This is a genomic window from Alkalicoccus chagannorensis DSM 18086, assembly GCF_000429725.1.
GTDB classification, from domain to species: domain Bacteria; phylum Bacillota; class Bacilli; order Bacillales; family Salisediminibacteriaceae; genus Alkalicoccus; species Alkalicoccus chagannorensis.
This window is the reverse complement of record NZ_AUCK01000023.1, coordinates 1-57,113: the sequence shown is the minus strand read 5'-3', so window position 1 is coordinate 57,113 and position 57,113 is coordinate 1. Positions and strand designations below refer to the sequence as shown.

Here is a 57,113-nt window from a genome sequence, read left to right as displayed (position 1 = left end):
AGGACGGCATGCTCTGCGCCTCCGATATACATATCCACCGGGAGCCAGCGCTTCAGCTTCTGTGGATCGGCCAGCTGCTCCTCGTTATGTGGATCAATAAAGCGGAGGTAATACCAGCAGCTTCCTGCCCACTGCGGCATCGTATTCGTTTCGCGGCGTCCTTTCATCCCGGTCTCCGGGTCCGTGACATACAGCCACTCTTCATTGTTGGCAAGCGGGGATTCCCCTGTTCCGGACGGCTTGAATGCATCCATTTCCGGAAGCGTGAGCGGAAGTTCCTCTTCCGGAACCGGCGTCATCGAACCGTCCTCCCAATGGATCATCGGGATCGGTTCTCCCCAGTAACGCTGACGGCTGAAAAGCCAGTCCCGGAGGCGGTAGGTGACCTGCCGCTTCCCTTTTTTGTGTTCTTCGAGCCAGTCACACATGCGGGAAATCGCTTCTTCATTGTGAAGCCCATTCAGAAAATCAGAGTTGACGTGTTCTCCGTCACCGCTGTAGGCTTCCTCGGATAGATCACCGCCGGATACGACTTCGACAATCGGCAGGCCAAATGCCGAGGCAAAGTCATAGTCCCGCTCGTCATGACCCGGTACTGCCATGATCGCCCCGGTTCCGTAGCTGATCAGCACGTAGTCGGCGATCCAGACCGGCACGTCTTCTCCCGAAACCGGATGAACCGCATAGCCCCCGGTGAAGACACCGGTTTTTTCTTTGGCAAGCTCTGTCCGTTCCAGGTCACTTTTCGTACCGACCTGTTTCTGGTACTGGGCGACGGCGTCCCGCTGCTCGTCGGTAGTGATGTCCTCCACCATTGGATGTTCCGGTGCGAGAACCAGGTACGTCGCGCCGAACAGCGTGTCCGGCCGTGTGGTGAAGACGGTGACCTCTTTGCCAGTCCCCTTCAGCTGAAAATCTACATCTGCGCCTTCCGAACGGCCGATCCAGTTGCGCTGCATGTCTTTGATGGACTCCGGCCAGTCCAGCTCCTCCAGGTCTTCCAAGAGACGATCCGCATAGGCCGTGATCTTCAGCATCCACTGTTTCATTGGACGCCGTTCCACCGGATGGCCTCCCCGTTCGCTGACGCCATCGACTACTTCTTCATTCGCGAGCACCGTCCCGAGTGCCGGGCACCAGTTCACCGGTACCTCATCCACATAGGCGAGCCCTTCGTTGTAGAGCTGAATGAAGATCCACTGCGTCCATTTATAATAGTCTTCATCTGTTGTGTTGATTTCACGGTTCCAGTCGTAGGAAAAACCGAGCTCTTTAATCTGACGGCGGAATGTCTGTACGTTCTGTTCCGTAAATTCAGCCGGGTGGCGTCCAGTATCCAGTGCAAACTGTTCTGCCGGCAGTCCGAACGCATCCCATCCCATCGGGTGAAGGACGTTATACCCCTGCATCCGCTTCATTCTGGATAGAATATCCGTTGCTGTATAGCCTTCCGGATGACCTACGTGCAGCCCGGACCCCGACGGATACGGAAACATGTCCAGCGCGTAGAACTTCGGTCTGGAAGGATCCTCTTTCGTCTCAAACGTCTGATGCTGCTCCCAATGTTTCTGCCATTTCGCTTCAATTGCCTGATGATCAAATGCCACGTTGACAGCCTCCTCTGATTTCAATAATCCCTCTTCTATGTGTGATGCTCTGCCGATAAACAGAAAAAACCCCGCACCCCAGCAGTTCAGTCTGGGACGAGAGGTTTGATATCCTTCCCGCGGTACCACCCACGATTAGTGCTGCATCGAGCACCCGCTTCAAGCCGGTAACGTCGGCAGACGGCGCCAGTCGGCACACAGTTCCAAGGTAAGTTCACCGGGATATAACGTCAACTTCCACCAGCCGTTGACTCTCTGCAGGATCTATCGTCGGTTACTGCTCCTTGTCGTGACTGTTTTTTCATAAACGTGTATCGGTATCATTGTAGTCATCCACCGACGGAATGTCAAGCATCCTCCCGGGGAACCGGATCCCTTTGACACCGCGGTCAAACACGGCTGTAGCAGCGTATACAATGAAAAGCAGAAGGGACAGGAAGAGAAACGGCATTGTGCCACCAAAGCTGATGACAATCATGCAGACAACGTAGGCAGTCAAGGCTGGTAAGCGTCAAAGAATACGTATGGAATCAGGGGCTGTGACGCCAGAGGGAGGACAGCACCCCTTGGCAAGCGTCCAGAGGAAACGAATGAAAAAACGGCACAGAAAGGAACCTTTTCCTCAACATGTATCATAGAACCTCTTGTTTCGAGTCCAGAAATATCGTATCGGAGCGCTGTTTGAAGAGCAGGCATTTCTCATACTCGTCCGCCGTGGTAGGATGTAACAAGCAGTACTTTCAGAGAGGATGAACGATACGATGATAGACCTTCGCAGCGATACAATTACGAGACCCGATCAGCGGATGCGGGAACTAATGATGCAGGCCGAAGTCGGGGACGACGTGTTTGGAGAAGATCCGACAGTCAATGAGCTTGAACAAGAAGCGGCCGCCCTGCTTGGCAAAGAAGCCGCGCTGTTCACTACGAGCGGTACCCAGGGCAACCAGGCGGCTCTGCTCGTTCATACCAGACCGGGCCAGGAAGTCATTATGGATGACGAAGCACACGTCTTTGTTTACGAAGGCGCTGCAATTTCCGCCTTTGCCGGTGTCCAGTCCAGAACGCTCCCTCATACTCACGGAGAGATGAACATCGAGCAGCTGAAGAAAGCAGTCCGGCCGGAGGATATCCACTATCCGGAAACGGGACTGATCTGGCTTGAACATACACACAACCGGGCTGGAGGCACCGTCCTTTCTGAAGAATATATGACGCAGGTGCGGTCGACGGCTGATGAACACGGGATCCCCGTGCACATGGATGGAGCCCGGCTTTTTAATGCCTCCCTTGCCGCAGGGATGTCGCCTGCAGCAACAGCCGCCTATGCGGACAGTGTCCAGTTTTGTTTGTCCAAAGGCCTCGGTGCCCCCGTCGGATCCATCTTGACCGGCACGAAAACCTTTATCGATCAGGCGAGGAAAAAACGGAAAATGCTCGGCGGCGGCATGCGTCAAGCCGGCGTCATTGCAGCTCCCGGCCTGTATGCGCTTCGGGAGCGGAGAGCCCGGCTGCAGGAAGACCATGACCACGCAGCTGCCATCGCCGCGGTGCTCCGGGAATCTACGGACTTGACGATTCGTCACGAGGTGCAGACGAATATCATCGTAGCAGACACGGACCAGTCTTCCCGCAGTGCTGAAGAGTGGGTCACCGCTGCTGCTGCGGAAGGCGCAGCCGTGATCGCCTATAAACCGGAGTCCATCCGGATTACGACGAACGCGGATGTATCCGCTGCTGAGGTTGATACAGCCTGCCGCATCTTTGAAAAACTCGGTGCTTCCTCATGATCGAAACAAGACCATCCTGGATGCCCCAGCGCTACTACAGCTGGAACGAAGAGCTGAAAGCCCATTTCGGGGAGAAGGTAGTGAAAATCGCCCTCGATGCCGGCTTCGATTGTCCCAATCGGGACGGAACGGTCGCCTACGGCGGATGCACCTTCTGCAGTGTCCGCGGCTCCGGTGATTTCGCCGGCGACCGTAAAGTGAACCTGGCAGGTCAGTTTGAAGAGCGAAAACAGGTCATGACGCAAAAGTGGCCTGCACGGGCTTTTATGGCCTACTTCCAGGCTTACACGAACACGCACGCCCCCGTTGACGAACTACGCGAAAAGTTTGAATCCGTGCTGGAGCTGGAAGGAGTCGTCGGGCTCTCTATCGCTACAAGACCGGACTGCCTCCCGCCGGATGTGGTCGATTACCTGGCGGAGCTGCATGAACGAACGTATCTCTGGGTCGAACTCGGCCTGCAGACAGCGCATGACGAAACCGGTGTGCTGATCAACCGGGCCCACGACTACCAATGCTTTGAAGAGGGAGTGGCCAAACTGAGAGACCGCGGCATCCGCGTCTGTACCCACATTATCAATGGACTCCCTCAGGAAACCCCGGCCATGATGGTGGAAACAGCGGAGCTCGCAGCTCAGCTGGATATACAGGGGATGAAAATCCATCTCCTCCACCTCCTCCGGAAAACGTCGATGGTCCGGCAGTATAAGGAAGGCCTCGTTGATTTTTTGTCGCAGGAGGAGTACGTGCAGATCGTCTGCGATCAGCTCGAGCGGATTCCAGCCTCAATCAGCATTCACCGGTTAACCGGTGACGGCCCTCAGGAGCTGCTGATCGGTCCTCAATGGAGCACAGACAAATGGGGCGTGCTGAACGGAATCAAAAAGGAATTGAAAAGACGGGATTCCTGGCAGGGGAAATTCGCTGCTGTGAAGCAGGAAGAAAGGAAGTAAACGATGCTGCCTGATGTACTTACGTATACGAGACAACTGCTACAGGAGGTCATTCCTCCCGGCGGCCATGCGGTGGATGCCACCATGGGAAATGGTCATGATACGGTCTTTCTCGCTTCCTGCACCGGCCCGGAAGGACGGGTGACCGCGTTCGACGTCCAGGAACAGGCGCTCCGGGCAACAGCAGAGCGACTGGAAGCCCACGGCCTGAAAGCGGAACTCGTGCAGCGGGGGCACGAACATGCAGGAGAAGTGCTTGGAGATCTGCCGCTTCACGCGGCGGTGTTCAACCTCGGCTACCTCCCGCGGAGCGACAAAACCGTGACGACGAGGGCGGATTCGACGATCGCCGCTGTCCAGCAGCTGTTTGACCGGCTCGTGCCGGGTGGACGGATTGTTCTGGTCATTTACCACGGACACGAAGAAGGACAAAAAGAAAAAGAACAGCTGCTTCCTTTCTTGGAAGGGATCCCACAGGATCAGGCAGCTGTTCTCCAGTATGCATTTATGAATCAGCGCAATGCTGCTCCCTTTGTGACGGTCGTGGAAAAACGCTGAACCGCCAGCTGGGTCGTCACGTAGCCGAGCAGATGGGTCAGCACAGCTTCACGCTCCGGTTCGTTCAGCACTTCGTGATAAAGGCCCGGCCATTCTTTATATGCCTTCTCCAGAACCGGTACGGCGTCAAACCAGCGCCGTACCTCTTTTTTATCTACAATCCGGTCTTCTCCGCCCTGCGTGACATAGATAGGAATCTCCGGCATGACGGACGCTTCCTCATGCGCGCGTGCCATAGCAGTAACGAGTTCTTTATACCAGCGCGCGCTGACCTTCTTGATGAGCAGATCATCCGTCTGATCCCGCGTTCTCATCCAGTCATCTCGAGTCCCGCTGCCGGATTCAAGCCCGTTCGGGAACATCGTCCTCGGTGCCACTTTAGCCAGCAGACCGGCCGCCGCCCGTTTGACCAGCGGCTGCTGCTGCACGAGACCGAAGCACGGAGAAGAGAGCAGCAGCATGTCCGGCCGTTCCCGCTCCGGCATGGAACGAACGACTTCTGTGCTGATCAATCCACCCATGCTGTGTCCGAACAAGATCACGGGCAGATCATACGCCCCCGCCTGAAGCACCCACGTCCGCACCTGCTGTATGTACTGCTGAAAGGTTTCGACGTGGCCTCTCGGTCCCGGCGTTGTTCCCTGCCCCGGCAGGTCTCCCATCACGACGTGAAACTGCTGCTGCCGCATCATGTCGATGGTCCGTTCGTAGCGTCCATGATACTCTCCAGCGCCATGTACAAGGACAATGACCGCTTTCGCTTCTCCTTCTGCTTCCCAGTGCCACATGAAAAAGTCCCTCCTTCGTATCTGAAGCTATCATCTCCTAAACCTTTTCCTGTAGTCAAGCAGTCGTGCTTTTCCTTCTGGAGGAAAATTATGATAAAGTAGATACCATACGTTGATCAAGGAGGCATACCTATGCTGCAGTATCCATACAAAGGAAAAGCACCAGCCATTGATGAGAGCGCATACATAGCTGAGAACGCAGTCATCACCGGCGATGTCACCATTCATGAACAGGTAAGCATCTGGTACCACACGGTGATCCGTGGTGATGTGGCACCGACCGTCATTGAAAAAAACGTCAACATTCAGGACCAGAGCCTGCTCCATCAGAGTCCCGGCCTGCCCCTCCATCTGGCAGAAGGGGTCACCGTTGGACACCAGTGCATGCTGCACAGCTGCACGATTCACCGCAGCGCGTTAATCGGGATGGGCTCAACGGTTCTGGATGGAGCTGAAATCGGCGAAGGCGCTTTTATCGGAGCTGGCAGCCTCGTTACACCTGGAACCGAGATCCCTTCCGGCACGCTCGCGCTCGGCAGGCCGGCCCGCGTCGTCCGGGACTTAACCGACGAGGACAAGGCGGAGATGGATCGTATCCGCGATTCCTACGTCGAAAAAGGCCAGATTTATAAACAAATGCAGGCTGGCTATCAGCCTCCATCAAGCTGACGGCAGCAACCGTACCCGGGGTGCTGTCAGACGAAGTAATCGAATCGGGTGACCGTGTTGATGCCATCGACACAGCCGCTTCCAGCGTTCCGCTGGCAGATTGAAAGCAGGAAAACCTAAAGCGCAGAGCGCCTGTTGATCGGAACGCCGTATACCACAGATTCTTTAAGGGAAGCAGAAGTTCTTCATGCGTCCCGAGCAGCCGGCTGCGCCGCCACCCTGTATGAAAACTTATACTTGAACAAAAAAACACTCCCAGTGATCGTATGGATCACCAGGAGTGTTTTCTTTTCTGCAGGCACGAACATGAATGGACGTGCGTATGTTTCCTTCAGGCTCACGCCCGCTCGGCTGCAGCTGCCTGTTCTTTCAATGCTTCCGCTTTGTCTGTTTTCTCCCATGGGAGTTCAATATCCGTACGGCCGAAATGACCATAGGCGGCTGTTTGCTTATAGATAGGACGACGCAGATCCAGCATTTTAATGATGCCGGCAGGGCGCAGATCAAAGTTGTCCCGAACCACCTGGACGAGTACTTCCTCCGATACGCTACCAGTATCAAATGTGTCGATTGCGATCGACACCGGCTGCGCCACGCCGATTGCATACGCGAGCTGTACTTCACAGCGGTCGGCAAGGCCTGCAGCAACGATGTTCTTCGCTACATACCTCGAGGCGTAGGCAGCTGAACGGTCCACTTTCGTCGCATCTTTCCCTGAGAACGCGCCTCCTCCGTGCCGGGCATATCCCCCGTACGTGTCGACGATGATCTTCCTTCCGGTCAGACCTGCATCACCCTGCGGTCCGCCGATAACGAAACGCCCGGTCGGGTTGATGAAGTATTTCGTCTGATCATCGAGCAGAGAAGCATCCACCATCGGTTTAATGACGTGTTCATGCATATCTTCTTTGATCTGATCCAGTTCGATTTCAGCATGGTGCTGCGTGGATATAACAATGGTGTCCACACGGAGCGGCTGCTGCTGCTCATCATATTCCACTGTCACCTGCACTTTTCCGTCCGGTCGCAGATATTCCACGGTACCGTCTTTTCTGACTTCCATCAGCCGTCGTGCCAGCTTATGGGAGAGAGAGATCGGCAGCGGCATCAGTTCCGGTGTCTGATTGTCAGCATAGCCGAACATAAGGCCCTGGTCCCCGGCGCCGATCGACTCGAGCTCTTCCTCTGTCATTTGACCTTCGCGGGATTCAAGCGCTTCGTCGACGCCCTGTGCAATATCCGCAGACTGCTCATCAATCGAGGTCAGTACCGCACAAGTTTCATAGTCAAAGCCGTATTTCGCCCGGACGTAGCCAATATCCTTCAACGTTTCCCGAACCACTCTCGGAATGTCCACGTACGTAGATGTAGTAATTTCTCCTGCAACAAGTACGAGGCCTGTATTTACTGATGTTTCACATGCTACTCGTGCATTCGGATCGCTTTTCATAATCTCATCTAGAATAGAGTCCGAAATCTGGTCACAGATTTTGTCCGGGTGACCTTCCGTCACAGATTCGGATGTAAACAGTCTGGTTTTTCCTGCCATGATGAAGTCCTCCTCAATCAAATTACGGCACTCCAAGTCCCATCGGTGTTCCTATTGATGGTGGTGAGGTCGTTTCTATGCCGGATCGTCTCCGGTTCATAAAAAAAGCCTCTCTCCAGTCGGTATGAGGAGAAGGCTGATAACGTATCCTTTCACCTCTTATCGTTCAGGACGCATGGTCCTGCAGGTTAGCACCGTTCATCGCAATGGTACTGATGATGGTTGCCGGGCTTCGTCGGGCCTGTCCCTCCGCCAGCTCGGGATAAGAGTATCCGCTTTGAAGAATGATAACCAAAAAGACGTCTCCTGTCAACAAAAACACCCCCTCTTAAAGCCGGCATATCATGACTGCCCATCAACGTTTCTTTTTCCTCGTTTCTTCATGTTGAAGAGAGCGGATTGTGTTATACACAGCATGCTTGAACCGGGCGTCTCCGGGACCGAATGTCATTCGGAGTCTATAAAGAAACCCGCAGCAGAAAAATCAAGAAAGCGGTCACAAACCCTCAATTGTATGTTATAAATAAAGTATATGACATACTAATCAGGAAAGCAGGGATAGCATGAGTATCGATCACGGAAGACTGGCACTGGATACACTGCTCCGGAGTCCGCATGTTTATCATCAGCTCAGCACTGCACGGCTGGTGGAGGAGAGTATCATCCGGGGAGAAGCTGCCCTTTCCGAAGAAGGAGCGCTGACAGCGCAGACGGGCGAATATACAGGACGTTCTCCCAAGGAGCGTTTCCTCGTGGAAGAGCCCGGGTTTACGGACCATATCGACTGGGGCGAGGTCAACCGTCCGATATCGAGCAGCACCTTCCATCACCTGAAACAGCGCGTACTCGATTATCTCAGCAGCTGCAGCGCTGTGTACACCCGCGAGGCGGCCGCGGGAGCCGATCCGAATCACCGCATGCCGCTCACTGTCGTGAATGAATTTGCCTGGCATCAGCTTTTTGCACGACAGCTCTTTCTCCGGCCGGAAGAAGAGGAAGGAGAAGCGTCGATGGAAGGATTCACCATCCTGTCCGCGCCGGGGGTGGAGGCAGACCCGGACAAGGATGGCACTGGAGGACGCGCCTTCATTCTAATTTCCTTTTCAGAGCGCACGATCCTGATTGGAGGTACTTCTTACGCCGGGGAAATGAAAAAAGCGGTGTTCTCGGTGATGAATGAACTGCTGCCGCCGGAAGGCGTACTCCCGATGCACTGTTCCGCGAACGTGGATGATCATGGTCGCAGCGCATTGTTCTTCGGCCTGTCGGGAACTGGTAAAACGACCTTGTCCGCTTCTCCCGGCCGGGCCCTGATCGGAGATGATGAACACGGCTGGTCCAATAACGGCATTTTTAACGTGGAGGGCGGCTGCTATGCCAAATGCATTGACCTGGATCCCGTGCAGGAACCGGATATCTATCAGGCAGTCAAATTCGGCGCTGTTCTCGAAAATGTTCAGCTCGACAGCCAGGGCCGTCCGGATTACAAAGATAAAAGCAGAACGGAAAATACTCGTGCCGCTTATCCTCTGACGTTCATTCCTTCTGCAGTCCAGCCGTCGACGGCAGGTCATCCTGAAGTGATTCTCTTTCTAACAGCGGATGCTACCGGAGTACTTCCTCCGATCAGCCGTTTGAACCGGAGTCAGGCGATGTATCACTTTCTTTCCGGCTATACGAGTAAACTCGCCGGGACCGAGCGCGGCGTCACGCAGCCCGAACCAGTCTTCTCCCCTTGCTTCGGCTCTCCTTTTTTACCACGGGCCCCGCAGGAATACGCTTCGATGCTCGGTGAAAAAATGGAACAGCATGACACGGCAGTCTACCTGGTCAATACCGGCTGGACCGGCGGCCCTTATGGGACAGGATCCAGAATGAAGCTCTCCTTTACCCGGGCGATGGTGGAAGCAGCCCTTGCCGGCTCTCTGAGTCACACCGCCGTGATTACAGACGACATTTTCGGATTCGACATCCCTGCCAGCTGTCCAGACGTTCCAGCTGAAATACTGCAGCCCCGCTTAATGTGGGACAACACAGCGGATTACGAGAAGGCAGCAAAGAAGCTGGCCTCCGACTTTCACCACAACTTCACTCGTTTTCGTGACGTGAGCACCGACATTCTGCATGGCGGTCCTTTGTATCGATAGGCGGAAAACCGTCGCAGCGGGCCTCTGCAAAGGAGAGCCTGTAACGAAACACCGTTACACCAACGACATCACGCCGGAAGCGGGCCCACTTCCGGCGTGATGTCGACGTTTGTAACCTTTTTTATTCCGGAGGGGTTTCCCCTTCCATCATATCAGGGTTCTCGCTCTGAATTCGTTCAAAAACTTCCTGCTGCTCTTCATAAAAGAGAGCGTTCAGTTCCGTGGTGGCTTCCGGACTTTCTCCACCGGCAGCTTCGTCCTGAATCTCATGCCAGATGAAAGGAATACCATACTGATAATGCAGCTGCTGGTCGCCGAGACTGCTCTCTGCCTCGTTCAGTGTATCCACGAGCACCATCACTTCGGCACTGCCTTCAAGGGAAACATTCTCCTGTTCTTCGACATAGGCTTCAAAGCTGGCCTGATCAAAAGAAAAACCGTACGCATCTTCTGCGTGATCCCTCCAGGCGGAGAGTTCCACCGCCAGCCATTCTGCATTCGTCTCCATGTCTTCCGAGATCGTGCCTCCTTCTTCCTGTCCGCTCTGATATAAAGACTGTACGAGCGCCTGGCCTTCAAATGCCTCATACGTAAATGGTTCCTCCACATCCGGTGTGAACGTGTCCAGCGCTTCCTCCGCTGCTTCGCGCAGCTGTTCTTCTCTCTCCTCAGAAATGGAGGCTTCCTCTTCCTGTGGTTCTGAACTGTCTATATTCACTGCGTTTCCCGAAGACGCTCCTGCGTCGTCGGTCTCTCCAGCCGGTTCGCTGGAAGCTGTCTCTTCGTTCGCCAGCTGCGGTTCATCCTCAGAGTTCATAGCTTCCCTGTCGTCTTCTGTCAGCATCAGCACGGCAGACAGAATGACGAGAACGACCGCTCCGGCTATCAGCACAATCAACTTCTGTTTTGGCATGTCTTCACCTCGATTATCAACATCTGTCTGATATTATATCACGGTATCGCTTCCGACCGGAAACTTTTCCTGAAAGACGCGTCATGGGAACGCGATGCATGCCGGATCAGCTCGTTCGAGTGTACAAAAGTGTGACGAATACGATACGATAGATGCAGAGTAAGCAGGAAGGCAGGGATAGTATGGTGCAGACAGCTGGGATTCTGCTGGCCGGCGGACGATCGACCAGGATGGGCAGCATGAAAGCACTGCTGCAGATTGGAGACAAAACAGCAGCTGGGCATGTCCTGCAGACGCTGCAGGACACAACGGAAAAACAAATATGTATCGCCAATGAACCTGACGCACTATCCTTTCTACCAGTGCGGGTGACCGTGGATCTCCGTCCGCATGAAGGGCCGCTTGCAGGCATCGAGACGGGAATGGAGACCGTGGACGCTTCCTATTACGTCACCGCAGCGTGTGACATGCCGCTGATCGACCCGAGGATCCTGCAGTGGATGATTCATCAAGCTGCCGAAAAGCAGGCTGATATCCTGCTTCCTCATATTGATGGACGAGACCAGCCGCTCTGCGCTGTTTACAGCCGAAGCACCCTTCCCGCAGTCAAAGCGAGTCTCGATGCCGGCATCCGCGCGGTGAAACCTCTATTCGACCAGATGCACACCGTTCGTATCAGCGAATCAGAGCTGGAACAGGCAGGATGCACCAACGACAGCATCAAGCGTTCTTTTTTTAACATGAACCGGCCGGAGGAATATGAAGAGATGCAGACGTATTGGAGGGAACGAGGATGAAGGACCGGGTGTTCAAAGACTTTTATCACAACAAGGTTACCTTTTCTACGCACCGGCTTCCTTTTTCAAAAGAACCGAAGCATGTCTGGGTGATTACCCGTTTTCATCATCAGTGGCTGTTGACGAAACACGGCACCCGGGGCATTGAATTTCCAGGCGGCAAAGTGGAAGACGGAGAAAACGCGGAAGAGGCAGCGATCAGGGAAGTGTATGAAGAAACCGGCGGCGTGGTGGAGCAGCTCCATTATGTCGGCCAGTACCGAGTGGAAGGACGACGGGAAACCGTCGTAAAAAACGTCTACTATGCTGAAATCAGCCATATGGATGAGAAAGCACACTATCTCGAAACGAAGGGGCCTAAGCTCGTGTCGAGCCTTCCGGGACGGGTGAAGAAACACAGAGGCTACAGCTTCATTATGAAAGATGACGTCCTCCCGCTCAGCCTAAAAGAGATTGAGCGGCGGTTCCTGAACGCAAAGAAGCAGTCTTCGTCGAGATAAACCTGAATGGCCAGCATCTGCGCAGAGATTTGTGGAGCCTATCCGACAGCTGAGACAGAGGATCTCCGCACACCTTATTTACAGGCAGCCGACATGGCCGGCACAGGGCCGTCACCCTTAGAAAACTTATACATGCTTATACTTGAACAGAAGAGGCCCTCCCCATTTTGGGATGAGGGCCTTCTGTATGATGGAAGTTGATGGGTTCTTGAGACAACCGCCTGCCGCTCCAGGAGACCGAGGCGAAGTCACTGGAAGCAGATACAGCTACGACCTCGCTTGATGAGAACGATTGTCCTCTTCATTGAAAACGAAACGGGAGAGGAGCCGCGCTTCTGCAGGCTCCTCTCCCGTTTGTTATCTGCTGTCGTCCCTCTCCCGCTGATAGTCGGCGAATCGAAGCGTGTACCTCATAAAATCATCGGAAAGCTCATCCTCTACGACCAGCGAGATTTCTTCTTCTTCAAATGGCAGATCCTCCACCGAAAAATACATCGTCTGCATAGACCCGCCGCCGGAAATATCGGTTTCTACCGGCTGAATCCGTCCAGTTTCCGACTCCAGTTCAGCTTCGTGTACAAACGCCCGATTTTCGTGAAAGCGGAGATGAATCGGGAGAAACCGATCCATCAGCATTCCTTGCAATTCCTCCACCGACGGTGTCCGCTGATAGTGATCCTGAATTCTTCTGCTCTCTTTTACGACGGTCAGCGACGGCGGTTCCACGTAGGCAAAAGCAACGGTGCTGCTGAGCCCGTCAAATTCGACCGGCAGCATATAGGATTCGTATCCGTCGACGGTTTCTCTGCCCCGCTCGATCAAATACGTCACTTCCTCATGATCCAGAAAATAATAATAGGAGTCATCTTCAAAAGACGTGCTTACTCCGGTCCGGTTTTCTTCTTCCTCCTGATCAAATACGCCGCCCGTCGTTTCCTGCAGCCAGAGCAGCATGCCTCCAGTGATTAGCACGGCGGTAAACAAGGTACTGATCAGCATCAGCTTCCACATCACGATCCCTCTTTCCCTGCTTCCATTATACTATATTTCCACAGGGAAGCGGGAAGGCTTTTCTCATTATTGATCGATAATGGAATGAACACCCGCCGGGATTTTCGCCTGAACCGACGTCTGCCCTTGATGAATCACTCCTGTCGGATGGATGGTGCGCAGTGCTTCTTCCAGTGCTTGATCTGTCCCTTCCGTCGCGTAAAGATAATCGACCGGCATGTCTTTTATTTTCTGCAGGGAACTGCTGTCGCCGGCGAAAACAACCCGATAGCCAAGTCTCGACCATTTTTTCGTCAAGGAATCCGCAGCGCTGAGGGTAGCGAGAATTTTTCGGCGCGGTCCTTCCTGCGTATACGCTACGGCCGATCCTGCAGCTTCTTCATAAGGACTTCTGCCTGCATCGTCATCCGCTTTCCCCGTTGCTTCTGCGAGCGCCATGTTTAGATCCTCGTACAGATCCTCGGTGTCTTCCAGGCCGACAGAAAGTCGTACCAGATCATCCGTCACACCGGAGCGTTCCTGGTCTTCCGGACTCAACTGCAGATGAGTGGTCGAGGCCGGATGTATAATCAGGCTCTTCGCATCTCCAACGTTTGCAACGTGGCTCCAGAGCTGCACGTGGCGGATCAGTTCGCGCCCGGCTTCCACTCCGCCGTCTATCCCGAAATTCACGATGGCACCGTGTCCGAAATCGAGGTATTTTTCTGCCAGGTCATGCGATGGATGCTCCTCCAGTCCAGGGTATTTCACCCATTTGACGGCAGGATGAGCTGTCAGCTTCCGCGCCAGCGTCAATGCATTCTCGGTGTGCCGCTTCATACGGAGGCTGAGCGTCTCCAGCCCCTGCATGAGATAAAAGGCGTTCTGCGGCGTCATCGTCGCACCAATATCACGAAGCAGCTGCACGCGCATTTTGAGAATAAAGGCCATTTCCCCGAGATCGCTGTAGACAAGTCCGTTATAACTGGCATCCGGCTCATGGAACTGCGGAAATTTTTCCTTGCTCCACTCAAAACGGCCGCCGTCAATCACTACGCCCCCAATGGTCGTTCCGTGGCCGCCGATCCATTTGGTTGCCGAGTTGACGACGATATCCGCTCCGAGCTGCAGCGGTCTGCATACTGCCGGTGTGCCGAACGTATTATCAACGATCAGCGGGATGCCGGCTTCATGAGCAATGTCACTGACCGTATGGAAATCGAGGACATGCAGCCCCGGGTTGCCGATGGTTTCCCCAAAAACCGCTTTTGTGTTTTCCTGAATAGCGCCTTTAATCTCTTCCGGGCTCGTGATATCGACGAACGAGACGTGAATGCCGTACTTCGGCAGCGTCGTTGAGAAAAGGTTGTAGGTGCCGCCGTATAAGTGCGAAGCTGCAACGATATGGTCTCCGCTCTCGGCAATATTGAGGATCGACATCGTAATGGCTGCCATTCCCGAACTCGTTCCAAGTGCACCAACCCCGTCTTCGAGCGCAGCCATCCGCTTCTCAAACGCATCGACGGTAGGATTCATGATACGGCTGTAAATATTACCGGGCTCCTGCAGAGAAAAAAGACGCTCGGCATGTTCAGCATCATCAAAGACATAGGACGTCGTCTGGTAAATCGGAAGCGCCCGTGATCCTGTTGCAGGATCCGGTTCTTGACCTGCGTGAAGCTGTTTTGTCCAGATTCCATGTTCATCTATTCGTTTTGACACAACTAACACTCCTTTTTCTGCTTTTCTTTTTGCTCTTCCTGAACTAAGTTCCACACTGATTTCCGCTTTTCCTGCCTGCAGAAGAAGGTTTACAGAAAATTCTGTTTCCGCTACACTATAGCAGTACTCAGTGGACTCAGGATGGAGGAAGTAATCATGAACAGACAAGCGGTATTTTTCGATTTGGATGACACGATATTATGGGATGAAAAAAGCATCAAAACCGCATTTGCACGCACCTGCGCCTATGCTGAAGATGCCTTCGGCGCCGATGCAGAGACATTAGAGACGGAGGTACGAAAAGCCGCCGCTGCACGTTACGCAGGCTATCCGTCCTATACGTTCACGCAGCAGATCGGCATCAACCCGTTTGAAGGGCTCTGGGGGACGTTCGATGATGAAGAACCTGGCTTCAGCAGTCTGCACAGCATCATCCGCGACTATCAGTATCAAAGCTGGGCAGACGGCCTTCAAGCACTCGGCCTGACGAATCCCGCAGCAGCCGAAGACCTCGCCGACCGCTTTATTCAGGAACGAAAGCAGGCCCCTTTTCTTTTTGAAGACGCGATCCGAACCGTCGAGCAGCTCCGCGGCCGTGCTGTGCTGGTCCTATTAACGAATGGATCCCCTCAGCTCCAGCGGACGAAGCTTACGATGACGCCGGAAATCGAGCCGCTGTTTGATCACGTCATTATATCCGGGGCCTTCGGCAGAGGGAAACCCGATGCGGCGATTTTTGAGCATGCTCTGGAAGTGAGCGGGACAGATCCCTCCTCTACGTGGATGATCGGCGATAATCCCAAGACTGATATTCTGGGAGCGAATCGAACCGGTATCACGAGTGTCTGGCTCAATCGATTCAACAAACAACCGGTCCCGGATATTCAGGCGGATCATGAAATTCATTCGCTGGAAGAGCTGCTCGACCTCATTCCGTCATAAGTTGCCGCCATGCGCGGCAAATTGTACGGTTGAACGAGCACGAACGCCGCCCTGCCGACCATATGGGGCGGCTTTTTCATGCACTGCGCCCCGTTTCACCTGTCTTTTTTCAATTCCCGGACAATATGCGGAAGTTCCGGCTTGATCAATTTTTCAACAGCCAGCTTCACTGCCCCGCTGGAACCCGGCATGCAGAACAGAGCCTTTCCGCTGGCTGTTCCTGCTGATGCCCTGCTCAGGATCGCTGCAGAACCAATATCCTCTGTATAGCTGAGCATCCGGAACAACTCTCCGAAGCCCGGTATTTCTTTTTCGTACAGCGGGGCGACCGTTTCAATCGTGATGTCCCGCCGGGCAACCCCTGTCCCGCCGTTAAGAAGAATCACATCGACATCGGGATGCTCCAGCCCCTTTTTCACTTCAGCTGTAATCGCTCCACGTTCATCAGGAACAATGTTGTACAACACCGTTTGGAAGCCGGCCGCTGCCAGACTTTCCTGGATGAAGCGTCCGCTTTTATCCGAGTCTTCCTCTCTCGTGTCGCTCACCGTCACCACATGGCAGGAGACTGTATCGGGGGCTTCTTTTTTGTGCGCCTCTACACTCACAAACATTCCTCCATTCCGCTTTTATTTCCCGGGAAATAATTATTCAGGCGGGGTCAGGCGCAGCAGACGGTCGTCATTTTCCTGCGGATCTCCCCTGCCATCCGTATTATTCGTCAGGACATAGAGAGACCCTTCATGATAGACAACATCCCGAAGGCGGCCTTCTCCTTCAAACGTCACATGCATGACGTCATTTTCTTCATCAAAGACGTACAGGCTTTGGCCGCGGAGGCCCGTCGTCACAAATTCATCCTCATAAAACGCTGCTCCGGACGGCGCCCACGTCTCATCACCGGAATGAATCGCCGGCGTTTCCATACCTTCTTCTGTTTCATCCCCTTCGATCACCGGCCAGCCGTAATTACTGCCGGCTTCAATCCGGTTCACTTCATCAAGTGCCTGTGCGCCATGCTCTGAGCTGTACAGCTCTTCCTCTTTATTCCAGGCAAGCCCCTGCGGATTGCGGTGGCCGTAGCTGTAAATAGAAGAATCTTCAAAAGGCTGGTCTTCAGGGACCTCTCCGTCCTGGGTCATCCTCAGAATACTGCCTGCAGGACGTTCAGGGTCCTGGGACCATTCCGGTACATCCGCATCTCCCGTCGTTGCATAGAGATGATCGTCCGGACCGATGGCAAGTCTTCCTCCATTATGAATAGCCGCACCTTCTATACCTTCTTTGAGAATCTCGGTTTCCCTCCACGTGTCTTCCTCTCTTTCTGCGCGGACAATCCGATTTTCCAGACCGTCATTCTCGTACGTATAATACATCCAGGCTTCCTCTTCTTCCCCCAGCACGAATCCGAGCAGACCGCCTTCCCCCTCCTGAACGATCTCATCGGATGTCTCGACAGGAATGTCATCGCGTCCATCCCCGACTTCCATGATAAATCCATCCCTGCTCGGGATATAGTACGTGCCGGCAGCAGGAGCAATGGACCATGGGGCCGGCAGGTTTTCCGCCACCGTGTCCACCTGCCAGTCCTCCGTTTCCAGATCAAGCAGAGAGACTTCAGATCCGTTCGAAGCTTCGTTATCACTCCCAGCGTCCGCTTCCTCGTCCTGAGGTACGTTGTCCTCCTCCTGCTCTTCCGCCGCTCCATTGTCTTCGGTCTCGTTCTGGTTCGTCTCTTCACCTGCTTCCTGATCGGTTGTGTTTTCTACTCCGTTACTGTTCTCATGTTCCGGGGAACCCTCATTATCATTCTCTTCTGCCTGACAGGCAGCCAGAGCAAGTATTGCTGCAGTTAAAGCTGTTTTTTTCATCGTTAAGTACCTCCCTCTTCCTGTATTACCCTCTCAGCGGAAAGGAAAAACGAGGGGAGGATTTGCGGAACAGAAGGCCCGTGCAGCAGCAGACTGCCTCCTGCGCTCGGCCAGGCGTGTACGGAACAAAAGCGCAAAGCGCCTTTTGGTCGGCACGGCGTGCGGCGTCGCAGCACGTTCTTTGAGGGAAGCATCGGCTCTTATGCTTCTCGGGCAGCTGGCTACGCCGTCCCCCTGTTCGAAAACTTATACATTCTTATACTTCGTAGAAAAACCTGAATGGAAATAAGGCCCTCCGGCACATGTTCGTGCACGACGAAAGAGGCTGATGCAAAACCAGAATAAAACGAAGCCCTTAGCCTTTTTGGTGAGGGCTTTCCGTATGAGGGGAGTTGGTCAATCGCTTGCCGCGGACAAGGCTGCAGCGAGGGCAGCGCCCCTTTACAAGCGTCCACCTGAAACGGAATGAACCTCTCCCCCAACATATATTTTAGAGCCAATATTCCCTGCCATAAGACAGATTCTTCATTGTTTCTTACAAACAAAACGCTTTCGACGACCCCGCACGGGTCATCGAAAGCGTTTATTTCGTGCTGGAGAACGATGTTGTCCCAGCCTCGTGGAGAAGCAGAAGTCCGGGTTCCGGTACTCCTCTTTTTTATTGTTTGCTGCCTTTCGATCCGCCTTTCTGCATCGAGAACAGGTTGGAATCGATAGAGAACATGAGCTGACTGCGTTCCCGCTCCCGCTTGAGCGCAAGCTGGATCAATTTATCCAGAAGATCCGGATAGGAGACACCAGCCGGCTCCCAGAGATAGAACGAGAGCGAGCCGGGGATCGTGTTGATTTCGTTAATATAGACCTGGTTCGAGTTGTTATCCAGGATAAAGTCGATTCTGGAGACGCCGGACGCTCCGAGGGTCTGGAAGGCAGCGACAGCCAGCTGCTGGATCTCGTCGGTTTTGTTGTCCGGAATTTCAGCCGGAATGATCCGGTTTGTCGCTTCCATCCCTTTACTGGCGCCGCCGTCTTTCCCGCCGCTGTATTTATCTTCGTAGGAGAGGAATTCGTCCGTACCGAGAACCTGCTCGCAAACAGAAGCCTGCGCTTCGCTGTAGTCACCAGCGACTGAACAGTTGATTTCGGTCATGTTCTCGATCATCGGCTCCACGACCAGCTTGATGGCAAAGCGCTGGGCAAGATCAATCGCTTCTTCCAGTTCTGAGCGGTCAGCGGCTTTGCTGATTCCGACGCTCGACCCCAGATTAGCAGGTTTTACGATAACCGGATACGAAAACGCTGCTTCGATTTGATTCAGCCAGCCTTCATTGTCACTGTTCCATTCATGCTTATAAAACGAAATGAAATCCAGCACCGGCAGTCCGGCATCGCGGTAGATCCGCTTCATTTGTACTTTGTCCATTCCTGCACCAGAAGCTGTTACATCGCAGCCGGCATAAGGAAGGTGCAGCAGCTCCAGATACCCCTGGAGCACTCCATCTTCGCCGAACGTGCCGTGAACGATCGGAAGTGCTGCATCCACTTCGGCCACTTCGGCTTTTCCAAAGCGGGGCCGTGGTTCTTTGTTTAAAACGACGCGCTTATCCATCGTCCGCTGAAGGGAGACAGGCTGCGCTTCTTTCAGCAGCCCCGGCAGATCTTTGTAATTATCGATATCGAGAAGGTTTTCTCCTGTGTACCAGTTCCGCTCTTTAGAAATGTAGATCGGAACAATCTCATATTTATCCTTGTTCAACTGATCGACGGCCTGCAGTGCGGAAATCACCGACACTTCGTGCTCGACAGAAATACCGCCGAAAATAACTGCTAATCTTGTTTTCATCTACGTACACCATCCTCTATTCTAAAAACGTATCCGGCAGATCGTTTTCTAGTAGTACTACGGTATTCGGCTGCGCTTTCTGATGCATATGCTGCAGCGCGTCGTTCAAATTCTGGGCAATATAGAGCTTCTCTTCCGGATAGCCCGCCTCATGAAGTCCATCCTGAATCGGCTTCGTCTGTTTCGGTCCGACTAGAATGATGTAATCGCAGTGCTCTGCAGAGTAGCGGCCCCATTCTTTGTTTAATTCGTATTCTTTATCGCCGAGTTCGATCATGCCCGGAGTCACGAGCATGCGGTATCCGTCCATCTGGCCGAGAACTTCCACTGCCATCTTCGAACCGACTGGATTCGAGTTGAAGCTGTCATCAATGATCGTGATGTTGCCGCTTGTCGGCTTCAGTTCGAGACGGTGTTCCACCGGAGCTATGTTTTTCACCGGTGCCGCCATCTCCTGCAGCGTCATCTCCATCTCCATACCGATCGCGACAGCGGCAAGTACGTTGTAGACGTTGTGCCGGCCGAGCAGCCGCGTACGGAATTGCGCTTCCTGTCCGTCTGCTGTGCGGACGGTGAAGGTCATCCCTTTCGCACTGTAGGAAATGTTTTCTGCACGGATGTCGACATCGTCTCTGTCCACTCCGTAGTAGACACGGCGGGCAGGATTCGATGCTTCGTAGGACATAATGTTCTCATCGTCTTTATTCAGCACGGCAACCCCGTTTTCAGGCAGCGTCTCGACAATTTCATGTTTTGTTTTTTTGATGGTGTCCAGCGTTTTGAACGTTTCCAGATGCTGCTCCCCAATCGCCGTCAGAATGCCGTACTGCTGGTTGACAACGTCACAGACAGCCTGGATGTCACCCTCCTGCTTCGCGCCCATTTCTGCGATGAAAATATCATGGTATGGTTTCAGCTGTTCATTGATAGTCCTTGTAACACCCAGCTTCGTATTGTAGCTTTCCGGCGTCATCAAAACATTGTATTTGGCGGAGAGCACCGTATGAACGAAATGCTTCACGCTCGTTTTCCCAAAGCTTCCAGTGATGCCGACCACTTTCAAATCGGGCGATGCATCAATCAGACGCTTGGCGTCCTGGACAAAGCCGTCGTTGATCCGCTGCTCCACCGGTTTGTTCAGCAGGTTGGTCAATGCAGTAATATAAAATGGCAGAACTGCCGTGATCACCAGCACGATCAAGCCCGCTCCGACGTGAATGAACCCGCCTGCTGTAACAGCGAGCATCGCAGACAAGGCATACAGCACGTACGTGACACCGAAGAGGCGCTGCACTCTAGGCGTGTAGACGAGTTTTTTCTTCTCTTCCGGTCTCGTCGCATAGAAGTAAGCAAAGACGAGCACGAAGACAGCGGCTGCAGAAGAAAGGAGCAGCGTCTCCGAATCTGTGAATACAAGCAGCAGCAGCGGCAGAACGTACAGGCCTTCCACCGGAGAAATCACCTTGGATGGATGATCTTTCATCCATTTCCCGTATCGTTCGTTTCGGTAGGAATTCAGCTGAAGCATGTGGATACTGCGTTTCACTTTCAACGTGATCGGCAGGATCCAGGCAATCAGCATGACGGCAAAAAAGATAATCGTTTGAATCATGAAGTCGAGCTCCTTTTATTTTTCTCAAGAAATGAATGAATCACCGCATTGAACTGGCGCGGCTGGTCCAGGTAAGCGTAATGTCCGGCCTGCTTTAATACGACGAGGCCGGCATCGGGGATGAGCTCTTCCATCTTTTTTCCATCGGAAACCGGTGTGGCCGTATCGTCTTCGCCAAAGACGAGCAGTACGGGTACCTCAATTTTCGGCATCAGATGCTGAAGGTCTTCGTTTACGACTTTTACCATTGTCTGCTGCATGACGCCGCTGGCACTCTTGTAATCCGAGGAGCCGAGCATCGATTTTACTTTGCCGAGCAGCTCTTCGCGTCTGCTCGAGAGCCCGGGCAGACGAAACAGCTGTTTTGCTGCTTTGAATGTATACACTTTGGCATAGTAGGAAGGCTTCCGCTTCGGCTTGATGCCGGCACTGTCGACAAGGATAACTTTCTCGACTTCCCCGAGAAGGGCGCTGTAGTAAATCGACATTCTGCCGCCGAATGAATGCCCGACCAGAATTGGCGATTCGATCCCCTCTTTGTCGATAAACTCTTTGAGCACGTTACAGTAATCAGCGATCCCCCACTGTTCCGGTGGTTCCTCGCTGTTTCCGAAACCTGGCAGGTCCAGCGAGTAGACCCGGAAGTCCTGTTCCAGCGTTTTATGTACCGGGGCAAATGCTCTGATATCGGCACCCCATCCGTGCAGCAGAATGACCGCCTGCCCTTCGCCGGATACGTGGTAGTGCAGTCTTCCGTAAGTAAGTTGCGTTTCCATTAATACATACTCCTTCATGTAACTTGTTCTATTTCATCTTATTCCCACTTTTTCTCCGCAATACCCTTCCTTATTTTATCACAGAAAAGAAAAAGGAAGAAGAATGCTGACAGCATTCATCTTCCTCTTTCTATCTTTTTAATATAATAATGATGAAGGCCTGCATTCAACAGAAACATACCTGCGATGACGGCGAGCAGGGCATTCCAGCCAATCATGTAATAAAAACTGTAGTCCATCCGGATATTCTCAATCTGGCGGTTTGCCGGATCGGCCCATGGAGCAATAATAAAATGGTACAACAGTCCCGCCGCAGCTGCCGTGCCGATGGTATGCAGCATAATGTAAAGCGTCGACTTCCATTTCGCCATTTCTATCCGCTCGAGAAGAATATAAAACAAGTAGCCGACAGCCGTAAAGGTAAGAAAAATCAGCCCGACCATCGTCATGGTTAAGGTTACTTCATTCCATGTTAAAAACGTCTCTGCCATCACGGTCCCTCCCTGCGGTTCCCATTATATAGAAAAATCGTTCCCAGGTCGATTTATTTTCCGTTTCACCCGGGCTGTCGTGGTTGAACGAATCGCATTTCTCCTATACAATGGCAGAGTTATCATGATTCTCAAATATTAACAATAGGCGGTGATCCCATGCAGGCCCGGACTGCTTATCTTCTCGTCATGGCCGGAGCAGCCTTATGGGGCTCCACCGGCCTGTTTGTAAATGAATTGAATACAGCCGGATTCAGTCCGTGGGAAGTCGTCGGGATCCGACTGACGTTCTCAGCCGTGCTTCTCTGGGCGCTCCTGTTCGTTTTTGACCGGAGCCTGCTCCGGATTCGAGTGAAAGATATCGGCTTTTTCATCGGTACCGGCATCATCAGCATCGCTTTTTTTAATTATTTCTTTTTCACCGTGATCGAGACAGCCTCCATTTCCCTTGCTGTCGTCCTCCTTTATACAGGTCCTGTGTTCGTCGCGCTGATCTCCAGGTTCACGTTCCAGGAAGCGTTCACCCGTAAAAAAGGCGCTGCACTGATCCTCATGCTGCTCGGCTGTGGATTCACCGTCGGCCTGCTGCCGGCAGGAGCTTCTGTCATGCAGGGTACGACCATTATCTTCGGCATTCTCTCGGGCTTCTTTTATGCGCTCTACAGCATCTTCGGAAAATATGTAAGCGGGCTGTATCACGCCTTCACGATCACCGCCTATTCCATGCTGTTCGGCAGTCTGTTTCTCATTCCGACAAGCAGATTGTGGGAGAAAGCCCCTCTTTTCGCAGATCCTGCAGTTCTCCTTTACGGCTTAGGCCTTGCTGCCGTCGCTACTGTCTCTGCCTACGTGCTCTATACGATCGGGCTGAAGTGGATCGAATCCGGCAAAGCCGCCATCCTCTCGACGGTAGAGCCGGTCGTTGCCATTATCATCGGCGTCCTTGTGTATCAGGAGTCGATGACGTGGTGGCAGGGAGCCGGTATGCTGCTTGTTCTCGGTTCTGTGCTGCTTACCGTCAAACTACGACGGGAACCGCCACCGCCGGCGGTGAATCACCGGGCCGGCTGATGAGTGTACAACCGGTCTCGATCTCTGGAGAGAGATCTGCGTTTTACCAGCATAAATGCACCGCGACGAGTCCATGGCGTTATTGCTGACTGCATACGAAACGCTTCCGACGATCCATTCAGGATCATCGGAAGCGTTTTTTACTTCGTTCGAACGGTGTTTTTCCCGGCTGCGTTCTGCCTCGTCACAACCGGAAGTGCTTCGGCCCGGTTGTTAGAGCGACCATGGCTGTGTCAGCTTAAAGCAGACGACGCGCGGCTCTGTCATCTCCTGTACCGCGGACGCGACGCCCTCTCTGCCGAGACCGGACTGCTTCGTCCCGCCGAACGGCATTTCGTCAATCCGGTAGTCGCTGCTGTCATTAACCATGACCCCGCCGACGTGGAGGTGGTGCACGGCGTAGAACGCCTGATCAATGTTCGAAGTGAATACGCCTGCGTGCAGTCCGTAGTCGACGTCGTTGGCACGAGTCACGGCCTCCTGCATGGTTTCTACCGACTCAAGCAGGACGACTGGACCGAAAATTTCTTCCTGATAAATTCTGCAGGAAGACGGTACATCCGCAAGTACGGTCGGATCATAAAACGCGCCGTCCCGCTTGCCTCCGTGAAGAATGCGCGCTCCTGCATCCACAGCTTCCTGCACCCATTCCTCGATCCGGATAGCTTCTTTTTCTTCAATCAGCGGTCCCATGTCCGTCCATTCCGACTGTTTATCTCCAACCTGCAGCTCCTTCGTTCTCTCGACGAACAGCTCGAGGAACTGCTCATAAGAACCCTGCTGGACGAAGACGCGCTGCACGCCAAGGCAATTTTGTCCGGCAGCGGCAAAAGCTCCGGATACGCTGGATTTCACTGCATCGTGCAGATCTGCATCGTCCATCACAATCACCGGCGAGTTCGAGCCGAGCTCCATCGCCAGCTTCTTCCGCCCTGCTTTATCGGCAATTCTGTCGCCGGCATTGGAACCACCCGTAAAGGAAATCATTTTCACTTCAGGGTGCGTCACGAGCGCATCGCCGAGTTCCCGGCCGGAACCGGTGACAACGGAGAGAAATCCTGCCGGAACGCCGGCCTGGTCAAATGCCTCTGCCATCATCAGTGCACTCAGCGGTGTCACGGAAGCCGGCTTGACCACAACCGCGTTCCCTCCCGCAAGTGCAGGTCCTACTTTATGAGCCACCAGGTTCAGCGGATCGTTGAAAGGGGTGATCGCTGCAATGACACCGATAGGAAAACGGAAATAATAGCCTGTGCGGTTTTCACTGCCTTCTTTCTGATCAAAGTTGATGGTCTCTCCTTTGACTCGACGGGCTTCTTCCGCGCTGATCCGGAGCGTCTGTATCGTGCGCGTCACTTCTCCACGGGCTTCCGTAATCGTTTTTGATCCTTCCCTTGCGATGGTATAAGCAAATCGTTCATGGTGGGATTCGATATACTCCGCAGCACCACGAATCACGCTGATGCGTTCATGCGTGGGCCAGGAGGAAATGGAATGAAACGCCTCAGAAGCCCGGTCCACTACGGATGCAACATAAGCTGCCGATGCTTTCGGCACCTTCGCAATCACCTCATTATTCTGTGGATCAAACACATCGAACGTCTCCGGCTGGCTGACCCACTCTCCATCAGCATACATTTTTGCGGACAATACTTGCGTCTGCATAGGATGACACCGCCTTTCTACCTGCGCACAGGTTTAGTTGTTCACTCTGGAACGCTGCTTTTCATAGTGAATGAGGTCAATGAGAAGGGAAAATCCTGTTTCTTTCAACCCTGCTCCAGGTCCTGTTAATAGAATCGGTCCTGCGAGATCGCAGTCGTAGAGGACGGCGTTGGTTGCGCCGGGAACCCCTGCGAGCGGATTGGTGACATCGAGCTTCTCGGGCGCGACAACGGCTTCGACGCCTTGATTGGTTCTCGTGATTTTCGCAGTCAGACGAAGTCGCTTCCCTTCTTCAATGGCTTCCGTCAGCATCTCTTTGGTAATACCGCTGATGCCTGTACAGGATACATCGGCTGACTGGAGCGGCGCGCCCATGATCACGTTTGCGAGAATGACGGCTTTGTACCGTGCATCATAGCCTTCCACGTCGCTGGTCGGATCAGCCTCGGCATACCCTGCAGCCTGTGCCTGTTCCAGCGCTTCTTCATAGCTCAATCCTTTTTCCATTTCGGTCAGCATATAATTCGTTGTCCCGTTCAGGATGCCCGTGATCTGCTGAATATCATTGCCCCGCAGCGTTTCCTGCGGCAGCCGGAGGGCGGGGGTTCCGCTCATGACCGTGCCTTCGAATCCCCAGAAGGCCCCATTTGCAGCTGCAAGCTCCGATAATTCCTGGTAGGCAATGGCAACCGGACCTTTGTTGGTCGTGATGACACTCTTGCCTTTCTCAAAGGCAGCCCGACAGTGGTCAATTGCCGGCTGGCCGGTTTTCACATCGGTGAACGTCACTTCGACGATCATGTCGGCATTCGTTTCCGTGATCGTCTGCAGACTGCTTAGTCCGGTTTGTGTCGAGGCCGTACCTTCGTACTCATCCAGCGGCCGTTTTTCTGCGGCGAGATCAAGCAGCTGCGCCGCGTCGAGACCGTTTGGATCATAGACAGACCCTTTCATCAGATCGGCGACGGCGACTACTTCGGTTTCCAGTCCTTCTTCTTGCTGCAGCTTCTCTTTTTTCTCCTGGAGAATCTGAAGGAGTCCTTGACCGACTCCTCCAAATCCGACAAATGCTATCTTGACTGCCATGGGGCAGCACCTCCCGTAGAGTAAATCTGACTTGTTACGCGTTCTGGAACAGCTCTTTTGGCAGTGCTTTGAATGCCTGATCCAGATCCTCAATCAGATCTTCTACATCTTCGATACCTGTAGAATAACGAATCAGCCCTTCCGGAATGCCCATCGCTGCCCGCTCTTCTGGTGTACACTCCACGTGGCTCGTCGTTCTCGTCGGACCAACGATCGTTTCCACAGCACCGAGGTTCGCTGCACGGTTGGCATACTGCAGTTTCGGCAGCAGGTGGCGCAGGGTATCCACTCCACCTTTGACATTAAAGCTGAGCATGCCGCCGAACCCTTTCATCTGCTTTGCAGCAATATCATGATTCGGATGCGTCGGGAGCCCTGGGTAGTAGACTGCGTCTACCACATCGACAGTCTCGAGAAACTCTGCCACTTTCTGTGCGTTCTCATTCTGTCTCTCCACTCGCAGCTTCAATGTCTTCATGCCGCGGAGAAGCAGGTAGGCTGCCATCGGATCCAGCGTCGCGCCGTTGATTTCACGGAAGTGGTACACTTTTTCGACTAGTTCCTTCGGGCCGACGAGCACACCGCCGAGGGCATCGGCATGGCCGCCGAGGAACTTCGTTGCGCTGTGAATAACGAGGTCCACGCCGAGTTCGAGCGGATTCTGGTTAATAGGCGTTGCAAACGTGTTGTCGACAATCACAATCGCGCCGGCTTCTTTTCCGGCTTTCGCCATACGCTCGATGTCCGTGATTTTCACTGTCGGGTTCGTCGGTGTTTCCAGATACAGCACGTCGCACCCTTTGGCTACTTCGGCCTCAATGGCTTCATGGTCTCCTGTATCACACAGCGATACATCGACATTCTGCTTCGGCAGAAACTCCGTGAAAATTTTGTTCGTTCCGCCGTAGCTGTCCTTGATCGACACGATGCGGTCTCCAGGAAAGAGGAAGGTGCTCAGCGTATTGCTGATCGCTGCCATCCCGGTCGAGAAGCTTGTAGCATGCTCTGCTCCTTCCAGAATACGAACCTTCTGTTCAAAAGCCTCTACCGTTGGATTCGTGTTCCGTCCGTAGATGTGGCCCTCTTTGTTGCCGATCGCCACTTCGTACCACTCGTCCATATCTTCATAGCCGAACGATACGCTGTGTACGACGGGTACTTGCGTTGCGCCGAACGCGAGGTAGTCGCTCTCGCCTGCCCAGATGGATTTTGTGCCTTGTCGAATGTCTTTGTTTGTCATGTTCATGACCTCCTTCAAAATAGTAAAGCTGGTTTCAGGATATTTCGCCGCCGTGCTGATTGAGCAGGAATGGATGCTGCACGATCAGTTCACGCGGATATTTAGAAAAGGTGGTACAGCCGGTATCCGTGATACGCAGCGTCTCGCTGATCTCGAGTCCGTAGTTGTCGTACCAGAGGGCCGGGATCAGATGAAACGTCATGTTTTTCTCCAGTACGGTATCATCTCCGCGTCGGAGGCTGGCCGTATGCTCGCCCCAATCCGGCGGGTACCCGAGCCCGACGGAATATCCGAGCCGGGATTCTTTCTCAATGCCGTAGCGGCTGATCGTCATGCGCCACGCTTCCTCCAGGTCGCCACAGGTGACACCGGGCTTCGCGCGGTCGAGGACCGCTGCGATGCCTTCCTGCACAATCGGGGTCAGCTGCTGCAGGCGGTCATCGGGGGTTCCGATAGTGACAGTCCGGGCCAGAGGGACGTGATACCGCTCGTAGCATCCGGACAGCTCGATGATCGTCGAGTCGCCTTCTTCAAACGGGCGGTCGGACCAGGTGAGGTGAGGGATTCCCGTATTACTGCCGGAGGGCAGCATCGGCACGATGGACGAATACGTGCCGCCGTGGTCTTCTGTCCCGCGTACCATGTGGTAGTAAATGTGGGCCGCGGCGTCATTTTCCCGGTTGCCGATGCGGACGTTTTCCACTCCTTGATGCATCATGTTGTCGGTGATGGCTGCTGCGCGTTTCATATATTCAATTTCCTGATCGGATTTGACGATCCGCACCCGGTTGACAAGCAGATCCCCGTTGGAGAAGACCGCATTCGGCAGTGCCTGCTGCAGCTTCATGAACGCCTGGGCAGTGAAATAGTAGCTGTCCATTTCAACACCGATACGTCGGTTGCCGTGGCCGATCTGCGTGAGGATTTCCCCGATGAACGTCATCGGGTGATAAATCGACGAATGGACATAGTAATCAGGGTAGGCAATCACATTGTCATCATATATCCAGGTTTTCAGTCTCGCTCCGTTTGCATCAAGATAGCGGCCGATCCAGAGCGGCTGCGGCTCATCCACGATAATGACGACCATCTGGTGGACGTAGAAAGACCATGCGTCATAGCCGGTCAGATAATTCATGTTGGCCGGGTCCGTTATCAGTAGTACGTCAATCCCGTTCTCCACCATTTTTTCCTTCGTCTTCGTCAGCCTGTCCTGATATTCCTGGATATCAAAAGGCAGCATGGTTCCACCCTCTTTCTCTTTTTTATTTCATGAAACCCGGTCTGTCCGATCCCGGCTGGATGGCCTCGTTCGTTTTGTCAGGTTCTATTGTAATCATAACCGTTTAATCAGAATATTATGATATACAGGATGTATGAAGATTCTGATGATTCCCTTATACATTTTGTTTACATCCGATATCCCCGTGCAGCGCACGAAGCCGCAGTCACCCTGTATGAAAACTTATACATTCCTATCATTCAAAAAAAAGCCACGCCGGAGGCATGACTTGTTCATGGTGCCTATGTGTTTTTCCGCCCTGAAACGCCCCGTCTCCTCAAGGGGGAGAGGCAGCACGGGGCTGTTTTATCAGGACCGCTCCCGCATATCACGGAGCTGCCAGAGGCGGATTGACAGCTCGAGCAGAAATACATCATCGGCATCCACCAACGACAGTTTCGTTAAGGATTCAATGTTGCGCAGCCGATACAGCAGCGACTGCCGGTGCAGATGCAGTGCTCTTGCCGTCTGGCTCACATTCCCGTTGTATTTATTGTACGTCATGAAGGTTTCCATCAGGTCCGTCTGCCGCTTCCGGTCATAGGCAGCAAGCGGCTCTACCGTGTCGCGGACAATTTTTTCGATATCTTCGTCTTCCGAAACCGCGAGAAGCACCCGGTTGATACGCGTATCTTTATAGAAGGTACGTCCTCCGCTGCCGTGCTGACGCACCCCGATATCGAGCGCCGTTTTCGCTTCACGATAGCTGTCGAAAAACCCGTTCGGCTCTTCTCTTTTCGACGCGATCCCCCAGGAAATATCTACTTCCGTCAGCATTTCATGCAGACGGCGGTCCACCGTATCAAGGAACTGTCCGGCTGTCTCCGTGTAGAGGTGATGATCCGTTTCCAGATAAATAATGACTTCATCTTCATCGAACGTCGTCATCGCCTTTTTACCGAGAAAACGGGCGGCATTCGTGATTTCTTTCTGGATGTAATAGTTGATGTTCTGCAGCGAAGACGTCGGCGGATTATCCGACTGAAACGAAGGGAACTCCCTGTCTTCTCCGTACAGCTTTATGCTTCCGACGATACAAAGGTATGGAAGATCCATATCATACCCGAGCAGCTCCCCCTTCTGACGCAGCAGCTGCCGTTCTTCCCGCTGCTTGGCCAGCTGCAGGATGAAATTATCTTTGAGGCGGATTTCTGTCATTTCAATCGCATTTTCTTTTACGAAATAAAGCGCGCATGCCGTCACAGCATGCTCAAGCACGTTCATCATCAGCCAGGTCAGCGTCTGATTCCTGCCGAGACGGAACCAGAGGTACCCCTGCTTCCGGTGGTTGGTATTTACCAGAATCCGGCACCAGCGCTCGTTTTCGACATCGATGACATAAATGAACGGATACAGCCGGTGATCACTGAATTCACCAAGATGCTGATCGATTTCCAGCCGGTGTGGACGGATCCACTCATTGTTCTCCACAGCCTGCAGCACAGCATCCGACACGTTGTAACTCGCCCGGACCGCGCCATCATATTCCGTGACCATGACTGGAAGAGAGATGTATCGGTGCACCGCTTCTGGAATTTCCTCAATGTCTCCTTCCTGAAGCACGTGGTTGATGAATTCCTGCCGGACCTCTTCCGTCATCAGCCGCTCATCCTGCTTTTCACGGTTGATTTCTTCCAGGACGGTGGAGATCACATCCCCGAACCGGATATCCCAGGGCAGATCGAGAATGATAAATCCTCTTTCTTCTGCCAGCATCAAAATTCGGTCGGGAATATCAAAAATGTGCCTCCCGGTCGCAATACCGAGCATGGCAGCACCTGAATCAATCACGTCCCGGACGAATTGTTCAAGCAGATCTACATCTCCTCCGGTTCCAATGCCGGTAGTCAGCACGAATTCCTTCTCCCGCACGAAATTTTCCACCGGCAGCTCCATGACGGACACCCATTCAATTTCTTTTTTTTCAAGACTGCTCTGCCCTGCCCTTACCCTGGCTGAGGCAAAAAGTGGTGCCTGAACAAGCTGGCTGGCATATACCCCCACACGCGTCACCTCACTGTACTGTATAAATCCTTTTCTTCTCTGTGTATCCTCTTCACGTTCCGGAGCGGACTCAAACACAGGAAATATTTTCTGAATATTGACAAGCTTTATTTTCTCACGTCATTCCCGTCGTGACAAGGGTTCCGGCTTTTGGAAATCCTGTGGGGAAAAATCTCGGTTGTCACTTTTTTTAACCACTGCATCTTTTCTTTTTGCACAGGTATGTTATAGTAATGTTCTGACTATTCAACACTTCAACGTTTTAAAGGAGGAAGGTTCTTTTGAGTACACAACCTACAGCACGGGAACAATGGAATTCCCGTCTCGGTTTTATGCTGGCTGCACTGGGTTCCGCGGTGGGACTCGGCAACATCTGGCGCTTTTCGTATGTCGCCGGGGAGAGTGGAGGAGCTGCATTTTTACTTATTTATCTACTATGTATTGCTGCAATCGGAATTCCGATTCTGATGGCAGAGTTTACGATTGGCCGGCGGGCCCAGCAGGATGTCGTCGGCTCGTTCCAATCGATTGCACCAGGTAAACCGTGGGTGATCGGCGGTTTTCTCGGCGTTGCCTCTGCTTTTATTATCTTATCTTTTTACGGCGTCGTTGCGGGCTGGTCGCTGTATTACTTCACGCAGTATTTGACCGGCGGTCCACAGCCGCCTGCCGGCGGAGATTATGGAGACTTTTTCGGTCAATTCCATACCGCCACCTGGTTCCCATTGTTATGGCAGTTCCTGTTTATGTTTATGGTCGTAGCTATTGTTTTTGTCGGCGTGAAAAAAGGGATTGAAAAATCCAATAAAATACTGATGCCGCTGCTTGCTATCCTTGTCCTGATCCTTGCCGGCTACGGGATGACGCTTGGCGGCGCCGGAGAGGCCCTCAGCTTCTTGTTTGCTCCGGACTGGAGCGCACTGGCCGATCCCGGCATTTATCTGGCCGCGTTAAGTCAGGCCTTTTTCTCCCTCAGTCTCGGTATGGGAGCCTTGATTACTTACGGCAGTTATCTGTCGAAAAAAGAAAAACTTCCGGGTGCTGCCGTCGGCGTGGCATCGATGGACTCGCTGTTTGCGATCGTTGCCGGTCTGATGATTTTCCCGGCGGTCTTCACTTTCGGCATTGCCCCTGATTCCGGGCCGGGGCTTGTGTTTGTCACCCTGCCGCAGGTGTTCAGCGATCTGAATATGGGCTTGATTTACGGCCTGCTGTTCTTCTTCCTGCTGACAGCTGCAGCTGTTTCTTCCGGGGTATCTCTGCTCGAAGTGGCCGTTGCCTACTTCATGCGTCAGATGAACTGGACCCGGCAGAAAGCTTCTGTCATCATCGGTACCATCATCTTCTTCATCGGTATTCCTTCCTCCCTCGGCTTCGGTGCCTGGAGTGGAGTAACCCTGATCGGAGGCCGGGATATACAGGATTCGATGGACTTTCTCGCTTCGTACATCTTCCTGCCGATCGGCGGCTTGATTATCGCGCTATTCATCGGCTGGGGATGGAAAAAATCCGATGCGCTGGAAGCTTCCAATTTTGGCGACAGTCTGATTGGAAACATCTGGATCTGGATTCTTCGAATTTTCGCACCGGCTGCGATCATTCTTGTCTTCCTCGGTTCGACCGGGCTGCTTGATTTGTTATTTTAATCAGTGATCCATTTGATTAAGCACTAGCCATAGCGCATGAAAAGCCCGTCGTGGGGATACTCACGACGGGCTTTTCTCCGTTTTTTATTGTGTATTCCGGATCACGCCGCTTCCTGAGTACGTCTCTTCGGTATCCGCTTCTGGATGAAGTCGCGTCCGAGCACGTTCGTGCGCAGGTACGGGATGACCCAGCGGTCGCCACCGAAGCGTCCGGCGTTGGCACCGGCTGCGACGATGAAGATGGTCAAGAGCACCATCCACGGGTTGCTAGAGATCGTGCCGGCGAACAGGAAGGCGAAGTTCATGACGAGGCCGAAAAACGCAGCGGCGGTGGTGAAGACACCGAGGATGAGGCCGAGCCCGACGAGCACCTCGCCCCAGGCGACCATGAAGCTGAACGGTTCCGCCATCGGGACGGCGATGTTTTCAATAAACGCGTGGTACGTCGGATACTGAGCAGCGACTTCTTCATTGCCGACAACGCCCTGCAGGTAGCCATCCGCACTAAATCCACCAGCGACCTTTTCCCAGCCGGCCGTCAGCCAAAGCCAGCCGACGTAGAGACGTAAAAACGTGAGAATACCAGCAGCCCAACGGTTGTTTCGCAGAAAATCCATAAACATGATCAGTTCCTCCTTTAAGGAATGTAAGTAAGTTTAGGAAAAGCTGCTCTGTTGTTCGTGCCGGCAATCTTTCTTGTGAATTACTGAGCAACCTTTCTATAGTTTTACTATAACATAGTTTGTGAATCTGTGAACATGTATGCCTGTGTCTTTTTTGTGAAATATTGAGCATGATAGCGTGCAAGAAAAGAGCTCGCGTTCCGGCGATTCATGTTCGACCAGCTGAACCACTACCATTCGTTTCGGAAGAAAAAGCATTTCGTTCTCTCCTGGAGGAGCATCGATGCACTCCTAAAACGCTCTGTTTCACAGATGAAACATGCTTCTTTCCTGTTTCTTTGTTACAAGTAGTGGAAGTTGTCTTTACGATTACAGGGGAAAGAGAGACAATATGCCTGTAATTAGTTTTCAACAGGGGCTGCTTCGGCTATGATAGGTACAATCGAAGCAGAGGAGTGAGGTCCGGATGACATACTTATCTTTTGATATTGGCGGCACTGACGTGAAATGGGGTCTTTTAGCAGAGGATGGAACGATTCAGGAAAAGCATCGTTTTTCTTCCAATCAGGCAGATGGAGCACACATCTACGACGAAATCCGGCGCATCATGATGCAGTACCGCGGACAGGCTGCCGGAACCGCGCTCAGTGCTCCCGGTTTTATTGATCCTGTCTCTGGCTACATGCATAATGCCGGAGCAGTCAGCGATTTTCACGGTAGGAACATCCGCAGCAGCCTGGAAGCAGAAACCGGGCTTCCAGTCTCGATCGAGAACGATGTTAATTGTGCCGCATTAGCGGAACACTGGCTCGGTCGTGCCCAGCATGTCCAGCACTTTGTCTGTATGACCATCGGTACAGGAATAGGCGGAGCTGTCTTCATTCACGGCGGCCTGGTCCGGGGCCACTCATACCGCAGCGGAGAATTCGGTTACATGCTGCTCTCCGGCCTCCAGCCCGGAAAACCAGATGACTACAGCTGGAACCGGACCGCCGGCCTCTTCGCTCTCCGCCGTCAATACGCAGAGATCTTTCACATGCCGGTTCGCGATGTCAGCGGAGAGACTGTATTTGCGGAGGCGGACCGCGGCTGTGTCCATGCGTCCAGACTCGTGCAGCGCTTCTACGCGACTATCGCTGCAGGCATCTATAACATCAGTGCGGTGCTGAACCCTCCACTGGTCCTCATCGGCGGTGGGATGACAGAACGCCCTGCTTTCCTCGAAGAGCTACGACAGGAATACGCCTTCCTTGATCAGACGTTTCTGCCGGATATCGAGCTCTGCCATTTCCGAAATGATGCAGGCATCGTCGGAGCTCTCGCCCATCATCTCCGGGAAGCTTCCCGGCCGAGCAGTTCGAGTAGATAAACGACCGGCAGCTGGGTAGTCACGTTGGAATGGCCAGCGAACTGCTGATCCATGAAGTAGGTCAACGGCAGATCGGCAATCCCAGCCAGTGTACAGCTTCGATGGTTGGTGATACTGATAATGTAAGCTCCGTTTTCCTGGAGCTGCCTCGTCTGTTCAAGCGTCATGGACGTCTCTCCGGAAACAGAGAGAACAACCGCAGTCGTCTTTCGGCCGTAGGCGCCGTGAATGGGATAAAAAGGATCGTTGATGCTCGCGGCAAAGCAGCCCATGCTCGCGAAATAGCGCGCCCCGTATTCCGCCATGATCCCTGACCCTCCGGTTCCAGCGCAGAGCACGAAATCAGCTTCACGGATACTCGCAGCAGCCTGTTCGATTCTCGCTGCGTCATCGCCGCGGAGGGTCCGCTCCAGAAATTCCTCCATCACATCATGCATGGAGGTGGTGGCTGCCGGTTCGGTTTTCAATGTTTGTTTCAGTGCGGCTTTCCATTCCGAAAAGCCGCTGTACCCATTTTTGATACAGAACCTATGGACCGACGCCGGCGAGACGTGTGCCGCCTCGGCCAGTTCCCGGACCCGCATGTAGGCAGCCTGTTCTTTATGATGGATGACGAACGTATATATTGCCGTATCGACTTCAGAGAATTGTTTCATGTGGTCTGGATCAAACATCGCTTCATCCCCCCTGTTTACCTGTATTTTAACAAACAATGAACAAATACAAGGAGGTATCAGCATGTCAGGATTGAAAATCGCAACCATTGGTGGAGGTTCCAGCTACACGCCGGAGCTGGTCGAAGGCTTTATCCGGAGGTATGAGGAACTCCCAATCACAGAGCTGTGGCTCGTCGATGTGGAAGAAGGAAGGGAAAAGCTCCGCATTACGGGCGCGCTGGCTGAACGTATGGTGGAGGAAGCCGGCCTGCCGATCAAGGTGCATACGACGCTGGACCGGAGAGAAGCACTTGCCGGGGCGGATTTTGTGACGACGCAGTTCCGTGTCGGCTCTCTGGATGCCAGAGCGCTGGATGAACGGATTCCGCTGAAGCACGGGGTGATCGGTCAGGAAACGAATGGTCCTGGCGGGCTGATGAAGGGGCTGCGGACGATTCCGGTACTGCTGTCCATCATTGAGGATATGGAGGAGCTCTGCCCTGATGCCTGGCTCATCAACTTTACGAATCCGGCCGGCATGGTGACCGAAGCCGTCTATCGTCATACGAACTGGCGGCGCTTTGTCGGGCTGTGTAATGTTCCTGTCGGGATGCAGATGGGGACCGCTGCGATGCTGGATGTTGCACCGGATCGGGTTCATATCGATTTTGCCGGGCTGAACCATATGGTGTTCGGTCTTCATATTTACCTGGATGGCAGAGAGGTGACTACAGAAGTAGTTGATAAACTCGCTTCCGGAGAGTCGGGCATGACGATGCGGAACATTGTCGACCTCGGCTGGGATCCGGACTTTCTCCGGGCACTTGGCGTTCTCCCCTGCCCGTACCACCGCTACTACTATAAAACGAAGCAGATGCTCGAACGGGAGCAGCAGGAAGCTGAAGAAGAGGGAACGCGGGCTGAGGTCGTGCAGCAGCTCGAGCATGAGCTGTTCGAACTGTATCAAGACACAGAGCTGCGTGAGAAGCCGGAACAGCTGTCCCAGCGTGGTGGTGCCTACTACAGCGATGCAGCGTGCAGTCTGATCAACTCCATTTATAACGATAAGCGGGACATTCAGCCGGTCAATACGAAAAACAACGGAGCGATCAGCGGCATCGATCCTGGATCTGCTGTTGAAGTAAGTTCGGTTATTACGAAAGACGGTCCAAGGCCGATTACTGTCGGCGAACTGCCGGTAGCTGTCCAGGGGCTCGTGCAGCAGATTAAGTCTTTTGAACGGGTGGCTGCCGAGGCCGCGGTTAGTGGAAGCTACGAAAAAGCGCTTCTTGCTATGACGATCAACCCGCTCGTCCAGTCGGATGAACTGGCTAAGACAATACTGGACGAAATGCTGGACGCTCATCGCGCTTATCTTCCTCGTTTTACCCACCCTGCTCCCGCAGCAGAATAAAGGACGGGATCGACAGCATCAGCGAACCAATCGACAAAAGCCTGTCAGACAGTGTTGTGTCTGACAGGCTTTTGTCTTAAGCTCTATTAAAGCTTGTTGTTGTTATTTGATGAAAGCAGCGATAGGCGGCGACGCTCAAGGGATAACCCCCTGAGCAAGCATCCGCCGAAAGCGGATGAAATCCACAACAAACGATAACATAGCCTTGTCTTCAAGCGGCTGCGCGGGCTGTCGATGTAAGGTGCACCGCTCTTTCAGGCAGAAACTCCCGCAGCCCTCGTTTTTCGATTATGTTCTCTTCCGAACGGTAAAGCGACAGTCTACCTGTTCTTGAAAGAGCAGCTCCACCTGATCGCCGTCCTCGACGGGCCCGACGCCGGCTGGAGTTCCGGTGTACAAAAGGTCTCCTGCAGATGTGCCAAACCAGTCCTCCACCTCGTCCAGCAGCCGTGCTAATGGAAACACCATCTGTTCCGGGCTTCCTGCCTGCTGCAGGCGGCCATTCCGACGGAGACCGAAGGACGTCTGCTGCCAGGCTGTTTCGGAAAAGGGATGCATCGGTCCAAGGAGGGCGCCTCCTTTGAACCCTTTCGCCTTGAGCCACGGATGTCCTGCTTCTTTCAGACGCTGTTGCACCTCCCGCAGCGTCCAATCGATGCCGACAGCCACTCCGTCGATGGCATCAGCCAAGGAGTCCGAGGCTGCCCAGGACTGCTTGAGACGGACCACCAGTTCTGTTTCAACATGCACCGCTCCTCTGTTTCCAGGGAGGTCTATCGTTTTCTCTCTCTCTGCATTCATGAGGGACGCCGGCGGTTTGGCAAACAGCATCGGTTCCTCCGGCACTTTATTCCCCAGCTCTTCCGCGTGTAACTGATAGTTTCTTCCTACACAATAAATGTTTCCAGATCGTGTCATCTTCAGCGTAGACGTCGTCGACTTTCCGCGTCCACTCCCTCCTCTCTACCTACTCAGAATTTATCCCCAGCGTACCACAACGAGGAAGAAGCGTCAGCGTTCAAGCATGCGCACGCGTCGATGTAAACTTTGTGTAAGCGTCAAAGAATACGTACGTAAATCAGGCGCTGTGCCTGCCGCGCCGGGCTTTCCGCAGGGCTTGTCTTCAAGTCCTTCTTCCCCTCTCCCGGGGAAGAAGGGATTTTCAGACGGCGCTTCTGCGGTTACTCGTCGCAAGAAAACCGCTCGCTGATCCTGAGCCGCGCCTTCTGCTCGGGCACGCGAGAAAGCCGTATACCTTCCTCTTTTTCAAGAGCGGCATACACCCATCGGCCGCTGGTAACGCTTATTCCGGCTTGAACACAAAGGCTTCCTTCATGGCCGGCGCCCACGGCAGGTACGCCTTTAGAACATCGGGACTCAGGGACGGCAGGTTCGGCAGGGTTTCCAACAGATAGCGCAGGTACGCATGGATGTTCCTCCTGTTCGCCTGAGCCGAATGAAGCCGCCGTCCCCCTGTATGAAAACTTATACTTTTTTATACAACGAAAAAGAGGTGTTACCAAGTACCCTGATAACACCTCTATACGAAAGGCATCGTGTTTTATACGGAGAGCAGCCGTCAGCTTTCTTCCGCTTCTTCCTTATCGAGATACGCGTTGTCCACTTGTTTAATTTCCTGCATCACGTCGCTCCGCTGGTCTTCCTCCACCGAAAATCCAACGACATAGTCCGGGGAAGGTTGATTGTCAGCTGTCATCTGCTCCTTTAAGGAATGGAGCGATGCGAACATGGATGGGTGCCCCTGATGACCGGCTCCAACATTTCCAATCGAAGCGGCAGGAACAATCACGAAATCCGAAGAGAGGTCCTGATCCGGGATACGCTCCACAGTCACGTTGGATACACTGTACTTTTTCAAGCTTGTTGCAAGATTTTCAGCGTCGTTCTCCGTTGGTACATATACTTGAATATGGCGGCTCATGTTTGATCATCCTCCTTTGAATCATAAACTGTTTACCGTTTTCCCGCTGGGCCGATGGGATAAACCTGCTGACAGCAGAGCCCAAAAAGACGTGCACTGGATTGGTCTCCCAGTGCACGTCTGTCTTGCAGCAGGTGGCTTTCACGAGCATCTGCTGCGTATCTATCTTACGGATTCATCGATTCGAGGGTCTCTTTCACCTGATCAATGTTATCTCCGGCAAGATAATCAATTTCTTTCACGTATTGGTTCGTTTCAGGCTGCACCGCCATGAATCCACGGTAAATCATATTCTCATCATCGATGAAGTCATGATCCATGCCCACCTGCCCCATCGGATCAGAAAGCAGTTCAATGTCGAGATCAAAGTGATCGATTGCCTGCTGATGCTGTTCCGGTGGTGCCGGGCTGATGCCATACACATTATAACCAAGTTCTTCAAGTTCTTCTCTCTGCTCATCCAGCTGAACCAGCTGGTCCATGCAGACTGTTCAGTCCACCCCTGTAAAATAGAAGTATACATCCGCCCGGTCGTCGGTGAACACCGTCTCTTCACCGCCGGAGGCGCTCTCCAGCGTTTGTTCATAGTCAGAAACATTAATATCCGATGCATCCAGCGCTTCGTTTGAGCAGCCGGCTGCAATAATCATCAACAGTCCAGTTGCCAAAAGCCATTTCCATTGCTTCACAGGGTCATCCCTCCTTTACAGTGCGCCCATGCGCAGCGTCTGTTCTACCCCACTGTACCAGATAACATAGAGAAAAGACATATGCGGCCGCGTTGTTCACAAACTTTTAACTTCTCTCCTCCAGCTGCACATCTTTCTTCCACGGCGCGAGCGGACCGCCATCGTCAAAAAACCGCTTCACTTTTTCTTCCGTCTCTCGATCTGGAATAAGTGGAGGAGCGTGATGCGCTTTTCTTCGTGCATCAATAATCATCTGATCACATCCCCAGTGCTTATCCCTGGTTCCCGCATTCGTCCCGTGCATGTCCTGGGATGGGTTGCTTCTCGTAAATGTGGTCCAGACAAAATTGTCGATGGAAGCGGCGGTAAATGCCGCATCATCAGTAAGAATCAGCAGCGGCATTCCGTCCAGGCCGGAATGGTCCGACAGAGAGGCAGCAAAAGCCGATGCATCCGCCCCGTCCTGCAGCTCCAGCGCGGCGATGCCGGGCATGACGGTCTCTGCCTTCAGGACTTGATCATGCTCCTGCACAGCAGCAGGGATTTCCTTTTGAAGTTCCCGTTTCCTGCTCCCATAGGCCGCCAGGACGACTTTACTGCCCTCATTGAGCGTGCCGCTCGTATAGTCCAGCGTATCGATGGTCGTATTCGTGTGAAAATGAAGATCCCGCCGCAGATCCATCCGCTCGAGCATATACTGGAAAAATGCTTCTTCATCATCAGCAGATGGGCAGTCGCCGCCGGTAATCCAGACGTATTTTGCCAGACTCAGCTGTCCGGTACCGAGAATGCGGTGCGCAATGGTGAGCAGTTCTGCGGGCTTCTGCGTTTCTGCATAGGGGGTGTAGCGTTCGCTCCCGACAGCCAGCAGCAGAGGATGCACTCCTGCGGCGTCAACCGCATGTACCTCTTTTACGCCGGGTATTTCCTGCTTCACGGCGCCGCCGGTCAGCTCATGTATCATCGCGCCGAACGTCGTATCCTCCTGGGGAGGACGGCCGACGACAGTAAACGGCCAGACGGCATTCTCCCGGGCGTATACTTTGTCGATCCGGAGGACTGGAAAGTCGTGGGTCAGGCTGTAATAGCCGAGGTGGTCCCCAAAAGGGCCTTCCGGTTTCACTTCATCGTGATAGATCTCCCCCGTGATCACAAAATCTGCGTCCAGGCTGACGGCACTGCCATGCTCATCGTACGTATACCGGAACCGACGCCCTGCCAGCAGCCCGGCAAAAGTCAATTCACTGAGGCCTTCCGGCAGCGGCATGACTGCCGCGAGCGTATGAGCAGGCGGTCCGCCGACAAAGATACTGACTTTCAACGGTTTTCCGGCTGCTTTCGCTTTCGACTGATGGACGCCTATGCCGCGGTGGATCTGATAATGCATGCCGGCTTCCTTATTCAGATCAAATTCGTTCCCTGAGAGCTGCACCCGGTACATCCCGACATTGGCATTCATCACACCCGGTTTATCAGGATCTTCGGTATAGACCTGTGGAAGCGTGATAAAGGCCCCCCCGTCATCCGGCCAGTGCTGGATCAGCGGCAGATCCTCGACCTGTATTTCTTTCATATCCGACGCCTCCATCGACCTCCGTCTGAAGGGCAGTGCATTCAATGCGGCCAGCCCGCTGCCGACATGCCGCCACGGCTTTTTCATCGCTGCAGCCGGATCATTCCGGACTTCCATCACGTTCTTCACCGGTTCAAGGGTGCGGCGGAAAATAAATTCGCTTCGCTCGATCGTTCCGAATAAATTCGAAACAGCCGGATAGCTGCTTCCTTTGACGTTTTCAAAATAAAGGGCCGGACCCCCGGCTTCATACATTTTCAAATGAAGGGAGGCCATCTCCAGATGAGGATCCACTTCCTCCTGGATGCGCACGAGGTGTCCATGATGCTCAAGGTCATGTATAACTTCCTGGGTACTGCGGTAGATCATCGTCTAAGTCTTCCCTTCTGTATAGGATCACTGACGGTCAAGGGAGGCGTGAATGGAAAGAAGCACCCGTCCATCGACTGCTTCGAGGTGAAAACCGCCTGCAGCCATCAGTTTATCTGTCTCTCGATTTAAGTGACAGTTACCGCATACGTTCCGCCAGCAGGGCGTCAGCAGATCAGCCGCAGCTCCTCCCGCCGGGGGACGTACATGTTCCAGCAGCAGAATTTTTGCGCCCGGTGCTGCCGTGCGTTTGATCTCTTCGAGTGCCTGAAGCGGATCTTCTACTGAACAGAGTACCAGCTGCACAACAATCGTATCAAATGAATGATCTCCGAAAGGAAGCCGTTCTGCTTTCCCCTTCTGCACCATCCCCGGAAGACGGGATCGAAGCAGCCTGGGGAGGGAACGCTCCCGCATCCGGTCGTCCGGTTCTATGGCATCGAAGGAGGTCACGTGCGCTGGATAATGAGGGAAGCTGAGCCCGCTTCCGGACCCGATTTCCAGCACCCGTCCTGCCGCATGCCTGAGGAGTGCTTTGCGCTTCTTCTTTAAAACTGCCTGTTCCAAAGGCATCATCAACGGGTCGTATATTTTCGATAACAGCATAAGGTTCCTCCAGTAGTCTATGATTGCTTTCCGAGTTCCCATCCTTCTGATATAATATGCCGACAGAGAGATGAAGGAGGCAGAAGATGATAGAAGCAGTTATTTTTGCACTGACGATTTTTATCGGCTGGACGATGTTTGACTGGGTGAAACATAAAAAAATCATCAAAGAAAATGTCGTCAGCGGCTTTGTCACAGCCGTGGTTGCCGGTGCAGCCTGGTATATTCTATTTATACTTTTTTCATAAACCTCTTGTCAAAAATTCTCTCCTCTGCTATGATAATCATCGTGCACGGGGCCATAGTTCAGCGGGAGAATGCTTCGCTGGCAGCGAAGAGGTCGGGGGTTCGAATCCCCCTGGCTCCACCATACATAACGTACCAGCCGGCTGCGCCGGCTTTTTTTATGGCTTCAATGCCTGCACCTTCCAGCGATAGAAGCGCACACCGCCGCCATGCCGGGCGGCTTTTTCTACTTCACCTGCATTTCCCGGCTTTCGCATAGCGGCATGCCGTCAGGACCCGCTGTGCGTCAGAAGATTTACGCCGCCTGCCGTACTGGAGCTGCGTCTTCTCTCGTTAGTAATCAGAATCACGAGCAGAACTTTTTTTATACAGGACGTTTTTTTCCTGAAAGGAGAAGCTGGGTGCCTGCCTTTAGATAAAAAGGGAGCTGCCGGGCTTTTTCTGCTTCGGGGAGCTCCTGTGAACGATCGTTTTTTCGGATGACATTCCGGCAGCGCTCTTCGTCTGCCGGATTTTTATGTTTCATTATGTTTAAAATCTTATTTATTAGGTTACTGTATAGAGGCAGGAAGAAGACACAGATTCCCCGGAATCTGCATTTTCAAACGCAAATATCTATTTTTTGTACATTTTTTACATTTACAGCCCGCTGTATGTTCGTTATCCTTCTTTTATGCAGTCAGGCTACATCTGATTGCAAACTGTTACAGAGAACATACCGCCCGATCTTCCCGCGTTGGACGATGCGTTCGCGTCTTTCCGCAGAGCAGCACAAACACTGATTTCTTTACCGAACGACTACCCGAGTGGTAATACGGACAAAGCAGACTGCTGCTTGATCCTTATTATAAATAGTGTTCACATAAAATTCAGGAGGTGCTCGTATGCCAAAGGAACCGAAACAACGTCCGAAAGGATTGACGTCGTTCAGTGACACACTGAAAACACCCGTATTTATTATTTCTCTGATTCTTGCTTCTGCATTTGTCATTGTCGGGATCTCGCTTGGTGATACCTTTAACCAGGCTATGGATGCCACCTTTGACTGGACAACTACTTACTTAGGCTGGACCTTCATTTTAGGCGCCAGTATCTTCTTGATCGTCACTATCTTCCTCATACTTAGTCCAATAGGGGAAATTAAGCTTGGTGAGGACAATGAGAAACCGGAATATCCGCTGCCTGCCTGGTTCGCAATGCTCTTCAGCGCCGGGATGGGGATCGGCCTCTTATTCTGGGGCGTTTCTGAACCGCTGAACCACTATGACTGGCCGCCTTTCGGAGAAGGAGGAACGGAAGAAACCGTTCACCTTGCTCTGCAGTATTCGTTTTTCCATTGGGGCTTTCATCCATGGGCGATCTATTCCATCGTTGCTTGTGCCCTCGCTTACTTTTCCTATCGTAAAGGCCTGCCGATGCTTCTCAGCTCTACGCTGGAGCCGCTGCTCGGCCGGGATCGTCTGGACGGAGGTATCGGTAACACAGTCAACATTATCGGTGTCCTCGCAACCTTGTTTGGTATCTCCACGTCTCTCGGGCTTGGTGTTATGCAGATCGGCGGCGGCCTCGAGCAGCTGTTCGGCTGGGAAAACAGCGAAGGACTCTGGATTATGATTGTGGTCGTCGTCACAGCACTTGCAATCATTTCAACAACCACGGGGATTGATAAAGGGATCAAATGGCTGTCCCAGATCAACCTCGGTGTTGCAGGTATGTTGATGCTCTTTGTACTCATCCTCGGCCCAACACTCTTTATCTTCAATGCGTTCACTCATTCCACTGGGGCTTACCTGCAGAACCTGCTGTCGATGTCCTTCGGTATTGACGCAGCCGGGGAAGGGACAGAAGGCTGGTATGATGCCTGGACCATTTTCTATTGGGCATGGTGGATTGCCTGGGCACCGTTTGTCGGTTCCTTTATTGCCCGTGTCTCCCGCGGCCGGACCATCCGCAGCTTTGCGATCGGGGTCATGCTCGTTCCAACTGTCGGAAGTATGATGTGGTTTAGTGTATTCGGTGGTGCAGCCTTGTTTGAACAGCACTTCGGCGGCATCGATATTTTGGATGAGGTACTGGCGGATGAAGCACAGGGATTCTTTGCCCTGCTGAATGAATTCCCGCTGTCGACCCTGCTCATTGCAGTAGCAATGCTGTCTGTCACCGTTTTCTTTGTCACTTCTTCCGACTCCGGTACGTACGTCATCGGCATGCTCACCTCTAAAGGGAATCCGCTGCCGCCGACACGCCTGCGTATCACATGGGGGATCATGGAAGGCCTGTTTGCGATCGTGCTGCTTCTTGCCGGTGGTCTTACCGCCCTGCAGACCGCCTCGCTGGTCGGAGGATTTCCATTCATGATCATTATGCTCCTCATGGTCTACTGTCTGCTCAAAGCACTGTTTACTGAATTGAGAGACGGCTCCCTGCCTGTCGAACGCCAGCGTATTTACGCAGCTCTGGAGGATCTCCGAGCGGAACGGAAGCTGGAAGACGATGTTCTCGTAGAAGAACCTGATAATATCATGGACGAAGACGAAGCACGCGAACTCAAGAAAGAAGAGGAAGAAGGAAAATAACGAATGCATGCCTCCTCTTTCCTGTTTTCTGATCGGCCGGGTCAACTTCCGGCAGCCGTAGAAAACAGAAGTGGAAGAAAACAATCGCTGCGGGCATGGAACCCGCGGATGGAAAATCAGCATGCAGCTGCATCACCATGAACGTCAGGCAGGAGGCACATCGGTGATGCAGCTGTTCCTGAATAAGGCACACTCCAGGTGTTTAAGAGAGTTCTCCCGGAACAGGAGAACTCTCTTTTCTCTTTCAGCAGACAAATGCCAGCGAGGAAACACTGCCTTTCGCTCCAAACGAAAGCGGCGAGGGATGCCTCAAAGATGTCGTACACTGTCCCGCTCCATGCAGGACTCTCTCTATGAAAGCTCATTGTTTCTTGTTCTAAAGGTTTTTAGAAAGAAGAACAGACCCTCGTCCTCCCCTCGCGAACGACAAGGCCATCGTCATCCTGCTGTGACGTCTTTCCCACAAAGTCAAACAAGCGCGGTATGTCACATGATGACATACCGCGCTTGTTGTACCGATCCGGCAGGCTTTCAGACCGGACTTCTGCTGATTACGATTAGTCCTGCTGACGCAGACGCTGTTCGAGCTCCTTTTTTTCTTCTTCAAAACCTGGCTTCCCGAGCAGGGCAAACATGTTTTTCTTGTATGCTTCCACTCCCGGCTGATCAAATGGATTCACTCCGAGCAGGTATCCACTGATCCCGACCGCTTTTTCAAAGAAATAGATCAGCCAGCCGTAATGGTATTCATTCAGTTCCGGAATCTCAATGACAAGGTTGGGAACTCCCCCGTCAATATGGGCCAGCATCGTTCCCTGATAAGCTTTGTCATTCACAAATCCCATAGACTCGCCCGTCAAATAGTTGAGTCCGTCGAGGTCATCCTTGTCTTTACCGATCGTGACGGTTTCTTTTTCGCTGCCGACATGGAGTACGGTTTCAAACAACTGACGACGCCCGTCCTGCACATATTGACCGAGCGAGTGCAGATCGGTGGAGAAGTCTGCAGCAGCCGGAAACAGCCCTTTTCCGTCTTTTCCTTCGCTCTCTCCGTACAGCTGCTTCCACCATTCTCCTGTATAGTGAAGTGCTGGTTCATAGTTGACCATCAGTTCAATCGTTTTCCCTTTTTGATAGAGAGCATGACGGACTGCTGCATACTGATATGCTTCGTTATTCTCGATGTCCGCGTCAGCGTATGCATTCCGGGCATCTGCTGCTCCTTTCATCATCTGATCAATATCGAGACCGGCTGCAGCAATCGGAAGAAGGCCTACCGCTGTGAAAATGGAAAATCGGCCGCCCACGTCATCCGGAATGACAAAGGATTCATAGCCTTCTTCGTCAGCAAGCTGCTTCAATGCGCCTTTCTGCTTGTCGGTTGTCGCATAAATACGCCGGCGCGCTTCCTCTGTGCCATATTTATTCTCCAGAAATTCCCTGAAATAACGGAAGGCAATGGCTGGTTCGGTTGTAGTTCCGGACTTGGAAATCACATTGACGGAGACATCCTTGTCTTTCACCAGCTCCATCAAATGCTTGGCGTACGTGGAACTGATGTTATTGCCTGCATAGAAAATCTGCGGGGCACCGCGCTGGTCGCCGCCAAGTTCGTTGTAGAACGTGTGCGTCAATGCTTCAATGGCAGCCCGGGCACCCAGATACGAGCCGCCGATACCGATGACGATTAGTACGTCCGAATCAGACTTGATTTTTTCTGCTGCCTGTTTAATACGGGCGAACTCTTCCTGGTCATAGTTCACGGGCAGGTCAATCCATCCAAGGAAGTCGCTTCCAGCTCCCGTCCCGTTGTGGAGGTCCTCATGCGCTCCTGTTACCGCGCGCTGCAGCTGGTCGATTTCTGTCTGCTGCAGCTCGCCTGCCGCCTGTGAATAATCAAAACGGATCGTATTCATAAGTCACGTCTCCTTTAGATTCATTTTCATTTCTCTTTCACTTTATAAAAAGGAGCCCCGGGTTGCAAGCCCCCGGGGCAATGAATTCGGATTCACGGACGATTCTTTTTTCGGTCCGGCCGCGGTGAGACCCGCAGCCGCATCCTCCCTCGTCTCCGTTACTTGGAGGCTTCGAGGATATCGAGTACATCCTTTTTGTTCAGCTTGTTGAAATTACCGAAAGGCCCGTTGATCATCGCTTTGTCTGCCATTTCATCAAAGCGGCTCTCGTCGATGTCATAGTCTGCCAGCCGCGACGGCGCGCCGAGCGACTGCCAGAACTGTTCCAGCTTTTGAATGCCTTCTTCAGCCAGCTGGTCTTCCGATTTTCCAGCGGGTGCAATGCCCCAGACGCGCTCGGCGAGCTGGACGAGTTTTCTCCTGCCGAGCTTTCGATGATGACGCATCCACTGCGGAAAGAGAATCGCGAGACCTCCTGCGTGCGGAATGTCATAAACAGCCGAAACGGCATGCTCAATGTTATGCGAAGCCCAGTCTCCCCGGACACCCATCTGCAGCGTGCCGTTCAAGGCAATCGTACCGGCATAGAGCACGACCGCTCTCCGCTCTTTATCCTCCAGGTTCTGCACGAGCCCCGGCGCTGTCTCGATGACTGTTTTCAGAACAGCTTCACACATATGCTCCTGCAGAGGTGTGGTCTCCTGCGGATGGAAATACTGCTCCAGTACGTGCGTCATCATATCGACGATGCCGTAAACGGTATGATTTTCAGGAACCGAGAGCGTATTCAACGGATCCAGAATGGAAAAGGCCGGGAAGACGTGCGGACTGCCCCATCCGTATTTTTCGTGCGTTTCCCAGTTTGTAATAACAGAACCTGCGTTCATTTCCGAACCGGTTGCTGCAAGCGTCAAGATGGTTCCAAATGGAAGGGCATCTGCTGCCTGTGCTTTTTTCGTGACCAGATCCCACACATCGCCATCATATTTACTGCCTGCTGCAATCGCTTTGACAGCATCAATGACGCTGCCACCGCCGACCGCAAGCAGGACATCCACGTCATGCTCCCGTGCCGTCTCAATGCCCTTTCTAACCGTACTAAGCCGGGGATTGGGCTCCACGCCGCCGAGTTCATGCACCTCTAAGCCGTGCTCCTGCAGCAGGCTCGTCACTTCATCGTACAATCCGTTCTTTTTGATGCTTCCTCCACCATATACGAGCAGTACACGCGTGCCGAACTGTTTCAATTCCTCCGCAAGGTGTTCCTGCACCTGGCCTTCGCCAAAAATCAATTTCGTTGGATTCCGATATACAAATGAGTCCATGTCTGACCCTCCTCTGATGATCTATCGTCTACTATTATTCTATAGAGTCCCTTGAGACGCAAAGAAAACGACGCTCATCTTTTCTAAGCGCTATTCACGCTCCATGCGGAAAGGACGAAACCGCGCGCAGCAGCACGGCAGGCGATTATGGATCCTCCCTCTCCGTAGGTGTCGCTTGCATCGACAGAGGTCGGCAGGCCAGAATCTTTCCCCAACATTTATTTTAGAACCGAAAAAAAGAACCGCTTCCCCCGAAGGAGAAACAGTTCTTTTTAATAGGAAGTGTATTCAGTAATTACAACTGGGATCTTACTTCTTGATACGCTTGTTGAGGTCTGCCTGAATTTCGTTTGACTGCTTGAGCCAATCTTTAAGCTTGTCTTCCAGCGTGTTGAAGCCTTGTGGCTGACTCTGCTGCTGGTTGTTTTGACGACGAGGACCGCCGCCTCCACCGCCGCCGCCCTGGCGTTCTGGACGCTCCGGCTTCGGCTGTGTTTCTTTAATAGAAAGAGAGATTTTACCGGACTCTTCGTCTACGGATAGAATCTTCACTTTCACTTGATCTCCGACAGACAGCTCTTCGTTGATGTCTTTCACATAACCGTGAGCGATGTGAGAGATGTGGACGAGTCCCTGCTTCTTCTCATCAAGTGCAACAAACGCACCAAACGGCTTGATTCCAGTTACCTTACCTTCAACAATACTTCCTGCTTCGTATTGACCTGACATGCAAACAACTCCTAAATATTTTTTAACTGTGTAATTATAACACGTTTTTTCAAAAAAACAAAGTCCTCTAAGATTCTTTCTTTACGCGCGCGGTAAACCGCCCGATTCTCGCTGCGGCTTCCTCCAGCTGACTCATCGAAGCAGCGTAGGAGCAGCGGACATGCCCTTCCCCGCCGGCTCCAAACACGTGTCCCGGGACAACCGCGACGCGCTCTTCCAGCAGAAGCCGCTCGGCGAACTGCTCGGAGCTGAGGCCGGTCGATTCAATGGACGGAAAGGCATAGAACGCACCGCCGGGTTTATGACAGGACAATCCGGCTTCGCGGAGAGACCGGACAAAGTAATTCCGACGGTGCCGGTAACTGACGACCATCTCTTCCATTTCTTCCTGCCCGCTCTGCATCGCTTCCAACGCCGCGTACTGGGCCATCGTCGAAGCGCACATCATCGCATACTGGTGGATTTTGAGCATAGCGGCGGCATACGGCTCCGGGGCGCAGACGTATCCGACGCGCCATCCTGTCATGGCGAAGGATTTGGAAAAGCCGCTGATGAGGATCGTTCTCTCCCACATGCCTTCCAATGCTGCTGTGCTCACGTGTTCTTCATCATAGGCAAGCTCTGCGTAAATTTCGTCAGACAGCACAACGAGATCGTGTTCTTTGACCACATCCGCTACCGCCTGCAGTGCTCCGCCGTTCATTACCGCACCGGTCGGGTTGTTCGGAAAAGAGAGCATCAGCGCCCGCGTCCGCGGCGTGATTCTGCTCCTGATATTCTCTGCCGTCACTGCAAAATCATCTTTCATGAACGTCGGCACAGGCACAGGAACACCGCCTGCCAGCGTCACGAGCGGCGCATAGGACACAAAGCAAGGCTCAACTATCAGCACTTCATCTCCTGGGTTTACAACGGTTCTGACAGCAATATCCAGCCCTTCACTGGCTCCGACCGTTATGACAACCTCTGACTCCGGGTCGTACTCGGTCTGAAAACGATCGTCCAAATAACGGCTTACTTCCCTGCGCAGCTCGATCAGTCCAGCATTCGCCGTATAGGCAGTCAATCCTCGTTCAAGGGAATGGATACTCGCTTCACGGACACTCCAAGGCGTCGTAAAATCAGGTTCCCCGACACCAAGAGAGATAATGTTATCCATCGATGATGCCAAATCAAAAAAACGACGGATGCCGGACGGGGCGATGCTGTCTACAGCATTGGAGAGCTGTACGTGATGACTGGAGGACACGTTTGTCATGGCGATACCACCATTCGATGATCTTCATCATCGTCTTCATCAAAGATAATGCCATCGTGTTTGTACTGCTTCAGGCGGAAGTGGGTTGTTGTTGAAATAACCGACTCCAGCGTAGATAACTTTTCTGAAACAAAATTCGCGATCTCTGACATCGTTTTGCCTTCGATCACGACAGATAAATCGTACGTGCCGGACATCAGGTAGCAGGCTTTCACTTCATGGAAGCGATAAATCCGCTCTGCCACTTCATCAAACCCCACGCCGCGCTGCGGTGTGACTTTCACGTCGATCATCGCGGTCACCATTTCAGCGCCGGAGGCTTTCGTCCAATCTATAATAGCAGAATACCCGTGAATCACTTTCCGCTCTTCCAGTTCTCTAAGCATGCCCTTGACGTCGTTCATTGGCAGATCCAGCATTTTAGCCAGTTTCTCTGCAGGCATTCTTCCTTCTCTTTCAATCAGCAATAATAGTTCTCGTTCTTTTTCCGTCATGATGATTTCCCTCCCTGCTTCTCTCATTTTACAGCAGGCTCAAGTGTGCATCCATAGCTGAAACGAAATAGTTTTAATTTTCAGGCTCCTGCTTCGTCGATGATGCCTTATTTCTTCCAAATATAAAGTAGATGATTGGGCCGACGAAATTGATAAAGACAATCACCAACACCCAGATCACCCGCTGTTTCTTCGTCATATCCTGCCTGACACAGGAAATTAATGCAGCCAATGTAAGCGCAAAATCTACTAGTACAAACGGTATCGCATATTCCAGCGGAAACTGTTCCATGCCTTCCGGTGTATTCATGTTTCACCCACCTCCCGAGGGATATCGTATCACACTCCGTCCTGCTGCCGCTGAACAAAAACGCGCAGCGTCTTTTGGTCGGAACGGCGTGCATCGTCGCTGCAGGCTTTTCAAGGGAAGAACAGGTTCTACGTTCTTCCCGCTCAGCGTACGATGCCGCCGTCCCCTTGTATGAAAAGTTATACATTCCTATCCTGGAACAAAAAACGCAGAGCGCCTTTTGGTCGGAACGGCGTGTTCCGCAGGTTCTTAGAGGGAAGCATGCGGGCTTCCTGCTTGCCTCGCAGCCGACATAGCGCCGTCAAACGTACACATTCTTATCATCTGAGAAAAAAGAGCGAGGCAGACGAGGGTACGTGCTGCCATCATCCAAGGGACGATGCTCCGCTGAGGGGCGGGCCGCTTCATCACCCGGCAGGAGAAGCGCCTGGAACGTGCAGGAGGGCTTTTGATCTGCTGGAAGGAGGCCAGGTGTTACATACAGAAAAAGCCCGTCAGAAGGCTGTTCCAACGGGCTGTGTGCATATTCTTTTTTGACGACCGCCGGAAGTCATCCGCTCCCGGTGCGTCATGATACACCTCTCCGACATCGTCCATCAGAAAACTCCGTTCTTCACCGATGCAGACGGTCCGCATCGACTCACGATCAACTGGACGACTCCTCCGAGTCCGCTTTACCAGAAGCGGAAGCCTCTTCTTCCTTGTCGTTACCGGATGGCTGTGACTGGCTCTCCAGTTTTTCGAGCCGTTCCCTCAGCTCGCGGTTTTCTTCTTCCAGGCGGTTGTCTTTCGCCGCATTAGACGAAAAGTAAGGATCTGTTTCCCACCAGTCCATGCCGACTTCCTTCGCTTTATCTACAGAAGCGATGAACAGCCGGATGCGGATCGTGATCAGTTCGACTTCAGCCAGATTGATCGAGATATCTCCGGCGATGATCACCCCTTTATCCAGCACCGTTTCGAGAACATCCACCAGGCTGTTCGATCCGAGCGGGGTTTTCATTACATTACGTTCTTCCATGTGAACACTCCTTTAAAATATCGCGGCTGCTACAGCAGGTTCCCGAGAGGACCGAGGTCGATGTTCAAATCTTCATCGGACAAGTTGAAATAGGATTTCATTTCTTCCATTTTCTCTTCCAGGTTCATCAACGCTTCGCCGAGGCGTTCCACTTCTTCTTCCGAAAGAGAGCCGCTGTCCACGCGCGCCATGGCCTGTCGTTCCACCAGATCACGAAGCAGCTCGATCACTGTAAGCACGAGCTGGGCGAGTCCTTCTTCTGCCTTTTCCGGATCCAGTGCAATATGTCCACTGTTGGTTCTTGTTGTCAGTTCTCCGTTACTCAACTTCCTCCACTCCTTTCTCTGCCGGCTTCTGCAGTGTATCCACTGCGGAAATGAGCAGACGCAGATCAATATAGACAAGGTCAATATCGGCGATGGAGAGCATGATATCCCCTTTTACAACAACACCCTTCTGGAGGACGGCATCCAGAACGTCCACCAGCGCAACTTCTTTGTCTCTGTCTAAAGCCATAGCTCCTCCTTAGTCCGGTTTTTCCATCTGAGGCAGCACAGCAAAGTGATAGGCAGGCCATGGCCCGGTAGCTTCCACGATGATTCCCTGATGTTCATAGTCGTCCTGAAAAGAACGGACGAGCGCTTCTACCTCTTTCAACTGTTCCTCCCCGGCAAGCAGGTACACACCGTTCCAGAACATTTCTTCTTTTCTGCCGCTTGCCTGACGGCTCCAATTTTTCTTCGACGACGCTTTCTTTGTCAGCTGCTGCAGCTGCTCATGCAGTTCGTGCGCCTTTTTTTTCAGCTCCTCCTCCGACGCATTCTCCAGCCACTCTTTCAGCTTCCGCTTCTCAAAAAACTGCTTTCCTTTCGGCATCGCTTCTATCTCTTTGATCCGATCCTGCAGAAGGTCGGAGTCATTCTTCATATAAGTATTGTATTGATCTTTATCGACGAAAAGTTTGATGCTCCACTCTTCTGTCCCTTCCAGCTCTTCAAACAGCTCATGCATCGCATCCTGATAAAAGCGGGCAGTCTCTTCGACATTCTGATAGTTTTCATACACGGTGCCGAACGTGAGGGGGATGACCTGGCCCTGCTTGTAAAGATGCTGAACGATATCATGATGATGAAACGCCTTTTCTTTCAGCCATTGCACGTCTTCTACTTGTTTCTGCAGCGCAGCTTCTCCGTACACGTCGGGTGAGACTTCCGTGTAAACCACGGTGATCCGCTCCTCAGCTGCATATTTTACATCGTCCCCATCGATGCCGGCAGCTTCCGGATAATCAATGCCGACATCCGTCGGCATGAATCCATATACATAGTAATAACTCATTCCTGCTCCCCTTCCATCTCCATCCGCTTTGCATTCTCATAACGCTCCAGGAGCACAGCTTCTTCTTCTTCGTATGCTTCCTCTGATATTTCGCCAAGCTCCAGAAGCATCTGCAGCTGAACCAGTTTTTTTTGGATCGTTTCCAGGTCGTACAGCTCCTGATCTACTTCATCTTTCACCTTCCGCCCGACGAACAGCACGGTGTCGAGAGGCCAGGTGAACAGCTTTTTAATCATGATCCTGACGCCTTCACTTGAATATCAATAAAGTTATATGCCGGCCATGGTCCGGTGTAGGTGAAGGAGATATGATCTCCCCACTCCTCATACAGCTCATTGACTTTCTTATCAAACGTTTCTTCTTTCTCGTAGTCAAGCAGAAAGGCAGCGTTCAACAGCATACGGGGATCTACGACTTCATTCGACTTGGCCGCGTCCGCAACAGCAGCGAGAGGGCGGAATACTTCCTGATCAAATTTCTTCTGAAAACGCTCCACCCATGCTTTCGAAGCTTCGCCGGCCTCAATCTGCTGATACATGTGGCCGTTGCCTTTCCCAGCATGTTTCTGCAGCTGCTTATCACCAGCCGCCTGCTCCTGCAGCCATTCTTTTGATGCGGTGAGCTTCAGCCCGACCTCCATTTTGTTTTTTATCTTTGGAAATACGCGCTGAAACTCCGGCCTCAACTGCGAAAGAAACTTTTTGACATCTTTCTCAGACTCAACGACATTGCCGAAGCTGACCGGGATGACAGAGTGATACTTCATGATTTCCTGCACGCCCTTCTGGTGACCTTTGGCATTCTCCCTGCTCGGCACGTAGACTTGGACGGGAGCTTTTGCGCAGATCACCGACATGTCTTTTACAGGAACCGACGTCACCTTGCACGTTTTGCCGGCCAGCTTAATGTCGGGGTATGTTCGTTCTTCCGCTTCTGGTATGACTCCCAATAAATAGAATCCCATACCGACAGACCTCCCTTATGCTTCTTCCTTTTCTTTCTCCTCGATCGTGGATGTCCGCTTACGGAGACCAATGCGTTCGAAAGAGGTGACTTCCATTTTGTTGTTCAATCTTACCTGATACATGCCGATCAACTGGTCCCTTCCGTATCGTTTCATGTATTCTTTTTCCTCGATGACTTCCACACCCGCTTCCACATAGTTCCCTTTGTTGTTGACAGAGGTTATTCGGTGTACGGGGTTCAGATGTTCTTCAAAAAATTCTTTCACTACCTTCATTACTTCATCCGCTTTCATGGTAATTCCTCCAGTCTGTGTGGTGTTTTCGATGGAACAGCCGGCGTCAGGAGATCCGGCTTTGGAAAAAGTGCCACCAGAAGTGCATATCTTCTGATGGCACTCAGCCGTTCAACGACAGTTGAAGCGTGAAGTGTTCTTTATCAGGCGAAGTTCAGCTGCTCTCGTCCGCCTTGAGCTACGTCAGGATCGATTTCACCCTGTACTTCGTCTCGGAGAAGGCCGACAGCCTCTGCATATCGGAGCCATGTATCCACACTTGCAATAACAACACGGGCTTCAATCGTGATCAGCTCAATACCTACGAGAGAGATGCGGGCATAGAGGTCAATAACAATACCTTTGTCCAGGATACGGTCGATGATGTCTGCAAGACTGGACGAATCAGTTGATTTTTGAATAGCCATTATAGATCCACTCCTTAAGGTTTTTTAATGTGTGCGGCCCCTTTGACGCGGCTCGCACCTTTTACTCCGGAATACCCTTTAATGTCACTCACCATCTTAATCCCATCGTCTGAGGATTCGCTCTGGCTTGTGAGAGCATTGTCCATCACTTCTTCCTTCGCATTTTCAGCTTGGTTTTTCAGCTCTTCTTTGGCATCTTCTGCTTTGGAGAGCGCTTTTTCTTTCGTCTCCTGCAGCTTGTCACCAGCTTCGTCAACACTTTCCTTGATTTCTTCTTTTGCTTCTGAAGCGTGCTCAAACTTGTCGTAGACATGCTTGGCGATATTCGCCGCTGTCCCGACACTATCGGCAGTGTCACTTTCTTTCTGAATGTCTTTGCCGGCTTTCTTCACAGACTTTTTTGCCTGCTTTTTCAGCACTTTTGCTTTCTCCTGGAGATCTTCTTTATCCTCTGACACGGCACACCTCCTCTACGTTCTCTCCAGGGCGCCGAGGAAAAAGCCATCTACTTCTTTCAGCTGTCCCCGCCAGAGAACGGTATCGGTATTCGGAACGGCATTTCCGGAAGGGTCATAGATACGTGCACCTTTCAGATGGATATAGCTGATGTCGGAATCTGATGCAGCATCCAGCCTTTCCAGTGCACGGTCCAGCTGACTCCGGATATGTTCATCCTGTTCGTGACCGCCTTCAAATTCTTTCTTCAATTCTTCAAAATAATCCGATACACCTGCCAGCGTGCCACTGATCAGCAGTCCACCGGTATTTAACGTCACAGCAATTTCATAGTCGCTGCTCTCATTCACTGCGTCGATCATTAACTGAAGTATAACATCTTTCTCCTTCACGATACCCGGCATTATCGGTTCCCCTTTTCCTTAAGAACTTTTTTTCCGGCTGGAAGAAGATTTTGCTACCTTCGTGCTGCGCTGCTCTCCGCCTTCACTGTCTTCCTGGCTCAGGACCTGCTCAAGCTTTTCTTCAAGCTCATCGATCCGGCTCCGCAGCTGTTCGTTCTCTTTTTCTGCATTTTTTGCAGCACGCTTGGATTGACCCCGGTTCTTTCGGGTGGAGCTTTCGGTTTCCTCTTCTGCACTTTCTTCCTGCTCCTCCTCTTCTTCCTCATCACCGTTGTCTCGCTGGAACAGAGCACCAGTCAGCTTCTTCGTATTCTCGGTCGTCTTGTCTTTCCACTCAGAGGCCAGAGCACTACCTTTTTCCTTTAATTCGTCAAAATCCACCTCCTCCAGCTTTTCTTTTAATTTCTCCCTGTTTTTGGGACAGAGATAATAACCGGCTGTTCCGCCTATCAATGCTCCGGTTACTGTACATTTTATTGTTCCCGGCTTTTTCTTTTCTTCACTCATGATTCATCCTCCTTTTCCTCGTTCTCTGCATCTTCATCGTCTTCATCATCTTCCTCGAGAAGTTTACTGAGCATCGTTTCAATACGCTGCAGCCGCTCATCCAGATCTTCCTGATCTTTTTTGAGCGCTTCTACTTCCTCCTCCGTTCCGTCTTCTTCATCAGAAGCACCTTCTTTGGATGCGGATGTAGTATCTGGTGAAGGGAGCACATTTTTAATGAATCTGCCCCCTGGTACCTTATCTTCTACCTGGGACTGCACTTCGGATAAGAAATAGTTTTGTGCCGATGAAAAGAGATGGGTGCCGATTGCTTTTCCTGCTGGAGAGGTTGCCGTAAAAACAGCCGCTTTCCGTGCTTTTGGACTGGAGTAGAGCAGTCCGAGCGCCGCTCCTGCCACAGAACCAGCTGCAATACAGGAAACCGTGTCGTTAGGTAATGGGGATTTTTTCTTGTCAGCCAAGATGGTACCTCCTTCCATGATTACTGTTTACCTATTACCTATAAGACTTTCGTTAAAACGCCAATTTGCATAAATCCCTTTTTTTCCTTTATAAATGAATCCCTATATCAGTTCATTCGTAAATGAATTCACCCGCAGAAGCCCTGCTTCAATTGAAGCTCAATGATAATCAACATATGGTCATTTGTGATTCTGTTCAAAGGACACACCAGCTCAGAAGGAATAAGCTCAGCAGATTGAACAAGCACACTTCTTCGAACGGAGAACATCCAAGCATGTCCATACAAACCACAGTGCGGAGCGCCTTTTTCCTGACTTTTGCAGTTTTATCGAAATAAATAAGCGGTAACCCTTGAGACAGTAAGGGTTACCGCTTATTTATTATTTTTATTATTGTATTATGAATGTATATATGTTATGGTTGTTATAAGGAGGCGAGCATCTTATGAACATGCAGGTTTATCAATCAAGAGGCAAAGAATACGTCCGGATTATTGAATCCTTTCGTGATCCTCAGACGAAGAAACCGAAGGTGCGCGTCCTCGAAAATTTCGGTAATAAAGAGGAACTGCTTGCCTCTAACCCTCATGCACTTGAAGAGATTGAAGCAAAAGTCCAGCGCATGAGAGCAGAAAAGCAGGATTACTATCGTAC

57 protein-coding genes, 1 tRNA gene, 1 pseudogene, 1 riboswitch and 1 other annotated feature (1 of these 61 running past the window's edge) are annotated in these 57,113 nt (G+C 52.4%); of the genes and pseudogenes, 16 read left to right on the top strand and 43 right to left on the bottom strand.

What is annotated here, in order from left to right; translation table 11 throughout:
• Positions 1–1,607 carry the 5' portion of a leucine--tRNA ligase gene (gene leuS, locus G477_RS0111120; RefSeq protein ID WP_026698010.1) on the bottom strand. 808 nt of this gene lie to the left of the window's left edge, so the window shows 1,607 of its 2,415 coding nt (coding positions 1–1,607); it begins with the start codon at positions 1,605–1,607; its stop codon lies beyond the left edge, outside the window.
• Positions 1,608–1,696: 89 nt separating this feature from the next.
• Positions 1,697–1,907 (bottom strand) — a binding site (T-box leader).
• A 461-nt stretch (positions 1,908–2,368) separates the two neighbouring features.
• Here leuS and G477_RS0111110 point away from each other — a divergent pair.
• Genes G477_RS0111110 through mnmM form a run of 3 tightly spaced genes read left to right on the top strand, consistent with a single transcriptional unit; the run spans position 2,369 to position 4,908 of the window.
• Positions 2,369–3,397 carry a threonine aldolase family protein gene (locus G477_RS0111110; protein ID WP_035211875.1) on the top strand — a complete coding sequence of 343 codons (1,029 nt, stop codon included), beginning with the start codon at positions 2,369–2,371 and terminating at the stop codon, positions 3,395–3,397.
• Positions 3,394–4,350 carry a tRNA modification radical SAM protein MnmL/YtqA gene (gene mnmL / locus G477_RS0111105; RefSeq protein ID WP_026698008.1) on the top strand — a complete coding sequence of 319 codons (957 nt, stop codon included), beginning with the start codon at positions 3,394–3,396 and terminating at the stop codon, positions 4,348–4,350. The genes G477_RS0111110 and mnmL overlap by 4 nt, the downstream gene beginning before the upstream one ends.
• A gap of 3 nt (positions 4,351–4,353) precedes the next feature.
• On the top strand, positions 4,354–4,908 hold the full coding sequence (gene mnmM / locus G477_RS0111100) for a tRNA 5-(aminomethyl)-2-thiouridylate-methyltransferase MnmM (protein ID WP_026698007.1): 555 nt from the start codon (positions 4,354–4,356) through the stop codon (positions 4,906–4,908).
• Here the strand turns inward: mnmM and G477_RS0111095 are convergent.
• The gene (locus G477_RS0111095) at positions 4,863–5,696 is read right to left on the bottom strand and encodes an alpha/beta hydrolase (RefSeq protein WP_026698006.1); all 834 of its coding nucleotides are present in this window, start codon (positions 5,694–5,696) and stop codon (positions 4,863–4,865) included. The genes mnmM and G477_RS0111095 overlap by 46 nt on opposite strands.
• 132 nt (positions 5,697–5,828) lie before the next feature.
• Between G477_RS0111095 and G477_RS0111090 the strand changes: the two genes are divergently transcribed.
• Positions 5,829–6,365 (top strand): gamma carbonic anhydrase, encoded by a 537-nt coding sequence (locus G477_RS0111090; RefSeq protein WP_415783290.1) that lies wholly within the window; start codon positions 5,829–5,831, stop codon positions 6,363–6,365.
• Between the two features lie 337 nt (positions 6,366–6,702).
• On the opposite strand, the gene metK is transcribed toward G477_RS0111090, so the two are convergent.
• Positions 6,703–7,914 (bottom strand): methionine adenosyltransferase, encoded by a 1,212-nt coding sequence (gene metK / locus G477_RS0111085; protein ID WP_026698004.1) that lies wholly within the window; start codon positions 7,912–7,914, stop codon positions 6,703–6,705.
• 156 nt (positions 7,915–8,070) lie between these two features.
• Positions 8,071–8,183, bottom strand: a riboswitch (SAM riboswitch).
• Positions 8,184–8,477: 294 nt separating this feature from the next.
• Between metK and pckA the strand changes: the two genes are divergently transcribed.
• On the top strand, positions 8,478–10,061 hold the full coding sequence (pckA, locus tag G477_RS0111075; protein WP_051287941.1) for a phosphoenolpyruvate carboxykinase (ATP): 1,584 nt from the start codon (positions 8,478–8,480) through the stop codon (positions 10,059–10,061).
• 121 nt (positions 10,062–10,182) lie between these two features.
• Here the strand turns inward: pckA and G477_RS0111070 are convergent, their stop codons facing one another.
• A complete protein-coding gene (locus G477_RS0111070; RefSeq protein WP_026698002.1) occupies positions 10,183–10,974 on the bottom strand; it encodes a hypothetical protein in 792 nt (263 codons plus the stop codon).
• Between the two features lie 182 nt (positions 10,975–11,156).
• Here G477_RS0111070 and mobA point away from each other — a divergent pair, with 182 nt between their 5' ends.
• Together mobA and ytkD are read left to right on the top strand one after the other, a co-directional pair.
• On the top strand, positions 11,157–11,771 hold the full coding sequence (mobA, locus tag G477_RS0111065) for a molybdenum cofactor guanylyltransferase (RefSeq protein ID WP_026698001.1): 615 nt from the start codon (positions 11,157–11,159) through the stop codon (positions 11,769–11,771).
• Positions 11,768–12,271, top strand: coding sequence for an RNA deprotection pyrophosphohydrolase (gene ytkD / locus G477_RS0111060; RefSeq protein ID WP_026698000.1), 504 nt, complete (start codon positions 11,768–11,770; stop codon positions 12,269–12,271). Before mobA ends, ytkD begins: the two co-directional genes overlap by 4 nt.
• A gap of 357 nt (positions 12,272–12,628) precedes the next feature.
• Here the strand turns inward: ytkD and G477_RS0111055 are convergent, their stop codons facing one another.
• Both G477_RS0111055 and G477_RS19415 read right to left on the bottom strand, forming a co-directional pair.
• Positions 12,629–13,282 (bottom strand): hypothetical protein, encoded by a 654-nt coding sequence (locus G477_RS0111055; RefSeq protein ID WP_026697999.1) that lies wholly within the window; start codon positions 13,280–13,282, stop codon positions 12,629–12,631.
• A 66-nt stretch (positions 13,283–13,348) separates the two neighbouring features.
• Positions 13,349–14,983 (bottom strand): O-acetylhomoserine aminocarboxypropyltransferase/cysteine synthase family protein, encoded by a 1,635-nt coding sequence (locus tag G477_RS19415; RefSeq protein WP_084406222.1) that lies wholly within the window; start codon positions 14,981–14,983, stop codon positions 13,349–13,351.
• 156 nt (positions 14,984–15,139) lie between these two features.
• Between G477_RS19415 and G477_RS0111045 the strand changes: the two genes are divergently transcribed.
• Positions 15,140–15,925, top strand: a complete 786-nt coding sequence (locus G477_RS0111045) for an HAD family hydrolase (RefSeq protein WP_026697998.1) — start codon at positions 15,140–15,142, stop codon at positions 15,923–15,925.
• Positions 15,926–16,020: 95 nt separating this feature from the next.
• Here the strand turns inward: G477_RS0111045 and G477_RS0111040 are convergent, their stop codons facing one another.
• From G477_RS0111040 to G477_RS0111010, 6 genes are all read right to left on the bottom strand, one after another.
• Positions 16,021–16,533: a MogA/MoaB family molybdenum cofactor biosynthesis protein gene (locus G477_RS0111040; protein WP_026697997.1), complete on the bottom strand. Its 513-nt coding sequence runs from the start codon at positions 16,531–16,533 to the stop codon at positions 16,021–16,023.
• A gap of 39 nt (positions 16,534–16,572) precedes the next feature.
• Positions 16,573–17,796: a PQQ-dependent sugar dehydrogenase gene (locus G477_RS0111035; protein WP_026697996.1), complete on the bottom strand. Its 1,224-nt coding sequence runs from the start codon at positions 17,794–17,796 to the stop codon at positions 16,573–16,575.
• Positions 17,797–18,454: 658 nt separating this feature from the next.
• On the bottom strand, positions 18,455–19,639 hold the full coding sequence (locus G477_RS0111025) for a D-alanine--D-alanine ligase family protein (protein WP_026697995.1): 1,185 nt from the start codon (positions 19,637–19,639) through the stop codon (positions 18,455–18,457).
• Positions 19,640–19,655: 16 nt separating this feature from the next.
• Positions 19,656–21,251 (bottom strand): UDP-N-acetylmuramoyl-tripeptide--D-alanyl-D-alanine ligase, encoded by a 1,596-nt coding sequence (locus G477_RS0111020; protein ID WP_026697994.1) that lies wholly within the window; start codon positions 21,249–21,251, stop codon positions 19,656–19,658.
• Positions 21,248–22,027, bottom strand: coding sequence for an alpha/beta fold hydrolase (locus G477_RS0111015; RefSeq protein WP_026697993.1), 780 nt, complete (start codon positions 22,025–22,027; stop codon positions 21,248–21,250). The genes G477_RS0111020 and G477_RS0111015 overlap by 4 nt, the downstream gene beginning before the upstream one ends.
• A gap of 116 nt (positions 22,028–22,143) precedes the next feature.
• The gene (locus G477_RS0111010) at positions 22,144–22,518 is read right to left on the bottom strand and encodes a hypothetical protein (RefSeq protein ID WP_026697992.1); all 375 of its coding nucleotides are present in this window, start codon (positions 22,516–22,518) and stop codon (positions 22,144–22,146) included.
• A 159-nt stretch (positions 22,519–22,677) separates the two neighbouring features.
• On the opposite strand from G477_RS0111010, the gene G477_RS0111005 reads away from it, so the two are divergent.
• Positions 22,678–23,589, top strand: a complete 912-nt coding sequence (locus tag G477_RS0111005) for an EamA family transporter (protein WP_026697991.1) — start codon at positions 22,678–22,680, stop codon at positions 23,587–23,589.
• A gap of 213 nt (positions 23,590–23,802) precedes the next feature.
• On the opposite strand, the gene G477_RS0111000 is transcribed toward G477_RS0111005, so the two are convergent.
• The 5 genes from G477_RS0111000 to G477_RS0110975 form a co-directional block, all read right to left on the bottom strand.
• Positions 23,803–25,254, bottom strand: a complete 1,452-nt coding sequence (locus tag G477_RS0111000; RefSeq protein ID WP_026697990.1) for an aldehyde dehydrogenase family protein — start codon at positions 25,252–25,254, stop codon at positions 23,803–23,805.
• Between the two features lie 33 nt (positions 25,255–25,287).
• Positions 25,288–26,340 (bottom strand): homoserine dehydrogenase, encoded by a 1,053-nt coding sequence (locus G477_RS0110995; protein WP_026697989.1) that lies wholly within the window; start codon positions 26,338–26,340, stop codon positions 25,288–25,290.
• A 34-nt stretch (positions 26,341–26,374) separates the two neighbouring features.
• Entirely contained in the window at positions 26,375–27,580 is a 1,206-nt protein-coding gene (locus G477_RS0110990; protein ID WP_026697988.1) for a cystathionine gamma-synthase family protein, read from the bottom strand.
• A gap of 34 nt (positions 27,581–27,614) precedes the next feature.
• Positions 27,615–28,823 (bottom strand): M24 family metallopeptidase, encoded by a 1,209-nt coding sequence (locus G477_RS0110985; RefSeq protein ID WP_026697987.1) that lies wholly within the window; start codon positions 28,821–28,823, stop codon positions 27,615–27,617.
• 348 nt (positions 28,824–29,171) lie between these two features.
• Entirely contained in the window at positions 29,172–30,866 is a 1,695-nt protein-coding gene (locus tag G477_RS0110975; RefSeq protein WP_026697986.1) for a PucR family transcriptional regulator, read from the bottom strand.
• A 281-nt stretch (positions 30,867–31,147) separates the two neighbouring features.
• Here G477_RS0110975 and G477_RS0110970 point away from each other — a divergent pair, with 281 nt between their 5' ends.
• On the top strand, positions 31,148–32,512 hold the full coding sequence (locus tag G477_RS0110970) for a sodium-dependent transporter (RefSeq protein ID WP_026697985.1): 1,365 nt from the start codon (positions 31,148–31,150) through the stop codon (positions 32,510–32,512).
• 101 nt (positions 32,513–32,613) lie between these two features.
• Here the strand turns inward: G477_RS0110970 and G477_RS0110965 are convergent, their stop codons facing one another.
• The gene (locus G477_RS0110965) at positions 32,614–33,135 is read right to left on the bottom strand and encodes a DoxX family protein (RefSeq protein WP_026697984.1); all 522 of its coding nucleotides are present in this window, start codon (positions 33,133–33,135) and stop codon (positions 32,614–32,616) included.
• A 466-nt stretch (positions 33,136–33,601) separates the two neighbouring features.
• Here G477_RS0110965 and G477_RS0110960 point away from each other — a divergent pair, with 466 nt between their 5' ends.
• Positions 33,602–34,504, top strand: coding sequence for an ROK family protein (locus tag G477_RS0110960; RefSeq protein WP_026697983.1), 903 nt, complete (start codon positions 33,602–33,604; stop codon positions 34,502–34,504).
• Here the strand turns inward: G477_RS0110960 and G477_RS0110955 are convergent.
• Complete coding sequence (locus G477_RS0110955) at positions 34,462–35,178, bottom strand: MurR/RpiR family transcriptional regulator (protein WP_035211871.1); 717 nt, start codon at positions 35,176–35,178, stop codon at positions 34,462–34,464. The genes G477_RS0110960 and G477_RS0110955 overlap by 43 nt on opposite strands.
• 64 nt (positions 35,179–35,242) lie before the next feature.
• On the opposite strand from G477_RS0110955, the gene G477_RS0110950 reads away from it, so the two are divergent.
• On the top strand, positions 35,243–36,574 hold the full coding sequence (locus G477_RS0110950) for a 6-phospho-beta-glucosidase (protein ID WP_026697981.1): 1,332 nt from the start codon (positions 35,243–35,245) through the stop codon (positions 36,572–36,574).
• 288 nt (positions 36,575–36,862) lie between these two features.
• On the opposite strand, the gene G477_RS0110945 is transcribed toward G477_RS0110950, so the two are convergent.
• The 6 genes from G477_RS0110945 to G477_RS19400 all read right to left on the bottom strand — a co-directional run bounded on the left by G477_RS0110945 (position 36,863) and on the right by G477_RS19400 (position 41,753).
• A complete protein-coding gene (locus tag G477_RS0110945) occupies positions 36,863–37,492 on the bottom strand; it encodes a fumarylacetoacetate hydrolase family protein (RefSeq protein WP_026697980.1) in 630 nt (209 codons plus the stop codon).
• A gap of 661 nt (positions 37,493–38,153) precedes the next feature.
• A complete protein-coding gene (locus G477_RS19410; protein WP_035211869.1) occupies positions 38,154–38,516 on the bottom strand; it encodes a hypothetical protein in 363 nt (120 codons plus the stop codon).
• 167 nt (positions 38,517–38,683) lie between these two features.
• On the bottom strand, positions 38,684–38,998 hold the full coding sequence (locus G477_RS0110930) for a redoxin domain-containing protein (protein ID WP_026697979.1): 315 nt from the start codon (positions 38,996–38,998) through the stop codon (positions 38,684–38,686).
• 9 nt (positions 38,999–39,007) lie between these two features.
• Positions 39,008–39,205 (bottom strand): hypothetical protein, encoded by a 198-nt coding sequence (locus tag G477_RS0110925; protein ID WP_026697978.1) that lies wholly within the window; start codon positions 39,203–39,205, stop codon positions 39,008–39,010.
• Between the two features lie 106 nt (positions 39,206–39,311).
• Positions 39,312–41,147 carry a UbiD family decarboxylase gene (locus G477_RS19405; RefSeq protein WP_051287939.1) on the bottom strand — a complete coding sequence of 612 codons (1,836 nt, stop codon included), beginning with the start codon at positions 41,145–41,147 and terminating at the stop codon, positions 39,312–39,314.
• 27 nt (positions 41,148–41,174) lie between these two features.
• The gene (locus G477_RS19400) at positions 41,175–41,753 is read right to left on the bottom strand and encodes a class I SAM-dependent methyltransferase (protein WP_035211867.1); all 579 of its coding nucleotides are present in this window, start codon (positions 41,751–41,753) and stop codon (positions 41,175–41,177) included.
• An 86-nt stretch (positions 41,754–41,839) separates the two neighbouring features.
• Between G477_RS19400 and G477_RS21390 the strand changes: the two genes are divergently transcribed.
• From G477_RS21390 to G477_RS0110895, 3 genes are all read left to right on the top strand, one after another.
• Entirely contained in the window at positions 41,840–42,001 is a 162-nt protein-coding gene (locus G477_RS21390; protein ID WP_170203874.1) for a hypothetical protein, read from the top strand.
• Between the two features lie 47 nt (positions 42,002–42,048).
• Positions 42,049–42,123, top strand: a tRNA-Ala gene (locus tag G477_RS0110905).
• Between the two features lie 760 nt (positions 42,124–42,883).
• Positions 42,884–44,575, top strand: a complete 1,692-nt coding sequence (locus G477_RS0110895) for a BCCT family transporter (RefSeq protein WP_035211864.1) — start codon at positions 42,884–42,886, stop codon at positions 44,573–44,575.
• Positions 44,576–45,132: 557 nt separating this feature from the next.
• Here the strand turns inward: G477_RS0110895 and G477_RS0110885 are convergent.
• From G477_RS0110885 to G477_RS0110795, 18 genes are all read right to left on the bottom strand, one after another.
• Positions 45,133–46,491, bottom strand: coding sequence for a glucose-6-phosphate isomerase (locus G477_RS0110885; RefSeq protein ID WP_026697976.1), 1,359 nt, complete (start codon positions 46,489–46,491; stop codon positions 45,133–45,135).
• A gap of 158 nt (positions 46,492–46,649) precedes the next feature.
• Positions 46,650–47,816: an iron-containing alcohol dehydrogenase gene (locus tag G477_RS0110880; protein ID WP_026697975.1), complete on the bottom strand. Its 1,167-nt coding sequence runs from the start codon at positions 47,814–47,816 to the stop codon at positions 46,650–46,652.
• A gap of 309 nt (positions 47,817–48,125) precedes the next feature.
• The gene (gene yugI, locus G477_RS0110875) at positions 48,126–48,545 is read right to left on the bottom strand and encodes a S1 domain-containing post-transcriptional regulator GSP13 (protein ID WP_026697974.1); all 420 of its coding nucleotides are present in this window, start codon (positions 48,543–48,545) and stop codon (positions 48,126–48,128) included.
• 67 nt (positions 48,546–48,612) lie between these two features.
• Complete coding sequence (locus tag G477_RS0110870) at positions 48,613–49,803, bottom strand: aminotransferase (protein WP_026697973.1); 1,191 nt, start codon at positions 49,801–49,803, stop codon at positions 48,613–48,615.
• On the bottom strand, positions 49,800–50,303 hold the full coding sequence (locus G477_RS0110865) for an Lrp/AsnC family transcriptional regulator (RefSeq protein ID WP_026697972.1): 504 nt from the start codon (positions 50,301–50,303) through the stop codon (positions 49,800–49,802). Before G477_RS0110865 ends, G477_RS0110870 begins: the two co-directional genes overlap by 4 nt.
• Before the next feature lie 67 nt (positions 50,304–50,370).
• Positions 50,371–50,607 (bottom strand): PLD nuclease N-terminal domain-containing protein, encoded by a 237-nt coding sequence (locus G477_RS0110860; protein ID WP_026697971.1) that lies wholly within the window; start codon positions 50,605–50,607, stop codon positions 50,371–50,373.
• A 646-nt stretch (positions 50,608–51,253) separates the two neighbouring features.
• Positions 51,254–51,610, bottom strand: coding sequence for a gas vesicle protein (locus tag G477_RS0110850; RefSeq protein WP_026697970.1), 357 nt, complete (start codon positions 51,608–51,610; stop codon positions 51,254–51,256).
• 47 nt (positions 51,611–51,657) lie between these two features.
• Positions 51,658–51,954 (bottom strand): gas vesicle protein K, encoded by a 297-nt coding sequence (locus G477_RS0110845; RefSeq protein ID WP_026697969.1) that lies wholly within the window; start codon positions 51,952–51,954, stop codon positions 51,658–51,660.
• The gene (locus tag G477_RS19395) at positions 51,947–52,144 is read right to left on the bottom strand and encodes a gas vesicle protein (RefSeq protein WP_035211861.1); all 198 of its coding nucleotides are present in this window, start codon (positions 52,142–52,144) and stop codon (positions 51,947–51,949) included. The genes G477_RS0110845 and G477_RS19395 overlap by 8 nt, the downstream gene beginning before the upstream one ends.
• Positions 52,145–52,153: 9 nt before the next feature.
• A complete protein-coding gene (locus tag G477_RS0110835; protein ID WP_026697968.1) occupies positions 52,154–52,966 on the bottom strand; it encodes a GvpL/GvpF family gas vesicle protein in 813 nt (270 codons plus the stop codon).
• Positions 52,963–53,202 (bottom strand): gas vesicle protein GvpG, encoded by a 240-nt coding sequence (locus tag G477_RS0110830; protein WP_026697967.1) that lies wholly within the window; start codon positions 53,200–53,202, stop codon positions 52,963–52,965. Before G477_RS0110830 ends, G477_RS0110835 begins: the two co-directional genes overlap by 4 nt.
• Entirely contained in the window at positions 53,199–53,930 is a 732-nt protein-coding gene (locus G477_RS0110825) for a GvpL/GvpF family gas vesicle protein (protein ID WP_035211859.1), read from the bottom strand. The genes G477_RS0110830 and G477_RS0110825 overlap by 4 nt, the downstream gene beginning before the upstream one ends.
• A gap of 15 nt (positions 53,931–53,945) precedes the next feature.
• Positions 53,946–54,224, bottom strand: coding sequence for a gas vesicle protein GvpO (locus G477_RS0110820; protein WP_026697965.1), 279 nt, complete (start codon positions 54,222–54,224; stop codon positions 53,946–53,948).
• 143 nt (positions 54,225–54,367) lie between these two features.
• A complete protein-coding gene (gene gvpA / locus G477_RS19390) occupies positions 54,368–54,631 on the bottom strand; it encodes a gas vesicle structural protein GvpA (RefSeq protein ID WP_035211857.1) in 264 nt (87 codons plus the stop codon).
• A 14-nt stretch (positions 54,632–54,645) separates the two neighbouring features.
• A complete protein-coding gene (locus tag G477_RS0110810) occupies positions 54,646–55,089 on the bottom strand; it encodes a YtxH domain-containing protein (protein WP_026697964.1) in 444 nt (147 codons plus the stop codon).
• Between the two features lie 12 nt (positions 55,090–55,101).
• On the bottom strand, positions 55,102–55,491 hold the full coding sequence (gene gvpU / locus G477_RS0110805; RefSeq protein WP_026697963.1) for a gas vesicle accessory protein GvpU: 390 nt from the start codon (positions 55,489–55,491) through the stop codon (positions 55,102–55,104).
• 18 nt (positions 55,492–55,509) lie between these two features.
• Complete coding sequence (gene gvpT / locus G477_RS0110800; RefSeq protein WP_026697962.1) at positions 55,510–55,998, bottom strand: GvpT/GvpP family gas vesicle accessory protein; 489 nt, start codon at positions 55,996–55,998, stop codon at positions 55,510–55,512.
• Entirely contained in the window at positions 55,995–56,459 is a 465-nt protein-coding gene (locus G477_RS0110795; protein ID WP_026697961.1) for a hypothetical protein, read from the bottom strand. Before G477_RS0110795 ends, gvpT begins: the two co-directional genes overlap by 4 nt.
• 445 nt (positions 56,460–56,904) lie before the next feature.
• Here G477_RS0110795 and G477_RS0110790 point away from each other — a divergent pair.
• A pseudogene (locus G477_RS0110790) lies at positions 56,905–57,113 on the top strand (IS1634 family transposase); the annotation flags it as partial.

Coding starts and splice junctions, on each gene's coding strand:
- G477_RS0110990 (WP_026697988.1), bottom strand. CDS start 27,580: ATGACAAACAAAGACATTCGACAAGGCACAAAATCCATCTGGGCAGGC.
- G477_RS19410 (WP_035211869.1), bottom strand. CDS start 38,516: ATGAGCCGCCATATTCAAGTATATGTACCAACGGAGAACGACGCTGAA.
- mnmL (WP_026698008.1), top strand. CDS start 3,394: ATGATCGAAACAAGACCATCCTGGATGCCCCAGCGCTACTACAGCTGG.
- G477_RS0110825 (WP_035211859.1), bottom strand. CDS start 53,930: ATGGGATTCTATTTATTGGGAGTCATACCAGAAGCGGAAGAACGAACA.
- G477_RS0111005 (WP_026697991.1), top strand. CDS start 22,678: ATGCAGGCCCGGACTGCTTATCTTCTCGTCATGGCCGGAGCAGCCTTA.
- ytkD (WP_026698000.1), top strand. CDS start 11,768: ATGAAGGACCGGGTGTTCAAAGACTTTTATCACAACAAGGTTACCTTT.
- G477_RS0111110 (WP_035211875.1), top strand. CDS start 2,369: ATGATAGACCTTCGCAGCGATACAATTACGAGACCCGATCAGCGGATG.
- G477_RS0110820 (WP_026697965.1), bottom strand. CDS start 54,224: ATGAAAGCGGATGAAGTAATGAAGGTAGTGAAAGAATTTTTTGAAGAA.
- G477_RS0110870 (WP_026697973.1), bottom strand. CDS start 49,803: ATGACAAACGTGTCCTCCAGTCATCACGTACAGCTCTCCAATGCTGTA.
- G477_RS0111025 (WP_026697995.1), bottom strand. CDS start 19,639: ATGAAAACAAGATTAGCAGTTATTTTCGGCGGTATTTCTGTCGAGCAC.
- G477_RS0110895 (WP_035211864.1), top strand. CDS start 42,884: ATGCCAAAGGAACCGAAACAACGTCCGAAAGGATTGACGTCGTTCAGT.
- pckA (WP_051287941.1), top strand. CDS start 8,478: ATGAGTATCGATCACGGAAGACTGGCACTGGATACACTGCTCCGGAGT.
- G477_RS0110985 (WP_026697987.1), bottom strand. CDS start 28,823: ATGCTGCCTTTTGATATCCAGGAATATCAGGACAGGCTGACGAAGACG.
- G477_RS0111055 (WP_026697999.1), bottom strand. CDS start 13,282: ATGTGGAAGCTGATGCTGATCAGTACCTTGTTTACCGCCGTGCTAATC.
- G477_RS0110880 (WP_026697975.1), bottom strand. CDS start 47,816: ATGGACTCATTTGTATATCGGAATCCAACGAAATTGATTTTTGGCGAA.
- G477_RS21390 (WP_170203874.1), top strand. CDS start 41,840: ATGATAGAAGCAGTTATTTTTGCACTGACGATTTTTATCGGCTGGACG.
- G477_RS0111020 (WP_026697994.1), bottom strand. CDS start 21,251: ATGATTCAAACGATTATCTTTTTTGCCGTCATGCTGATTGCCTGGATC.
- G477_RS0110960 (WP_026697983.1), top strand. CDS start 33,602: ATGACATACTTATCTTTTGATATTGGCGGCACTGACGTGAAATGGGGT.
- G477_RS0110995 (WP_026697989.1), bottom strand. CDS start 26,340: ATGGCAGTCAAGATAGCATTTGTCGGATTTGGAGGAGTCGGTCAAGGA.
- G477_RS0111035 (WP_026697996.1), bottom strand. CDS start 17,796: ATGAAAAAAACAGCTTTAACTGCAGCAATACTTGCTCTGGCTGCCTGT.
- gvpA (WP_035211857.1), bottom strand. CDS start 54,631: ATGGCTATTCAAAAATCAACTGATTCGTCCAGTCTTGCAGACATCATC.
- G477_RS0110835 (WP_026697968.1), bottom strand. CDS start 52,966: ATGAGTTATTACTATGTATATGGATTCATGCCGACGGATGTCGGCATT.
- metK (WP_026698004.1), bottom strand. CDS start 7,914: ATGGCAGGAAAAACCAGACTGTTTACATCCGAATCTGTGACGGAAGGT.
- G477_RS0110955 (WP_035211871.1), bottom strand. CDS start 35,178: ATGTTTGATCCAGACCACATGAAACAATTCTCTGAAGTCGATACGGCA.
- G477_RS0111000 (WP_026697990.1), bottom strand. CDS start 25,254: ATGCAGACGCAAGTATTGTCCGCAAAAATGTATGCTGATGGAGAGTGG.
- G477_RS0111010 (WP_026697992.1), bottom strand. CDS start 22,518: ATGGCAGAGACGTTTTTAACATGGAATGAAGTAACCTTAACCATGACG.
- G477_RS0110945 (WP_026697980.1), bottom strand. CDS start 37,492: ATGACACGATCTGGAAACATTTATTGTGTAGGAAGAAACTATCAGTTA.
- G477_RS0111045 (WP_026697998.1), top strand. CDS start 15,140: ATGAACAGACAAGCGGTATTTTTCGATTTGGATGACACGATATTATGG.
- G477_RS19400 (WP_035211867.1), bottom strand. CDS start 41,753: ATGCTGTTATCGAAAATATACGACCCGTTGATGATGCCTTTGGAACAG.
- gvpU (WP_026697963.1), bottom strand. CDS start 55,491: ATGCCGGGTATCGTGAAGGAGAAAGATGTTATACTTCAGTTAATGATC.
- G477_RS0111090 (WP_415783290.1), top strand. CDS start 5,829: ATGCTGCAGTATCCATACAAAGGAAAAGCACCAGCCATTGATGAGAGC.
- mobA (WP_026698001.1), top strand. CDS start 11,157: ATGGTGCAGACAGCTGGGATTCTGCTGGCCGGCGGACGATCGACCAGG.
- G477_RS0110830 (WP_026697967.1), bottom strand. CDS start 53,202: ATGATTAAAAAGCTGTTCACCTGGCCTCTCGACACCGTGCTGTTCGTC.
- G477_RS0110950 (WP_026697981.1), top strand. CDS start 35,243: ATGTCAGGATTGAAAATCGCAACCATTGGTGGAGGTTCCAGCTACACG.
- G477_RS0110965 (WP_026697984.1), bottom strand. CDS start 33,135: ATGTTTATGGATTTTCTGCGAAACAACCGTTGGGCTGCTGGTATTCTC.
- yugI (WP_026697974.1), bottom strand. CDS start 48,545: ATGTCAGGTCAATACGAAGCAGGAAGTATTGTTGAAGGTAAGGTAACT.
- G477_RS0111015 (WP_026697993.1), bottom strand. CDS start 22,027: ATGGAAACGCAACTTACTTACGGAAGACTGCACTACCACGTATCCGGC.
- G477_RS0110850 (WP_026697970.1), bottom strand. CDS start 51,610: ATGAAAACCCCGCTCGGATCGAACAGCCTGGTGGATGTTCTCGAAACG.
- G477_RS19405 (WP_051287939.1), bottom strand. CDS start 41,147: ATGATCTACCGCAGTACCCAGGAAGTTATACATGACCTTGAGCATCAT.
- G477_RS0111095 (WP_026698006.1), bottom strand. CDS start 5,696: ATGTGGCACTGGGAAGCAGAAGGAGAAGCGAAAGCGGTCATTGTCCTT.
- G477_RS0110860 (WP_026697971.1), bottom strand. CDS start 50,607: ATGAATACACCGGAAGGCATGGAACAGTTTCCGCTGGAATATGCGATA.
- gvpT (WP_026697962.1), bottom strand. CDS start 55,998: ATGAGTGAAGAAAAGAAAAAGCCGGGAACAATAAAATGTACAGTAACC.
- G477_RS0110930 (WP_026697979.1), bottom strand. CDS start 38,998: ATGGACCAGCTGGTTCAGCTGGATGAGCAGAGAGAAGAACTTGAAGAA.
- mnmM (WP_026698007.1), top strand. CDS start 4,354: ATGCTGCCTGATGTACTTACGTATACGAGACAACTGCTACAGGAGGTC.
- G477_RS0111070 (WP_026698002.1), bottom strand. CDS start 10,974: ATGCCAAAACAGAAGTTGATTGTGCTGATAGCCGGAGCGGTCGTTCTC.
- G477_RS19395 (WP_035211861.1), bottom strand. CDS start 52,144: ATGGCTTTAGACAGAGACAAAGAAGTTGCGCTGGTGGACGTTCTGGAT.
- G477_RS0110885 (WP_026697976.1), bottom strand. CDS start 46,491: ATGAATACGATCCGTTTTGATTATTCACAGGCGGCAGGCGAGCTGCAG.